The sequence below is a fragment of the Aeromonas caviae genome, assembly GCF_000819785.1.
GTDB classification, from domain to species: domain Bacteria; phylum Pseudomonadota; class Gammaproteobacteria; order Enterobacterales; family Aeromonadaceae; genus Aeromonas; species Aeromonas caviae.
This window is the reverse complement of the sequence record NZ_CDBK01000014.1, coordinates 1-57265: the sequence shown is the minus strand read 5'-3', so window position 1 is coordinate 57265 and position 57265 is coordinate 1. Positions and strand designations below refer to the sequence as shown.

Sequence of the window (57265 nt, the reverse complement as noted above, 5' to 3'; positions counted from 1 at the left end):
TTCTGGCCGAGACCGGTTTTCCTGCCGAGCGGCTGGAGATCGAGGTGACCGAGAGCATCATCCAGAGCGTGGATCACAGTCTGCGGCTCTTCACCCGTCTCAAGGCGCTGGGGGTGCAGATCGCCATCGACGACTTCGGCACCGGTTTCTCCTCCCTGAGCCTGCTCAGGAGCCTGCCCATCGATCGCATCAAGATAGACAGGGCCTTCGTCCAGGCGTTGCCCGACGACAAGCACAGCCGCGAGCTGTGCCGGACCATAGTCCAGCTGGCCAGTTCCCTCGGCATGGCCGTCACGGCGGAAGGGATAGAAACCCAGCCCCAGCGCCAGTTCCTGCAATCCCTGCGTTGCGAAGAGGGACAGGGCTACCTGTTCAGCCATCCCCTGCCAGAACCCAGCCTGCCTCCCCTGCTCCCCCTCCGCCATTGAGCCTTGGCCGCGCCACCACGAAAGCAAAGAAGGGAGCCCATGGCTCCCTTCTTTGCCCTCAACGTGTCCTCTCACCTGCTAACTTCGTCGCTATCCAAAAGTCTAATTGCCCTCGGGAACCAAAGGTATAAGTTGTTACTCAATCATTAAGAAAATGTATTCACAGGAGTGAGAGATGAGCGAGAGCAAGGTCTACCCGGTCAAGGCCCACATCGGCAACGGCGCCCTGCTGGACAAGGAAGGTTATGAAGCCATGTATCAAGCGTCGGTGCAGGATCCGGACGCCTTCTGGGGGGAGCAGGGCAAGATCCTTGACTGGATGACCCCCTACACCCGCGTCAAGAACACCTCCTACGATCCGGGCCACGTCTCCATCAAGTGGTATGAGGATGGTCTGCTCAACGTCTCGGCCAACTGCCTGGATCGTCATCTGAGCGAGCGCGGCGACAAGGTCGCCATCATCTGGGAAGGGGACAACCCAGCTGAAGATCGCAAGATCACCTATCGCGAACTGCACGCCGAAGTGTGCAAGTTTGCCAACGTGCTCAAAGCCCAGGGGGTCAAGCGTGGCCACATGGTCTGCCTTTATATGCCCATGGTGCCGGAGGCGGCCATCGCCATGCTGGCCTGTACCCGCATCGGGGCCGTGCACAGCATCGTCTTCGGCGGCTTCTCGCCGGAGGCGCTCTCGGGCCGCATCATCGACTCCGGCGCCTCCGTCGTCATCACCGCCGATGAGGGGTTGCGAGGCGGTCGCCCCATCCCCCTCAAGAAGAACGTGGATGAGGCCCTTACCCACACGGATACCAAGGTCAGCAAGGTGATCGTCCTCAAGCGCACCGGTGGCAACGTGGCCTGGCACGATCACAGAGACATCTGGTGGCATGATGCGGTCAACGCCGCCAGCCCGGATTGTCCGCCCGAAGCCATGGGCGCCGAAGATCCCCTGTTCGTGCTCTACACCTCCGGCTCCACCGGCAAACCCAAGGGTGTGCTGCACACCACGGGCGGCTATCTGGTCTATGCAGCCCTCACCTTCAAATACGTGTTCGATTACCACGAAGAGGACATCTACTGGTGTACCGCCGACGTGGGCTGGGTCACCGGTCACTCCTATCTGGTCTACGGGCCGCTGGCCAACGGCGCCACCACCGTCATGTTCGAAGGGGTGCCCAATTACCCGGCCACCAACCGCATGAGTCAGGTGGTGGACAAACACCAGGTCACCATCCTCTATACCGCCCCCACCGCCATTCGCGCACTGATGGCCAAGGGCAAGGAGGCTGTCGAAGGCACTTCCCGCACCAGCCTGCGCATCATGGGGTCGGTGGGTGAACCCATCAACCCGGAAGCCTGGGAGTGGTACTACCGCACCATCGGCGACGAGCGCTGCCCCATCGTCGACACCTGGTGGCAGACCGAGACCGGCGGCATCCTCATCACTCCGCTGCCCGGCGTCACCGCGCTCAAGCCCGGCTCGGCCACCCGTCCCTTCTTCGGAGTACAGCCTGCTCTGGTGGACAACCTGGGTGAGCCGCTGGAGGGCGCCACCGAGGGCAACCTGGTGATCACCGACTCCTGGCCCGGCCAGATGCGTACCGTGTTCGGCGATCACGAGCGCTTCGAGCAGACCTACTTCTCCACCTTCCCGGGTCGCTACTTCACCGGCGACGGTGCCCGTCGCGACGAGGACGGCTACTACTGGATCACCGGCCGGGTGGATGATGTACTCAACGTCTCCGGCCACCGCATGGGCACCGCCGAAATCGAGTCCGCTCTGGTGGCCCATCCGAAGATCGCCGAAGCGGCGGTGGTGGGCGTTCCCCACGAGATCAAGGGACAGGGCATCTACGCCTATGTCACCCTGATCGCCGGGGAAGAGCCGAGCCGCGAGCTGCACAAGGAAGTGAAGGAGTGGGTGCGCAAGGAGATTGGCGCCATCGCGACCCCGGACGTGATCCACTGGGCAGAGGGGCTGCCCAAGACCCGTTCCGGCAAGATCATGCGGCGCATATTGCGCAAGATCGCCACCGGCGAAACCGACAGCCTGGGGGATATCTCCACCCTGGCGGATCCGGGGGTCGTGGACAAGCTGATCCGCGAGAAGTCGGAAGCGGCGTGAGTCTCTTCCCTACGTCAACAGAGCCGGCCACGTGCCGGCTTTGTTGTCTTCGGGATCCGGACAGGGCAGAGTTCGGTGGCAGGCAGGGCTTGCGGGCAAACCAGGCCAATAAATAGCCAGATGTAGAGATTAGACCAGTAAAATGCTGCTAATTTTCACGAAATCAATATAATTGCGAAATCTGTGTGTCAGGGCACACCGATTTGTGCAAAAATTGGCTAGATTTTTGGTAGTCCAAAGATAGCTGATAGATAGCAGCATAATCATCGAGGATGTACTCAATATGTCGCAACATCACCGAATCCTCCTGCTTAACGGCCCCAATCTGAATCTGCTGGGCAAGCGGGAACCGGGAATCTACGGCAGCAAGACGCTCGATGAGATCGTCGCCGATCTGACGCGCAGCGCCAGCGAACTCGGTGTCACCCTGGAACATCTGCAATCCAATGCCGAGCACGAGCTGATCGGCCGCATCCATCAGGCCATGGGCCAGGTGGATTTCATCATCATCAATCCCGCCGCCTTCACCCATACCAGCGTTGCCCTGCGCGATGCCCTGCTGGGTGTGGCCATCCCCTTTATCGAGGTTCACCTGTCAAACGTTCATGCCAGGGAGCCCTTCCGTCATCACTCCTATCTGTCTGATGTCGCCAAGGGGGTGATCTGCGGGTTGGGTGCCGATGGTTACCAATTCGCTTTAACCGCGGCCGTGCATCAGTTGCGCGCGGCTTGATAATCACTGATCAGATAAAGAAGAAAGAGAATGCTAATGGATATCCGCAAAATCAAGAAGCTGATTGAACTGGTTGAAGAGTCCGGCATCGCCGAGCTGGAAATCTCCGAAGGGGAAGAGTCCGTTCGCATCAGCCGTAATTTCTCCGGCCAGGTTAGCGTTGCCCCGCAGATGATCATGCCCCAGGCCGCAGCTCAGGTTGCCGCACCGGTTGCCGCTGCTCCGGCAGCAGCCGCTGCACCTGCTGCCGATGCCGCCCCGAGCGGTCATCTGATGCGCTCCCCCATGGTGGGCTCCTTCTACCGCTCCTCCAGCCCGGAAGCCAAGCCGTTCGTGGAAGTCGGTCAGCACGTCAATGTCGGCGACACCCTGTGCATCGTCGAAGCCATGAAAATGATGAACCAAATCGAGTCTGACAAGGCCGGCGTGATCAAAGCGATCCTGGTTGAAAATGGTCAGGCCGTCGAGTTTGACGAGCCGCTGTTCATCATCGAATAAGGGAAAATGCCACCCATGTTGGACAAAGTAGTCATCGCCAACCGCGGTGAAATTGCCCTGCGGATCCTGCGCGCCTGCAAAGAGCTCGGGATCAAGACAGTGGCCGTTCACTCCACTGCCGATCGGGAGCTCAAGCATGTGCTCCTGGCGGACGAAACCATCTGCATCGGCAAACCTGCCAGCGGTGAGTCCTACCTCAATGTGCCGGCCATCATCGCCGCCGCCGAGGTGACCGGTGCCGTCGCCATCCACCCGGGCTACGGCTTCCTCTCCGAGAATGCCGACTTCGCCGAAGTGGTCGAGAAATCCGGCTTCATCTTCATCGGCCCGCGCGCCGAGACCATTCGCCTGATGGGTGACAAGGTCTCCGCCATCGAGGCGATGAAGAAGGCGGGCGTGCCCTGCGTACCCGGCTCCGACGGCCCGGTGGACAACGATGCCAAGCGCAACGCCGCCATCGCCAAGCGGATCGGGTATCCGGTGATCATCAAGGCCGCCGGTGGCGGTGGTGGTCGCGGCATGCGCGTGGTGCGCAACGAGGCCGAACTGGCCTCCGCCATCGCGCTGACCAAATCCGAAGCGGGCCAGTTCTTCAAGAACGACATGGTCTACATGGAGAAGTACCTGGAGAACCCGCGCCACATCGAGATCCAGGTGCTGGCTGACGGTCAGGGTACCGCCCTCTATCTGGGTGAGCGGGACTGCTCCATGCAGCGCCGTCACCAGAAGGTCGTGGAAGAGGCGCCGGCCCCCGGCATCACCGAGGAGATGCGCAAGTTCATCGGTGAGCGCTGTGTGCGCGCCTGTCTCGAGATCGGCTACCGCGGTGCGGGTACCTTCGAGTTCCTGTACGAGAACGGCGAGTTCTATTTCATCGAGATGAACACCCGTATCCAGGTGGAACATCCGGTCACCGAGATGGTCACCGGCGTCGACCTCATCAAGGAGCAGCTGCGCATTGCCGCCGGTCAGCCCCTGTCGATCACCCAGCAGGACATCCGCATCCGTGGCCATGCCATCGAGTGCCGGATCAATGCCGAAGATCCGGCCACCTTCCTGCCCTCTCCCGGTCTCATCCAGCGCTTCCACGCGCCGGGCGGCCTGGGCGTGCGCTGGGAATCCCACATCTATGCGGGTTACAAGGTCCCCCCCTACTACGACTCCATGATCGGCAAGCTGATCTGCTACGGGGAGAACCGCGACGTGGCCATCGCCCGCATGCGCCACTCCCTCGACGAGCTGGTGGTAGAAGGGATCAAGACCAACATCGCCCTGCAAAAAGAGATCATGAAGGACGAAAACTTCCAGCACGGTGGCACTAACATCCACTACCTGCACAAGAAGTTGGGTCTGTAATGGCTTGAGGCCCGACCCATTGAGCAAGGTGGCCGCATGAGCAGCCACTACCTGCACAAGAAGCCGGGTCTGTAATGGCTTGAGGCCCGGCCCATTGAGCACGGTGGCAACACGAGCAGCCACCACCTGCACAAGAAGTCGGGTCTGCAAAGACCCCTTTCATCGGGATATTGCGCGATCCACCCGGATCGCCAACGTAAAAAAGGGCCATGGCGACATGGCCCTTTTTTGTTATTCTTGCGCCCCGCTCACTCGTCGGAGGCCACAGTGAACCGTTTCGCACTCGCCCGTCGGGAAGCAGCCTTCTGCCTGCTGCTGACCCTGCTCTACTTTGTCGCCTGGTATGGCTCGGCTTATTTCATCCCCGAGGATCTCGAGCTGTGGGACCTGCCTCTCTGGTTCCTGCTCAGTTGCATCCTGATGCCGCTGCTGTTCATCGGCCTCTGCGCCCTCATGGTGGATCGCCTGTTCGTCGATATTCCCCTGGATAGCGAGGTACCACCCCATGAATCTTGAGCTGATGCTGCCGCTCTGCATCTACCTGGTGCTGGTACTGGGGGTCGGTTTCTGGGCCAGTCGCCACCGGACCGGCGGCAACTTCATGCAGGAGTACTTCATCGGTAACCGCAGCATGGGGGGGCTGGTGCTCGCCATGACCCTGGTGGCCACTTATACCTCTGCATCGTCCTTCATCGGCGGGCCGGGTGCCGCCTACAAGGTCGGCCTCGGCTGGGTGCTACTGGCGATGATCCAGCTGCCCACCGTCTGGCTCACCCTGGGGGTGCTTGGCAAGAAGTTCGCCATCATCGCCCGCCGGGTCAACGCGGTGACCATCAACGACATGCTGTGGGCCCGCTACCAGAGCAGGGCGGTGGTCGTGCTGGGCTCGGTCACCATCATCCTCGCCTTCATTGCCACCATGGTGGTGCAGTTCATCGGCGGCGCCCGCCTGCTGGAAACGGCGACCGGCCTCAGCTATCAGCAGGGGCTCTTCCTGTTTGCCAGTTGCGTGCTGCTCTACACGGTGATCGGCGGCTTTCGCGCCGTGGTGATGACGGATGCCCTGCAGGGCATCGTCATGCTCATCGGCACTGGCGCCCTGCTGGCGGGCATCCTCATCGCCGGTGACGGGTTGCCGAATCTTGTCCACCAGCTCAAGGAGATAGATCCCAAGCTGGTGAGCCCCCAGGGGGCCGGCGACATGCTGACCCAGCCCTTCATGCTGAGCTTCTGGGTGCTGGTCTGCATCGGGGTGGTGGGCTTGCCCCACTCGGCGCTGCGCTGCTTTGGCTACCGGGACAGCAAGGCGCTGCACCGGGGCATCCTCATCGGCACCATCGTCTGCGCCCTGCTGATGTTCGGCATGCACCTGGCCGGGGCGCTGGGCCGCGCCATCCTGCCCGGCATGGACAGCCCGGACAAGATCATGCCCTCCCTGATGATGGAGGTGCTCCCCCCCTGGCTGGCCGGGGTCTTCCTGGCCGCCCCCATGGCGGCCATCATGTCCACCATCGACTCCCAGCTGATCCAGGCCTCCGCCACCCTGGTGAAAGATCTCTACCTCAATTACCTCAACCCCAGGCAGGAGAAGCTGGAGGTCCGGGTGCCGCGCCTCTCCCTGCTCTGCACCCTGATCCTCGGTACCCTGGTGCTGCTGGCGGCGCTCCAGCCCCCCGAGATGATCATCTGGCTCAACCTGCTCGCCTTCGGCGGCCTGCAGGCGGTCTTCCTCTGGCCCCTGGTGCTCGGTCTCTACTGGTCCAGGGCCAACGGCCCGGGAGCCCTGGCCAGCATGGTCTGCGGCATCCTCTGTTACGGCACCTTGAGCCAGTGGGGGATCAAGGTGGCCGGCCTGCACGCCATCGTCCCGAGCCTGGCCCTTGGCCTGGCGGCCTTTGTTCTTGTCAGCCTGCTCACTCCTGCCCCGGATCAGCGTGTCCGTCGATTGTTTGATCAAAATTAAGAAAAGGATCAATAAAGGAAGGCTCGCCTATTCCCAAATGGGGGCTCACGGGTAAAATGTGCGCCACGTCACAAATACCGTGCCCCCATGCCAGTCCAGAACGCCAGAAAGATCCTGACCCAGTCCTTGCTGCGCCTCGGCTATGCCCTGTTGCTGCCCGTCTCCATCCTGCCCCTGGCCGCCCTGCTCCACCGGCTCGGCCAGCCGGACGTGCTGGATCTCGCCGTGCTCTCCCTCGCCGGTCGCGCCCTGTTCAGCCAGATGCCGCTCATCTATGCGGTGGCCATCGCCTTCGGGTTGAGTCGCCAGGGGCAAGGAGCTCAGGCGCTCGCCGGTGCGGTCAACTTCCTGCTGCTGAGCTCGGCGCTGGGCACCCTGGTGCCCGGGCTGCATGCGGACATGATCTGCGGCCTGCTGGCCGGGCTCGTCACCGCCATGGTCTGCTCCCGGGCCCGCGCTCTGCGGCTGCCGGGCTGGTTGCGCCCCCTGCAGGAAGATCTGCCGGGCATGTTGCTCTCGGCGCTGGCCTGCCTGCTGCTGGTGATCCCCCTCTCCATCCTCTGGCCGCTGCTGGAACAGGGGCTCACCCTGCTCGCCTCCGATCTGCTCACCACGCCATTTGGCGCCTTCTGCTACGGCGTGCTGAACCGGCTGCTGATCCCCCTCGGTCTGCACCAGGTGCTGGGCAGCCTCATCGGGCTCGGGGAGAGCAACCAGCAAGCCCTCTCGACCGCCCAGCCACTGCATGAAGGCTATGTGGCCGGGCTCTATCCGGTCATCATGTTCGGCCTGCCCGGCGCCTGTTTTGCCATCTGGATCCATCGCCAGCGGATGCAGCAACTGCCCCAGGGAGGGCTGCTGCTCACCCTGGCGCTCACCTCGGCACTGGTGGGCATCACGGAGCCCATCGAGTTCCTGTTTGCCTTCACCGCTCCCTGGCTGTTTCTGGCCCATGCCCTGCTGACCGGGCTGTCGCTGGCCATCTGCAGCGGGCTCGACATCCAGGTGGGCAGCTACTTTTCCGCCGGATTGCTGGATCTGGTGCTGAGCTACCACGCCGGTCTGCACAGCTTCTGGCTCATCCCCCTGGGCATCCTCTTCTTCGTCGTCTATACCCTGCTCTTCTCCCGGCTGCTGGAACACGCCCCCCTCAGTCTGCCGGGCAAGCCTATCACCGAGGATCTCTCTCGGCTCGCGACCGTGGCCCCCACCGATCCCCAGATGCTGGCTATCCAGTACCTCAAGATGCTGGGGGGCATGGACAACCTGCAGGCCATGAGCGTCTGCCTGACCCGCCTCAGCCTGCGGGTTCGCGACATGGCCCTGGTGGATCAATCCTGCCTGGCCAGACTGGGCTGCCTCTCCTGGATCGTGCTCAACGAACATCAGCTGGTGCTGGTGCTCGGCCCCCATGCCGGCCTCATCGAAGGGCAGATCCGCATGCTGGCGGAACGCCAGTCGGTCCCGCTCGGTCTCGAACCGGCTCAGGCTCCCCTTGGCCAGCACCAGTGATCAGGCAAAGGGAAGACGCTCGGCCACGAAGTCCATCAGGCTGCGAAGGGCGGGGGCCAGGTGTTCCCGGCTCGGGTAGATGAGATAGAAGGGGTTCACCGGAACCAGGAGATCCGGCAGCACCTTGAGCAGTCGCCCCGCCGCCAGATCGTCGCCGCAGACATGGGCCGGCAGCAGGGCAATCCCCCCGTCATGGAGTGCCAGCTCCCGCAGCGCCAGCAGGCTGTTACTCTGGCAGGCCCCGCGAGGGCGCCAGCCCCCTTCCTGCAATGGCCACACCGGCAAGGAGCCATGTACCAGGCAGGCGTGTCCGGCCAGCTCCGAGAGCTGGAGCGGCGTCCCGTTGGCCGCCAGGTAACCGGGAGATGCCACCAGATGGCGCGCCACCTGGCCGATGCGCCGGCAGATGAGGCTGGAATCTTTCAGCGGCGCTGCCCGCAGCGCCAGATCGTAACCTTCCCCCACCAGATCCAGCTGTTCATCGCAAAGGGTCAGCTCCAGCACCACCTCGGGGTAGAGGGCGCGAAATTCGGCCAGTATCCGGCCAAGCAGCAAGGTTCCCGTGGCTTCGGGAGCAGTGATCCGCACCCGCCCTCCAGGAGCCGCGCGCAACCGCGCCATCGCCAGATTGGCGCTGCGCGCCAGTGCCAGCAGCTCCTGACAATGGGCCACATAGACCTCCCCCTGGGGCGTCAGGCTGAGCCTGCGGGTGGTGCGTTGCAGCAACCTCACCCCTAGCCGGGATTCGAGGCGCGAGATCTTCTGGCTCACCGAGGACTTGGGCATCCCGAGCACCTCGGCCGCCCCGGTGAAGCTCCCCTGCTCCACCACGGTGGCGAACAGCCCCATCAACTCCAGTTCGACATTGTTCATTTATTCAAACAGTCTTTACCAATTACCCATCTTAATCTTGATAATCATCCAGACTAGAGTGAGTGGCAATCCCGAACACTGCTATTTGAAAGGAAAAGCCATGAAAGCCATCGCCCTGACTCACTATCTGCCAAGCAACCACCCCCACTGCTTCATCGAGAGCGATCTGCCCGATCCGACACCGGGCCCGCGGGATCTGCTGGTACGGGTCAACGCCACCTCCATCAATCCGGTCGACACCAAGGTACGCGCCCCCAAGGACAAGGTCGAAAGCAGCCCCCGCGTGCTGGGCTGGGACGCCGTGGGCGAGGTGATCGCCGTCGGTAGCGACGTCACCCTGTTCAAGGCCGGTGACAGGGTCTGGTATGCAGGCGACATCAGCCGCCCGGGCAGCAACAGCGCCCTGCAACTGGTGGACGAGCGGATTGCCGCGATCGCCCCAGTCACCCTGACCGATCTGGAAGCCGCCGCCCTGCCGCTCACCGCCATCACCGCCTGGGAAACCCTGTTCGAGCGCATGAGCCTCACCCGCGAAAGCACCGGGCGACTGCTGATCATCGGGGGCGCCGGCGGGGTCGGTTCCATCGCCATCCAGCTCGCCCGCCAGCTCACCGACATGGAGGTGATCGCCACCGCATCGCGCCCAGAAACCCGGGAATGGTGCCTGGACATGGGGGCCCACCAGGTGGTGAGCCATCACCATCTGCAGGCGGAGCTCAAGGCACTCGGCATCAGCGAGGTGGATGCCATCTTCTGCACCAACGCCACCGAGCAGCACTGGAACACCATGGCCAGCCTCATCCGTCCGTTTGGTCACATCTGCACCATCGCCGAGTCCAGTGAACCCTGGGATCTGGGTCTGCTCAAACCCAAGAGCGTCACCTTCAGCCAGGAGTTCATGTTTACCCGCTCCCTGTTCCAGACCCCGGACATGATCGAGCAGCACAACCTGCTCGGCCGGGTCGCGGCCCTGATCGATGAAGGGGTGCTCAAGACCACCCTCAGCAAGGTGGTGCCCGAACTGACGCCCCTCACCCTGGCCCGGGCTCATGCCGAGCTGGAAGCGGGTCGCATGGTGGGCAAGCTGGTGATCGACATGAGCGGTTTCCATCGCTGAGGCGCCGCCAGAGCGGGTATCGTCGTCCTGACTATTCCCTTATAGGTAAATAAATGCACCATCATGGGGTGAAATCACCAGTGACAAGCCCCAAGAGTGCACAGCCCCGCAGGTGACCTTTGTCCCTGACGGGGCATCTCCCCCGAAAAAACCATAAAAAAGAGGCCATCCCGTCGGGATGGCCCTAAAAACCTGAACGTTGGGGTAACAATCACACACATATCCTTATGCAGGACATCTGTAACTTTGCAGATAGCGTGCCAATCTCTGCTTTTCCCTCCCAATTAACCGCTTTCAGCGCACCGGCATAAAAAAAGCCACCCGAAGGTGGCTGAAAAAAGATGACGGAACTTCATAGAGCAAAGCATTCAGCGGGAACAAGTTGCTTCCCGTCACCCATGAAGGAATACATTAACCGTGCCAACTTGGCAGAGTTACCTCCCTTCCCCATGAGGCCATGGTCAAACCACGACAGCACGGGCCCATGATGATAGAATCCCGCGGTTTCACATTTATGAAGAGCCGACGCCATGCCCTGGATACAAATTCGAATCAACGCCACTGCCAAGACCGCAGACAAGGTGAGCAACATGCTGCTGGGGCGTGGGGCCCAGGCGGTGACCTTTATGGATGCCAAGGATGTGCCCGTCTATGAGCCCATGCCCGGTGAAACCCCGCTCTGGGGCGAGACCGAAGTAATGGGACTGTTCGACGCCGAAACCGATCCGGCTCCCACCATCGCCTTCTTCCAGCAGATCTTCGGTAAAGACGTGGGCTACAAGGTGGAGCAACTGGAAGACAAGGACTGGGTGCGCGAGTGGATGGATCACTTCCACCCCATGCAGTTCGGCGAGCGGCTCTGGATCTGCCCGAGCTGGCGCGACGTGCCGAACCCCGATGCGGTCAACGTCATGCTGGACCCGGGCCTGGCCTTCGGCACCGGTACCCACCCCACAACGGCACTCTGCCTGCAGTGGCTGGACGGGCTGGATCTGGCCGGCAAAACCGTCGTCGACTTTGGTTGCGGCTCCGGCATCCTCGGCATCGCCGCCCTGAAACTGGGGGCTGCCCGGGTCATCGGCATCGATATCGATCCTCAGGCCATCCAGGCCAGCCGTGACAACGCCGAGCGAAATGGCGTTGCCGACCAGATCGAACTCTACCTGCCGGCGGATCAGCCGCAAGACGTCGAAGCGGACGTGGTGGTCGCCAACATCCTGGCCGGCCCGCTGCGGGAACTGGCGCCGCTTATCGCCGGCCACGGCAAGGCGGGCAGCCTGATGGCCCTCTCCGGCGTGCTGGAAAGCCAGGCGCCAGAGCTGGAGACCATCTATGGCCAGTGGTTCGAAATGGACCCGACTGCGGTGAAGGAAGAGTGGTGCCGCCTCTCCGGCCGCAAACTCGGCTGATAAGCAACAAGCCACGGCAGTTGCCAACCCATCAGCCGCACACTCGGCTGATAAGCAACAAGCCACGGTGGCTGCCAACCCATCGGCCGCAAACTCGGCTGATAAACAACAAGCCACGGCAGTTGCCAACCCATCGGCCGCAAACTCGGCTGATAAACAACAAGCCACGGCAGTTGCCAACCCATCGGCCGCAAACTCGGCTGATAAACAACAAGCCACGGCAGTTGCCAACCCATCAGCCGCACACTCGGCTGACAAGCAACAGGCCACAGCGGCAACACTTAGGTCGTTGAACGACAAGGGCACCCCAGGGTGCCCTTGTCGTTTCCGGACGCCCATTCTCCTTCTGCCCACTCTGGGGAGAGCCTCACGCTTCTCTGCCTCCCGATGGCTTATCCTCTCTTCCTCCACCCCATCGAGGCCCAGTCATGACCGAATACGAGAAGATGATCGCCAGCCAGCCTTACAACTGCATAGCGCCAGAGCTGGAGCTGTTGCGCCGGGAGACGGCCCGCCTGTACCGCCGCTTCAATCGCAGCGACGAGGAGGATGAACAACTGGCGCTGCTGCAGCAGATCGTCGGCGAGCTGGCCCAGGGTGCCTTCATCTGCCCGCCCCTCTACTGCACCTATGGCCGCCACATCCACCTTGGCAAGGGCAGCTACATCAACATGGGGGCCACCCTGCTGGACAATGCCCCCATTCGCATCGGCGCCGAGGTGATGATTGGGCCGAACGTGCAGATCTACACCGCCGCCCATGCGCTGGATGCCGATGAGCGCATTCAGGGGGTTGAGACGGCGCTGCCGGTCACCATCGAAGACAGGGTCTGGATAGGCGGCGGCGCCATTCTGCTGCCCGGTGTCACCATAGGGCGGGAAGCTGTTGTGGGCGCTGGAGCCGTGGTCACCAAAGACGTGCCAGCCGGTGCCAGGGTGGCAGGCAACCCGGCACGGCTGCTGCCAGTCAAAGGTTGAGCGGAAGGCCCGAGGCTCGCTCAGGCGCTTTCCAGCAAGCGGTCGATGCAGTGCACCACCTGCATGCTGGCGTTTTCCATGGTCTTGAGCTGCTCGACCATGCTTTTGATATCCCCCTGCTCGCGCGCGTGCAGGGCGGCCTTGCCGCTCTCGTGGACCCGTTTGTGGGGCCCGTCCAGTTCACGAAAGCCCGGCTTGTGGGCGAAGAGCTCCGCACCCTGCCCCTCGAAATACCATTTGCCCAGCCTGCACTGAGCGTGGTCGCTCACCGGCTCGTGAAAATGCTGCTGATCGATGAGCCGATAGATGGTGTTCTTCCAGACGGCGTGATCCAGCTTGGTGGTATTGAGGAAGGAGGTGGTGGCCGCACTGTGGATCACCTGCTGCATCCGGCCTGATTGTGCCAGCACCTGGGTCACCACCACATCGATCTGGGAGGAGGAGGTCGCCACCTCGGCGGCACTGGCCTGATTGTCATCGATGATGGACTTGATCTCCTGCGCCTGGGCCACTATCTGTCTGACCAGCACCTCGATCTGGCTGCTGGCCTCATGAGCCTTGCTCGCCAGCTGACGCACCTCATCGGCGACCACGGCGAATCCTCGACCAGCTTCACCAGCCCTGGCCGCCTCGATGGCCGCATTGAGTGCCAGCAGGTTGGTCTGATCCGAAATGCCCTGGATGGCGGTCACGAACTGGTTGATGGCGGATGTACTGGCATCGAGCTGATGGACGGCTGCGAGGCTGCGAGCCGCCTCATCCGTGATGGCATGGGCGCGACCGGAGAGACGAGTGATGGCGCCCCGGGTCTGGGCAAAGAGCTGATCCAGCTCGCAAAGCGCTCCCTTTTCAGCCATCAGGTGCTCGGCACTGCCGGCCAGCGCTTCCCGCACGCTCTGCAGCATCTCACCTCCCTGGTTCTGGCAGGAGATCACCTGATTGAAGAGATCGCCACGCTCCCGGCTGGTGCGCTGCATGTGCTCGTATTCACCGATGGTGGCACGCAATTCGGCCAGCTCGCTCTGGTGCTGCTGCTCTTTGAGAAGCATCGCCTCCCTGAGCTGTTGATTCTCTTTTTCAAGCTTGCGGTTGAACCACATATGGCCTCCGGATGGCAAAGGTGCGGACAGTCGACATTGAAGGGAAGCCTCTGGCTCTCTTGTCTCTGCCGATGCTGGCGGATCCCGGGCCGGATTTCACCTGCAAATGCAGGATATTTGACCCTGATCCTGATTCCAATCGAGGCCACATCAATGACTGTACAAAAGATCGCCGGAAAGAGACAGGGTGAGGTAGAGAAGAGGCGGAGGAGAAAGAACGCTGACGTGCCAGCCCTACAAAAAATGAAGCCCAATGTCATCAAGACGTTGGGCTCTAAAAAGGTGCTACGGAATTGCGACTCTCATCGCAGAAAATTAGAAGGGGTCACCTTCTAAACTGGCAGTGGGATAATAACGTGGCGCAAACGTTTTACATAGCGTAATAAACCAGGAGTGAGAAGAATCTCTCACAATTCAAAAAATGTCCGGCCAACCCCCTTCTACCCTCTTGGCAAGTGCGCATTTATCAGTACAGCCTGACGGCTTTGTCAGAAAACAAAAAAGCCCTGAATAATCAGGGCTTTTGGCGTTCTGTGCTTCAGAAGCTGCGCACGAAGTCCTGGATGGGCAACTCGCGCAGCTTGCGGGCCTCCAGCATGGGGGTGCCAAGGTAGAGGAAGCCCACCAGTTGATCCTCCGGTGCCAGCCCCAGTGCACCATGGATCTGCTCGTCGAAGATGAACCAGCCGGAGCGCCAGATGCCGTTGAAGCCCTGGGCCTGGGCCGCCATCTGCATCGCCATCAGGGCGCAACCGGCTGAGAGCTCCTGCTCCAGTTTCGGTACCTTGGGGTGCGCCTGATAACGGGTCGCCACCGCGATCACCAGGGGAGCACGCAGTGGCGCCGCGCGGCACTTCTCGACACTGTCCGCATCCTCGCCACGGGCATGGGCGGCATCGGCCAGCAATGTCCCCAGGCGCTCACGCCCCTCCCCTTCAAACAGGATGAACTGCCAGGGGGTCAGAGTGCCGTGATCCGGCGCCCGCAGCCCGGCCTTGAGGATATTGTCGAGCACTTCGCCACTCGGGGCAGGCTCGGCCAGACGACCACAGGAGTGGCGATTGAGTAACAGATGGAGGGCATCCATGGGGCAGTTCCTTGTCAAAGGCGATGATGGCGCTACCTTAGCACAGCACCAGATGAAGAAAACCCCTGAGGTTCAGGGGTTTGTCAGGATACGAAAGGGTCGGGAGGCTAGATGACGGCAGCCAGCTCCGCCCCTTGCCGGATGGCGCGTTTGGCATCCAGCTCGGCGGCCACGTCGGCACCGCCGATGATGTGCACCGGCTTGCCAGCGGCCTGCAGACCGGCCTGCAACTCCTTGAGGGGCTCCTGTCCGGCACAGATGATCACCTGATCCACCGGCAGGCACTGCTGCTGGTCGCTCACCTGGATATGAAGCCCGGCATCGTCGATACGCAGATACTGGACGCCGGAGAGCATCTGCACCTTGCGATTCTTGAGCACGGTGCGATGGATCCAGCCGGTGGTCTTGCCAAGGCCGTCGCCCACCTTGCTCTCCTTGCGCTGGAGCAACCAGATCTGGCGCTCGGGCGCATCGATTTCGGGGGTAGTCAGGCCGCCGCGCTCGCCGAGCTGCTTGTCGATGCCCCACTCCTTGAGCCAGTGATCGCGATGGCTTGCGGCATCTGGCGATCCTCTCTTCTCCACCAGGTATTCGGCCACGTCAAAGCCGATGCCGCCGGCGCCGATCACCGCCACCTTCTCGCCCACCGGCTTATGATCACGCAAGACATCGAGGTAGCTCAACACCTTGGGGTGCTCGATACCCGGGATATTGGGAGTGCGCGGGCGGATGCCGGTGGCGAGGATCACCTCGTCAAAACCGCCGCCCAAGAGGCTCTCGGCACTCTGGCGCTGGCCCAGATAGAGCTCGACGCCGCACTTCTCAAGCCGTTTGGCGAAGTAGCGCAGGGTCTCGTGAAACTCCTCCTTGCCCGGGATCTGCTTGGCAAAGTTGAACTGGCCGCCGATTTCGCTCGCCTGATCGAACAGGCTCACCTGATGGCCGCGCTCGGCGGCGTAGCAGGCAAACGCCAGCCCGGCAGGACCCGCCCCCACCACCGCCAGCTTCTTGGGCTGGGGCACCCGGCCAAACGTCAACTCGGTCTCGAAACAGGCGCGGGGATTGACCAGGCAGGAGGCACGCTTTTGCTTGAACACGTGGTCGAGGCAGGCCTGGTTGCAGGCGATGCAGGTATTGATCTCGTCCGCCCTGTCTTCAGCCGCCTTGATGACGAACTCGGGGTCTGCCAGGAAGGGGCGCGCCATGGAGACCATGTCCGCCTCCCCGCCCGCCAGGATGCGCTCCGCCACCTCAGGGGTGTTGATGCGGTTGGTGGTGATGAGGGGCACCTTGAGGTGCTTTTTCAGCTCGGCGGTCACCCAGCTGAAGGCACCGCGCGGCACGCTGGTGGCGATGGTGGGAATGCGCGCCTCGTGCCAGCCGATACCGGTGTTGATGAGGGTCACCCCCACCTGCTCCAGTGCCCGGCCAAGTGCGATCACTTCCTCAAGGGAGGATCCCTGCTCCACCAGGTCCAGCATGGAGAGGCGGAAGATGATGATGAAATCCGTGCCCACCCGCTCACGGATGGCGCGGACAATCTCCACCGGGAAGCGCATGCGGTTTTCACTGCTGCCGCCCCAGCCATCGGTGCGCTTGTTGGTACGCTCGCAGATGAACTGGTTGATGAGATAGCCTTCCGAGCCCATCACCTCGACCCCGTCATAACCGGCCGCCTTGGCCAGCGCCGCAGTGGCGGCGAAGTCGCGAATGGTGCCGCGGATCTGCCGCTCGCTCATGGCCCGCGGCTTGAACGGGGAGATGGGAGCCTTGAGGGCGCTCGGCGCCAGGCTGAACGGATGGTAGGCGTAGCGGCCCGCATGAAGGATCTGCAGCGCTATCTTGCCCCCTTCCCGGTGCACTGCCTCGGTCACCTTGCGGTGTTTGGCTACCTGCCAGGGAAAGCTCAGCTGGGAGCCGTGGGGCACCAGCCGCCCCCGCAAATTGGGGGCGATACCGCCGGTCACGATGAGACCGACCCCGCCACGGGCCCGCTCGCCATAGAAGGCGGCCAACTTGTCAAAGCCCCCCTTTTCCTCCTCGAGGCCGGTGTGCATGGACCCCATCAGTACGCGGTTGCGCAACTGGGTAAAACCCAGATCGAGGGGGGTCAGCAGCGTGGGATAACGGCTCATGATGCACTCCTTGTCGAGGTCGATGTGCACGGGGTCATGCTCCAGCCTTCCTGGCTGCCTCGGGTGACGGGCAGTAAAAAGAAGGGGTAGGTGGAGGTGGGGCCGGCTCATCGGGCCTTTCAGTTAATTTTTTGTTATCAAACTGGAGCTAGAGTAAAGAATCGAAAACTCTTTTTCAAACAAATGTTTGGACATTTTTTCAGCGAACAGCCGTGTTCCGAAGTGGCGGGGGGCAGTCGACTCAAGGGGAAATGGCAATTGGCTGCGCAACTGGTTAATAATGGCTGCTCTCAACCCATTAACAGGGCGACAACGCAGCTATGTCTATTTTCAAAGGTCTGGGATGGCTCTTTCGCAGCCTCTGGCGCCTGCTCAACTTTACCCGCTTGATGCTGGTCAACCTGCTGTTTCTTCTCGTCGTGCTGGTCATCGTCTTCAGCGTCAGCCAGAGCGAGACCCCAAGCACCCCCATCGAGGGGGCGCTCACCCTCAATCTCTCCGGTGTGCTGGTAGAACAGCGCACCCAGACCGATCCCACGGTGCAACTGCTCAGGCAGATGGACAAGGGGGACGAGCAGCCAAGCGAAATCGTCCTCTCCGATCTGTTGTGGGCCATCAAGAGTGCGGGGAATGACGATCGCATCAAGGCGCTGGTGATCAAGCCCCAGGGTCTGCAAGGGGCCAGCCTCTCCAAACTGCAGGAAGTGACGGCCGCCATCGACGCCTTCAAGGAGAGCGGCAAGCCGGTCATCGCCATGGCGGACTACTACAGCCAGGGGGCCTATCTGCTCGCCGCCCACGCCGACCACGTGCTGCTCAACCAGAGTGGTGCCGTGCTGATCGAGGGGCTGGGTGTCTACCAGACCTACTTCAAGTCGGCACTGGAGAAGCTCAATATCACCCCACACGTCTTCAAGGTCGGCACCTACAAGTCCTTCGTCGAGCCCTACACCCGGGACGAGATGTCCCCCGAGAGCAAGGAGGCGAACCAGCGCTGGCTGGATCAGCTGTGGCAATCCTATGTGGCCGACGTGGCGGAGCAGCGGGAGATCGAGCCTGATGCCGTGGCACCGAACAAGGATCACTTCCTCGAACTGCTGCGCAAGGCCGGTGGCAATGCGGCCAGCTACGCCCTCGACAACGGTCTGGTGGATCAGCTCGCCACCCGCGACGAGATGACCCAGGCGGTGATCAAGGAAGTGGGCGAGGCCGATGATCACGGCTGGAAGGGCGTGGGCCTGAAAGAGTATCTGGCCGCCATCCCGGAACAGTACCCCCAGAGCGGCAAGGATGAGGTTGGCCTCATCACCGCCAGCGGCGCCATCATGGATGGCGTCCAGCCTGCCGGCACCATCGGTGGCGACAGCCTTGCCGATCTGCTGGCCGAGGCCCGCCGTGACGATCAGGTGAAAGCCGTGGTACTGCGAGTGGACAGCCCCGGCGGCAGCGCCTTCGCCGCCGAGCAGATCCGCGCCGAATTGCTGGCCCTGAAACAGGCGGGCAAGCCGGTGGTCATCTCCATGGGCAGCTACGCCGCCTCCGGTGGCTACTGGATCTCCGCCGATGCGGACAAGATCTTCGCCTCCCCCACCACCCTCACCGGCTCCATCGGGGTGTTCGGCATGTTCGCCACCATCGACAAGGCGCTCTCCCAGTACGGGGTACACACCGACGGCGTCGGCACCACCGACTTCGTGGGGGTCGGGCTGACCCGTGCCCTGCCGGATCACGTGGGTGAAGCCATTCAACTGAGCGTGGAAGACACCTATCAGCGCTTTGTCGGCCTGGTGGGCAAGGGCCGGGGCCTTAGCCCGGAAGAGGCGGAAAAAGCCGCCGAAGGCCGGGTCTGGACCGGGCAGGATGCCAAGGCACTGGGGCTGGTGGACGAGTTCGGCAATCTGGATGACGCCCTCAAGGCGGCTGCCGATCTCGCCAACCTCAAGAGCTGGCAGGTCACCCCCATCGCACCGGAAGAGTCGGCCAGGGACAAGTTCCTGCGCGAGCTGTTTGACAGCAGCGCCCAGGCGCTGGCCCCGCACCTGCAAAGCTGGCTGCCCACCGGGCTTGGCAAGGCGCTGCTGGAGATGAACCGCACTCTGGACCCGCTGACCCGCTTCAACGATCCCCAGGGCACCTACGCCTTCTGCCCGGTCTGTCTCCCCTGACGCCGGGGACAGCCATAAAAAAACCGCCGACAGGCGGTTTTTTTATGGGGCAAGCGGCCTTGTCAGGTCAGCAAGCCGGACGCTTGCCAGCGGTGCAACTCTGCCAGCACCCGGGTCTCTCGCGCCGTCCACTGGGGACAGGGACCCGCCAGCTGGGTCTTGTTGGTCTGCAGGGCCTCGGCCAGGGGGAACCAGCCCGGCGTGAAGCCGAGGCGGATCTCGTAGGGCTGGGGACGCGGCGCACTCCAGTCCTCCCCGACCCGGCAGAGGTAATAGGACGATCGGATGCAGTAGGCATCGTAATCCGGCTCGCGCGCGGCACGATACTCCCGGGTCTCTCCCAGCAGGGGGCCCACGGCCACCAGCTCGGCGCCACACTCTTCCCGCAGCTCCCGGGCCAGGGCCGCATCGTGTGCCTCCCCGTGCTCGATGCCGCCACCGGGGAACATGAGATCCCCGTTGACGCGGGAGTGCACCAGCAGCAGTCGATCACCACGCATCACCACGGCCCTCACCGTGGCCCGTTCAAGCACCCTGTCCTCGCCGCGGATCTGGCCGTGGACGAGGCGGATATCGAAGGGATGGGCCCACTCCCGGACCTCTGTCAGGGTCGGATTCATGGTGTGCGGTAGCTCCCCTGCCTGAGTGCATCGACGATGGTGGCCGCCTGGTCGTCCAGCGTCTCCTGCTCCTCCTTGCCGATGGCATGGTAAATGCCGAGCCGGGTGGCGGAGACCTCGGGGCTCTCCTGGAATGACTCGCTCACCTTGCCCCACAGATAGGCCTGATCAAATCGCTTCTGCCCCATGTAGAGGGTGCTGAGGGCGGTGAGGATCCGGCTGTTGACCTTGTCCCCCTCCCGATAGAGGGAGAGCGCATGGTGCATCAGCCTGATGGCCTTCTCGGGCTCGCTCTTGGCATAAATGCCGCCGAGCGCCAGTTGCAGCTCGGGCTCCTCGAGGCTCGGCGTCCCCTCCTGCGCGAGGAAGCTGGCGCGGGCCTCGGGACTGGTGTTGTTGGTCCAGTGCCAGAGCAGCAGGTAGGGATCCTGGGAACCCCGGGTCTGCGCATCCAGTTGCTCCAGTTGACGGCCGGCGGCCAGCATCCCTTCCACTCTGGGGCTCTTCTGCTCCCTGGCCCGCTTGTACTCGATGTTGGTGGAGTGCTCGGCGCACTGCAGATAACGCTCCAGGCCGCGCATCAGATCGTACTTGCGCCTGTCCGTCCCCTCTTCCTGGAGATAGTAACGACCGCGAATGACGTCGCTGCGCTCATAGCGACACCAGCCGTCGTCCACCAGGTCCGCGCACAGGGCGGGATATTGGGAGCAGATGTTGTGGATCCTGTCGTCGTCGCAGGCCGTCAACGTCAGGCAACAAGCGAGGGAAAGCAGTAACGGACGCTGTGAGAATAGGGTCATGGTTCACATCTGGTTGATAACAATCGCAACCCGCACCGGCCACCGCCAACTAGCAAACAGGCTACATATCCATTACAATGCGCGCGCCGTATAAGGCCGCGATTGCAGAATAATATAACGAAACCATCAGCCCTACACTGATCTGCCTTCGACGAATTTCAATTTGCCCAGGCAACTTGCTTCAACAACGTGAAATAAAAGGATCTGGTTAATGACCCACGAGCACTACTTGCAGGCGTGGCAGGAGAGCCAGGAGCTCGCCGAAGCCATGCAACCCTTGATAGGTCGCCTCTACCGACAGCAAGGGATAGAGATCACCCTCTACGGACGCCCCCTGCAAAACGCCTCCACCATCGATATCCTCAAGGCCCACCGGGTCGTTCGCCGCCACCAGGGCACCCCGCTGCCCATCCAGCAAAGCTTCCCTCTCCTGCGCACCATCGTCGCCCTGAACCCCACCGCCGCCGAAGTCGATCTCGGCAAACTGGCCGTGGGCTACTGGCAGGATCATGAGGATGAAGCCGGCATCGAGGACTATCTGCGTGCCAAGCTGGCACCGGCACTGAACCGCAGTGCCGTGCCCGCCCCGACCGACGTGGTGCTCTACGGCTTCGGTCGCATCGGCCGCCTGCTGGCCCGTCTGCTCATCGAGCGCACCGGCGCCGCCAACTCCCTGCGCCTGCGCGCCATCGTGGTGCGCGGCGGTCGCGACGGGGATCTGGAGAAGCGTGCCAGCCTGCTGCGCCGCGATTCGGTGCACGGCCCCTTCAACGGCTCCATCGAGGTGGATGCTGAACGCAGTGCCATCATCGCCAACGGCACCTTCATCCAGGTGATCTACGCCAACAGCCCGGCCGACATCGACTACACCGCCTACGGCATCGACAATGCGCTGATCGTCGACAACACCGGCGTCTGGCGTGACGAGGCGGGCCTGTCCGAGCACCTCAAGGCCCGCGGCGCCGCCCGGGTGCTGCTGACCGCCCCCGGCAAGGGGGAGATGAAGAACGTGGTGTTCGGGGTCAACCACGAGGTGATAGGTCCGGATGACAAGATAGTCTCCGCCGCCTCTTGCACCACCAACGCCATCACCCCGGTGCTCAAGGTGATGCAGGACAAGTACGGCATCCGCCACGGCCACGTGGAGACAGTCCACTCCTATACCAACGATCAGAACCTCATCGACAACTATCACAAAGGCGAGCGCCGCGGTCGCAGCGCAGCCCTCAACATGGTAATGACCAGCACCGGCGCCGCCAAGGCGGTGGCCAAGGCGCTGCCGGAGCTCAAGGGCAAGTTGACCGGCAACGCCATCCGGGTGCCCACACCCAACGTGTCCCTGGCCATCATCAACCTGTCGCTGGAGCAGACCACCGATCGGGAGAGCCTCAACGCCTATCTGCAGCAGATGGCACTGAGCTCGGCCCTGCATCGCCAGATCGACTTCAGTGCCAGCACCGAGCTGGTCTCCTCCGACATGGTGGGCTCCCGTTTTGCGGGCATCGTCGACTCCCAGGCCACCATCGCCGAGGGGGATCACTGCGTGCTCTACGTGTGGTATGACAACGAGTTCGGGTACAGTTGTCAGGTAGTACGGGTGATGGAGCAGATGGCTGGCGTAGTCCGCCAGGATCTGCCGGTATAGTCCGACAGGATCTGCCCGCCTGAACCCGTGTTCATGGCTCAATTTTCAAGGAGAGGCCGGATGTCGTCTCAGCAAGTGACGTTTCAACAAGCGATAGCGCAGATGCCCAAAGAGGTGTACGAGCGGCTCAAGACTGCGGTCGAGCTCGGCAAATGGCCGGATGGCAAGCCCCTCACCGAGGAGCAGAAGGCCACTTCCCTGCAGGCCGTGATGGCCTGGCAGGCGATGCACCTTGAGAACCCCGAGCACATGAACATCGGCCGTGACGGCGAAATCGTGATGAAGAGCAAGAGCGAGCTCAAGCGTCAGTATCGCGACGAGGAAGAGATAGTGCGGGTCGATCTCAACCACTGAGTCTGAGCCACCCGCCACAACGAAAGAGGGGAGCCAATATGGCTCCCCTCTCTTTTTCCTGACATATCCCCTCATCCCCGGCCCTTCTCCCACCAGGGGAGAAGGGAGCTGGCACTCCCCTGCGAGCAGTCAGCGGGCCACCTGCCGGCGATCTTCATGGCAAACCTCGCCACCTCGATCTACCCCCTCTCCCGCTGTGAGAGGGTTAGGGTGAGAGGGAAAGTCAGGGGGTCAACTCCCCGCGCAGGGACTGCTGCATCAGCTCGCGGATGCGTGGCGCCGGCAGATCCTGGCTCAGCAGGAAGTGCAGCTTGGTGAGCGCAGCCTCGGCGGTCATGTCAAAGCCCGAGATCACTCCCGCACGGGAGAGGGCGTTGCCGGTGGCATAGCCCCCCATGTTGACCTTGCCGTGCAGGCACTGGCTCAGGTTGACGATGATGACGCCCCGGGCAGATGCCTCGGAGAGCAGCGCCAGCATGGCCGGGTTCTGGGGCGCATTGCCCACCCCGAAGGAGAGCAGGATCAGCGCACGCACCGGCTGTTGCAGGATGTTCGCTATCACCTCCGCCGAGATCCCCGGATAGAGGGTCACCACCCCGATGGGCTGGGGGGTGATGTCGTGCAGCACCAGGGGGCGATCGCACGGCACGCCCAGCTCACCTGCCTCCAGGGAGATGGCGATACCGGCATTGAGCAGGGGCGGGTAGTTGGGCGAGTCGAAGGCGTGGAAGCCGTCGGCATGCACCTTCTTGCTGCGGTTGCCGCGATAGAGCTGGTTGTTGAAGAAGAGCGTCACCTCGTGGATCGGGTAGTTGGCCGCGATATAGAGGGCGTTGAGCAGGTTCTGCTGACCGTCCGAGCGCAGCTCGGCCAGGGGGATCTGGGAGCCGGTGATGATGACCGGCTTGTGCAGATCTTCGAGCATGAAGGAGAGCGCAGACGCGGTGAACGACATGGTGTCGGTGCCGTGCAGAATGACGAAACCGTCGTACTTGTCGTAGTTGCCCTTGATATCCTCGGCGATGCGCTGCCAGTCTGCTGGCGTCATGTCGGAAGAGTCGATGAGGGGGGCATATTCGTGAATATGGTAATCGGGCATTTCCGGTCGATGGAACTCGGGCATCCGTGCCAGACAGTCCTCCATGAAGCCCGCCATCGGTACATAACCGTGGTCGGAACGCTGCATCCCTATGGTGCCGCCTGTGTAGGCAATGTAGATGGACTTCTTCACACCCTCTCCTCTCTCTGGACTGGAAACCGGCAAATCAAACAGGGCTCAACCGATACAGCCCCCGTCCTTCAGATGGTGCGGGCGGGCTCAATATCGGTCATCCGCAGACCTCTTGAGGGTCTGTGTCCTCCCGTGGGGGCGGAACCGGGCGAATTATAAAGAGTGCCGCTGCAAATGACAGCCGCAGCAGCATTGTTGCGATCCGGAGCACACTCGGCGAGACAGTTTTAAATGCCATGTTAACACCATGTTTTAATCATTAATGTGACATATGTGGATGTACTTGGTGTTTTTTGCTAGTATCCGGCGGATTTTTCACAAATCTCATCTGGACGCCCGACGAACACGGGCTCGTGTCGACCCCCTCTTTTGCAGAGGGACGGGGCTGCGGCCCCTCTGTCACTGGCGCGTTCGCCACTCTGTTTCATCCCGGCTGGATCCGTGAGTCTTTCTCGCCAAAGACACAGCCGATCAACATGGGAGCACTGAATGCTACAACTTGATGCCTACGCCACCCTGGTCGCCGCGACCCTGGTGCTGCTGCTTGGCCGCCTGCTGGTCAACAAGATAGGACCCCTGCGCACTTTCAACATCCCCAAACCCGTGGCCGGTGGCCTGGTGGTTGCCCTGGTGCTGCTGGTGCTGCGTTCCACCCTGCAGATCGAACTGCAATTTGATACCAGCCTGCAGACGGCCCTGATGCTGACCTTCTTCGCCTCCATCGGCCTCTCCGCCGATCTGGGCAGCCTCAAGCGCGGCGGCAAGGCGGTGGCCACCTTCCTGCTGGTGGTCACCGGCCTGCTGCTGGTGCAGAACACCCTGGGGGTGGGTCTGGCCACCCTGCTGGGGCTGGATCCCCACATGGGGCTGCTGGCCGGCTCCATCACCCTCTCCGGCGGCCACGGCACCGGGGCGGCCTGGGGCTCCATCTTCACCGAGAAGTACGGCGTGCAATCCGCCGCCGAGCTGGCGATTGCCTGTGCCACCTTCGGCCTGGTGCTGGGGGGCCTCATCGGCGGCCCGGTCGCCCGTTATCTGGTGAAGAAGGTGCAGGTGCCCGGTGAGGAGCACAACCGTGACGGCGCCCCCCAGGGCTTCGAAATGCCGGACATGGAGCGCCCGCTCACCACCTTCAGCCTGATCGAGACTCTGGCACTCATCGCCATCAGCCTGAAAGGGGGCGAAATGCTGGCCCTCTATCTCAAGGGCGGCGTCTTCGAGTTGCCGATCTTCGTCTGCGTGCTCTTTGTCGGCGTGCTGCTGCGCAACCTGCTCACCCTGCTCAACTGGCACGAAGTGAGCGACCGCGAGGTCTCCCTGCTCGGCAACGTCAGCCTGTCGCTCTTCCTCGCCATGGCGCTGATGAGCCTCAAGCTGTGGGAGCTGGCAAGCCTGGCCCTGCCCATCTTCATCCTGCTGGCCGTGCAGACGGTAGCGATGGCGCTCTACGCCATCTTCGTCACCTTCCGGGTCATGGGGCGCAACTATGATGCGGCCGTGCTGGCGGCGGGTCACTGCGGCTTCGGCCTCGGCGCCACCCCCACGGCCATTGCCAACATGCAGGCCATTACCCAGCGCTTCGGCCCCTCCCACCTGGCCTTCCTGGTGGTGCCCATGGTCGGTGCCTTCTTCATCGACATCATCAACGCCGTGGTGATCAAGCTGTTCCTGGCCCTGCCCTTCCTGTGATCCCGGACGCAGGCCCCGTATGACAGAGCCCACCTTGCGGTGGGCTCTTTGCTTGCTGGTCCCTGGACGCTGCCCCGAGCCCCACCAAGGGGCCGACGGCAGGCAACAAAAAGCCCCGCACCAAGGTGCGGGGCTTTTTACTGACGCCACGGTAGGACTGCGGCCTGACCTTCCTTACAAAATAAAGGTCGACACCTGCTGGTTCAGATTGGTGGCTCGCCCCTTGAGGTTGTGCGCCTGATCCAGGTCGCGCATGGCGGAAGCGGTGATCTCGTCGCTCACATCCTTGATGGCGGTGGTGTTCTGGGTGATTTCACCGGTCACCTGGGTCTGCTCCTCGGCGGCGGTGGCGATCTGGCCCGCCATGTCGGAGATGAGGCTGACGGCCTGGGTTATCTCCTCCAGGGCCGCAGCGGCAGCGTCGGCATCCTTCACGCTGTTGTCTGCCAACCCCTGGCTGGTCTGCATCAGGCTCACCGCGCGGGCCGTGGTCTGTTGCAGGGTTTCGATGGTGGACTGGATCTCCTGGGTGGAATCCTGGGTACGGCGCGACAGCACCCGCACCTCGTCCGCCACCACGGCGAAACCGCGACCCTGTTCGCCGGCACGGGCCGCTTCAATGGCCGCGTTCAGCGCCAGCAGGTTGGTCTGCTCGGCGATGCCCTGGATGGTGGAGAGGATGCCGGAGATGGCCTGGGCGTGACGGCTCAGCTCACCGATGACGCCGGTCGCCTGCCCCACTTCCTCGGCCAGGTTGTTGATGGACTGGCGAGTCTGGTTCACCAGGATCTTGCCCTGTTCACTGCTCTGGGCGGATTGCTGGGCGGCGGCAGCGGTGTTCTCGGCGTTGCCCGCGATCTCCATGGTGGCACTCGCCATCTCGGTGACGGCGGTGGCGACCATGGTCACCTCCTGTTGCTGGCGCTGCAGCTCTTCCACCGCGGCCTGGTTGGTCACCAGACTGCGTTCGGCATCGGCGTTCAGCTCGTTGGCAAGCTGACGGATGTTGGCGATGAGCTGATGCTGGCTGCCCACGAAGCGGTTGAAGCTGCCGGCGAGCTGGCCCACTTCGTCATTGGCGTCGATCTTGATACGCTGGGTCAGATCGCCGTTACCGTCGGCGATGCGGGCCAGGGCCTGGGACACCTTGGTGAGGGGACCGAGCAGCAGGCTGACCAGCCAGGAGATGGCGAGGATGCTGCCCACCAGCACCAGCAGGGCCAGGCCGAGCTGGGTCATCAGCAGGGAGGAGAGCGGCGCCTCCAGGGTGCTCTTGTCCAGTACCAGCACCAGCTCCCAGTCGGTGTCCGGAATGTCCGTCGCCCACAGCAGCTTGTCACGCCCCTCGTTGTCGAAGAAAGCAGGCACCAGGCTGTTGCTCGCCTTGCTCTGCTCGATCAGGGCATTGGTCAGATCGTTGTCGATCTCGCTGGCTGGCTTCATCGCCTTGGCCGCATCCTTGTAGGCGATGACGGTGCCATCCTTGTGCATCAGGATGGCGAAGCCGTCCGCAGGCAGCTTCATCTTGGTGATGTCATCCACCAGGGAGGCAATGGAGAGATCCCCCCCCACCACGCCGCCCTGGGCAGGCTGGGCCAGGGTCACCACCAGAATGTTGTAGGCCACGTCGAGGTAGGGTTTGGTGACGATCATGCCGCCCTTGGCCATGGCTTCCTGATACCAGCCACGGGAGCGGGGATCGTAACCGTCGCGGTTGATGGAGGGGTCGGAGTCGTTCATCTTGCCACTGCCCTCACCAAAATAGGTGAGCTGGAAACGGCCGGACACCTGGGCCTGTTGCAGGGCGTTGAGGGGCTCGGCACCGGCCTTGTTGCCAAGGGCCTGGATGACGTCACGACGGGCGGCAAGCCAGTCGCTGACGCTGGCGGCCTGCTGGCTGCCAAGGCGCTGCACCTGTTCCTGACTGCCTTGCAGCAGCATGGACTTCTGGCTGGTGTAGCTCTGCCAGGAGAGCAGCAGGATCACCAGTGACAAGGCGATGACCACAGACAACAGTATCTTCTGCTTGAGTGATAGGTTTTTCATCGTGTTTTCTTCTTGTGGGGGTCGGGAACAGGATCAATCGGGAGTGCGTGGCACTGTGTGTTGTTAGCGGCCAATCTGCGTAAAACTAAAGCGGAGAATGGCGTGAGTGACGATATTTTACGCGGAAATTTTAAAAATGCTGCGGAAAATTGGAGCAGGAAAAAGAGCGGGGCCAGCCAACCCTGTTTATTCCTTCTGCAATTGGCTAGAATATCCCGTTTTTAAATCACATCGACCCCGAGAGTTTTCACGATGTTTGAAGTCAATCCTGTATTAAACAAGCTTAAGGAGCTGTCTGAGAGGACCGAGCTGCTTAGGGGGTACCTTTGACTATGACGCCAAGAAAGAGCGTCTAGAAGAGGTCAATGCCGAGCTGGAACAGCCGGATGTCTGGAACGAACCCGAGCGCGCACAGGCGCTGGGCAAGGAGCGCGTCTCCCTGGAGAACGTCGTCAGCACCATCGATACCCTGACCCAGGGCGTCGATGACGTCGAGATGCTGGTCAGCCTGGCCGTCGAAGGCGAAGACGAAGAGACCTTCAACGAAGCCGTGGTCGAAGCGGACGAGCTGGAGGCCAAGCTGGTGGATCTCGAGTTCCGTCGCATGTTCTCCGGTCAGCACGACGGTTCCGACTGCTACATCGACATCCAGTCCGGTTCCGGTGGCACCGAGGCCCAGGACTGGGCCAACATGGTGCTGCGCATGTACCTGCGCTGGGGCGATGCCCACGGCTACAAGCCCGAGCTCATCGAATGCTCCGAGGGCGACGTGGCCGGCATCAAGTCCGCCACCATCAAGTTCACCGGCGAGTATGCCTTCGGCTGGCTGCGCACCGAGACCGGCGTGCACCGTCTGGTACGCAAGTCGCCGTTCGATTCCGGCGGCCGTCGCCACACCTCGTTCTGCTCCGTGTTCGTCTACCCCGAGATCGATGATGACATCGAGATCGAGATCAACCCGGCTGATCTTCGCATCGACGTCTACCGCGCCTCCGGTGCCGGTGGTCAGCACGTCAACCGGACCGAGTCCGCGGTGCGTATCACCCACGTGCCGACCGGCGTGGTGGTGCAGTGCCAGAACGACCGTTCCCAGCACAAGAACAAAGATCAGTGTATGAAGCAGTTGAAGGCCAAGCTCTACGAGCTGGAAATTCAAAAGCAGAACGCTGAGAAGCAAGCCCTCGAAGAGACCAAGTCCGACATCGGCTGGGGCAGCCAGATCCGCTCCTACGTACTGGATGATTCCCGTATCAAGGATCTGCGCACCGGCGTCGAAACCCGCAATACCCAATCGGTACTCGACGGCGACTTGGACAAGTTTATCGAAGCCAGCCTGAAATCAGGCCTGTAAACAGAGCAGCAGGAATCACCATGTCTGAACAAACCACCACCCCGGAAGTCGACCAGACTCTCGAACTGAACAACGAGATGCTTGAGCGTCGCTCCAAGCTGGCCGCCTTGCGCGCCCAGGGCAATCCTTTCCCCAACGACTTCCGTCGTGACAGCCTCTCCGGCGATCTGCATGCCGAATTCGGCGACAAGAGCAATGACGAGCTGGTCGCCCTGGGTAAACAGGTGAAGATTGCCGGTCGCATCATGACCCGCCGGATCATGGGCAAGGCATCTTTCGCGACCCTGCAGGACATGGCTGGCAAGATCCAGATCTACGTGACCCGTGACGATCTGCCGGAAGGCTTCTACAACGAGCAGTTCAAGAAGTGGGATCTGGGTGACATCGTCGGTGTCGAGGGTACCCTGTTCCGCACCAACGCCGGTGAGCTCTCCGTACACGTCTCCACCATCCGCCTGCTGACCAAGGCCCTGCGCCCGCTGCCCGAGAAGCACAAGGGTCTGACCGACCAGGAAGCCCGCTGCCGCCAGCGTTACCTGGACCTGATCGCCAACGAAGAGTCTCGCAAGACCTTCGTGACCCGCACCAAAGTGGTGGCAGGCATTCGCAAGTTCCTGAATGACAAGCGCTTCATGGAAGTGGAAACCCCCATGATGCAAGTCATCCCGGGTGGCGCCTCCGCACGTCCCTTCATCACCCACCACAATGCGCTGGACATCGACATGTACCTGCGTATCGCTCCGGAACTCTATCTGAAGCGTCTGGTGGTCGGTGGTTTCGAGCGTGTCTACGAGATCAACCGCAACTTCCGCAACGAAGGTATCTCCGTTCGCCATAACCCCGAGTTCACCATGCTCGAGTTCTATATGGCCTACGCCGACTACATCGACCTGATGGACCTGACCGAAGAGATGCTGCGCACCCTGGCACAGGACATCCTGGGCGACACCAAGATCCGTTACGCCAAAGAGGGCGAAGAGGGCCTGACCATCGATTTCGGTCAGCCGTTCCAGCGCCTCTCCATGGTCGACTCCATCCTGAAGTACAACCCGGGTGTGACCCGTGACGATCTGGCCACTCTTGAGAAGGCCACCGCCGTCGCCAAGGGTCTGAAGATCGAGCTGATGAAGAGCTGGGAGCTGGGCCACGTGATCACCGCGATCTTCGAAGAGACCGTGGAACACATGCTGCTGCAACCGACCTTCATCACCGAGTACCCGGCTGCCGTCTCCCCGCTGGCCCGTCGCAACGACCAGAACCCGGACGTCACCGACCGCTTCGAGTTCTTCATCGGCGGTCGCGAGCTGGCCAACGGCTTCTCCGAGCTGAACGATGCGGAAGATCAGGCCGAGCGCTTCCAGGCCCAGGTTGACCAGAAAGCCGCAGGGGACGACGAAGCCATGTTCTACGACGCCGACTTCGTCACCGCGCTGGAACACGGTCTGCCGCCGACCGCCGGTCAGGGTATCGGTATCGACCGTCTGGTGATGCTGTTCACCAACAGCCACACCATCCGCGACGTCATCCTGTTCCCAGCTCTGCGTCCACAAAAGTAAGCGCCGCAGAAACAGGGCCGTAGCAAAACGCTGCCGTCCATGGCAATCAAAACGCCCCGCAATTGCGGGGCGTTTTTTATGACGGACACAACCGGTGGCGAACCTTCAATACGCCACCAACTTGCCGCTTATCAGGCCGGCGGCAGCAGCCACTCCCCCTGCCACAGGGTCAGTGCCCGGCCCGCCATCAGCACCCGCCCCTCCTGCAATTCCAGCCTGAGATCCCCACCCCGGGCCGAGATCTGGCGGGCCCGCAATTGCCGTTTGCCGAGCCGATCGGCCCAGAAGGGCACCAGGGCGCAGTGGTTGGAGCCGGTCACCGGATCCTCGTCCACTCCTACCCAGGGGGCGAAGTAGCGGGAGACGAAGTCGTCCTCCTTCCGGCTCGATGGCGCCGTCACCATGATCCCCCGGCCCGGCAGCGCCCGCAGGGCGTGAAAATCGGGGGTAAGCGCGCGGACCGCCTCCTCGCTGGCGAGCTCAAGCAGGAACTTGGCCCCGACCGCCAGGGTTTGCAGCGGCTGGCAGCCGAGGGCTGCCCCATAGGCAGGATCCAGCTCAAGAGGAGCCAGAGAGATACGCGGGAAGTCGAGCCAGATCCACTCCCCTTCCCGCCGGGCAACCAACTCGCCGCTGCGGGTCGCGAAGCGGATGGGCTGATCTTCGGCCACCGCCCCCGTCTGCCACAGCACATGGGCCGCCGCCAGGGTGCCATGGCCGCACAAGTCCACCTCCACTTGCGGGGTGAACCAGCGCAACCCGTAATGCTCCTCCCCCAGTTGGGTCAGAAAGGCGCTCTCAGAGAGGTTGAACTCCGCTGCCATGGCCTGCAGCTCGGCGTCGGGCCGCGCTTCCCCCAGCACCACCACGGCGGGGTTGCCTCCGAAGGGGTGATGGCTGAAGGCGTTGACATGAAAGAAACGGGACATGGTTGCTCCTTGGGGCATGAGAGATCCCCGGGACAGGGGGCTCGGCAAGGCCATTTTTATATCACGGGCGCCCCGGGGCTGAGATGGATTTTGGCTTTATAAATTCATAAATCGCATAAAGAAGATATTTTTATTCTTTGTTGTTATTCATTACACCCCTTACCCTGACCAAAAATCAGACCATGGAAGACATGTGTGATGCCATTGACAGCCCCCATCCTGAGCCCGCTCTCTGACGAACAGCAGCGCCAGCTCAACCAAGTTCTCACCACCCTCAATACCCAGCAACTGGCCTGGGTCAGCGGTTATCTCTACGGCCTCTCCCAGGCGGGCGTCCAGCCCGTGGCGAGCGCAGGCGCAGAAGCCGCGGCTCCCGGCGGCAGCCTGACCATTCTCTACGGCTCCCAGACCGGGAATGCCAAGGGCGTGGCCAGCGCCATCAAGGCCCAGGCCGAGGCCCGCGGCCTGCCGGTGACCCTCACCTCCATGGCGGACTACAAACCCAAGCAGCTCAAGAAAGAGAGCCACCTGCTGGTGGTAGTGAGCACTTACGGGGAGGGGGAGCCCCCCGAGAGCGCCGTCGATCTGTTCGAGCAGCTCAAAAAGGGCAAGGTCGGCAAGCTGGAAGGGCTCAAGTTTGCCGTGCTGGGGCTGGGTGACAGCTCCTATGAGTTCTTCTGCCAGACCGGCAAGGATTTCGATGGTTTCCTCGCCAAAGCGGGGGCCGAGCGCATCCATGAGCTAGCTAGCCTCGATGTGGATTATCAGGATGCCGCCAAGGCCTGGGGCGAGCAGGCCGTTGCGGCGGTCGCCGCCACCCTCTCTGCCGGCGCCGCGACCGCCAGCGTGGCGGGCTCGGTGCAGGCCGCCGTCGGCCACAGCCAGTACAACAAGGAGAACCCCTTCCCCGCCAGACTCTCGGTGAACCAGAAGATCACCGGCCGCGACTCCACCAAGGACATCCGCCACATCGAGATCAACCTGGAAGAGTCCGGCATCACCTACCAGCCGGGGGATGCGCTCGGCATCTGGTTCGACAACGACGCCGATCTCGTGGGGGAAGTGCTGGCCCTGACCGGTCTGACCGGTGATGAGGCCACCCCCCATGGCAGCCTGCGCGAGGCGCTGACCCGTCACTACGAGCTGACCCGGTTGCACGGGGGCCTGATCACTGGCCTCGCCGAGATCACGGACAACGCGGCGCTCAAAGATCTGGCCGGTGACAAGGCCCAGGTCAACGCCCTGGTGGCCAGCGCACAGGTGGTGGACGTACTGAAACGCTTCCCGGCTTCCTTGAGTGCCGATCAACTGATCGCACTGCTGCGCCCCCTCACCCCCCGCCTCTACTCCATCGCCTCCGCCCAGAGCGAGGTGGAAGAAGAGGTGCACCTGACCGTCGGCGTGGTGCGCTACCCCCAAGAAGATGGCACAGTGCGAAGCGGCGGCGCCTCCTCCTATCTGGCGGACCGTCTGCCGGAAGATGCCGAGGTCCGGGTGTTCGTGGAGCACAACGACAACTTCCGCCTGCCCGCCAATCCCGACACCCCCGTCATCATGGTGGGCCCGGGCACCGGCATTGCCCCGTTCCGCGCTTTCCTGCAGGAGCGGGAAGCACAGGGGGCAGAGGGCAAGAACTGGCTCTTCTTCGGCAACCCCCACTTCACCCAGGACTTCCTCTATCAGGTGGAGTGGCAGCGTTATGTGAAATCGGGCCTGCTGTCCAAGATCTCCCTGGCCTTCAGCCGGGATCAGGCCAACAAGATTTATGTGCAGGACCGCCTGCGCGAGGCAGGGCTTGAGCTCTACCAGTGGCTGGAAGCAGGCGCTCACTTCTATGTGTGTGGCGACGCCAACCACATGGCGAAGGATGTGCAGGAAGCCCTGCTGGAAGTGATTGCGGAACACGGCCACAAGAGCCGTGAGGAAGCAGAAGAGTATCTGAGCGAATTGCGTCGTGCCAAACGTTATCAAAGGGATGTCTATTGATGAGCAAACAACTTATTCCGGGACCGGTCGAAGGGCCGCTGGCTGACAACGAACGCCTCAAGCGCGAGAGCAACTTCCTGCGCGGCACCATCGCCGAAGATCTGCAGGACCCGCTCACCGGCGGCTTCAACGGCGACAACTTCCAGCTGATCCGCTTCCACGGCATGTATCAGCAGGATGACCGCGACATCCGCCCGGAGCGCGCCGCCCAGAAGCTGGAGCCCCTGCACAACGTCATGCTGCGCGCCCGCCTACCCGGCGGCATCATCACCCCGGCCCAGTGGCAGGTGATCGACAAGTTCGCCGAAGAACACAGCATGTACGGCAGCATCCGCCTGACCACCCGCCAGACCTTCCAGTTCCACGGGGTACTGAAGCGCGACATCAAGCTGATGCACCAGACCCTCAACAGCACAGGTATCGACTCCATCGCCACCGCGGGGGACGTGAACCGCAACGTACTCTGCACCAGCAACCCGGTGGAGTCCGAGTTGCACCAGGAGGCCTACGAGTGGGCCAAGAAGATCTCCGAGCACCTGCTGCCCAAGACCCGCGCCTACGTGGAGATCTGGCTGGATGGCGAGAAGCTGGGGGGTGACGAGGAGCCGATCCTGGGCTCCAACTACCTGCCGCGCAAATTCAAGACAACCGTGGTCATCCCGCCCCACAACGATGTGGACATCCACGCCAACGATCTCAACTTCGTGGCCATTGCCGATCACGGCAAGCTGGTGGGCTTCAACGTGCTGGTGGGGGGCGGTCTGGCCATGACCCACGGCGACACCACCACCTACCCGCGCAAGGCGAGCGACTTTGGCTTCATTCCGCTCTCCCACGTGCTGGAGGTGGCGGCCGCCGTGGTCAGCACCCAGCGCGACTGGGGCAACCGGGTCAACCGCAAGAACGCCAAGACCAAGTACACCCTTGAACGGGTGGGGGTCGAGGCCTTCAAGGCCGAGGTGGAGAACCGCGCCGGCATCCAGTTCGGGCCGGTTCACCCCTATGAATTCACCAGCCGTGGCGATCGCTTCGGCTGGGTGGAGGGGATCGACGGCAAGCACCACCTGACCCTGTTTATCGAGAACGGCCGCCTGCTGGACTTCCCGGGCAAGCCCCTCAAGACCGGCATGCTGGAGATCGCCAAGGTGCATCAGGGGGACTTCCGCCTCACCGCCAACCAGAACCTCATCATCGCGGGCGTGCCTGCCGGCGAGAAGGCACGCATCGAAGCCCTGGCGCGCCAGTACGGTCTGCTGGATGACGGCGTGAGCGAGCAGCGCAAGCAGTCCATGGCCTGTGTGGCCCTGCCCACCTGCCCCCTGGCGATGGCCGAGGCCGAGCGCATGCTGCCTGCCTTCGTCACCGACATCGAGGGGCTGCTGGCCAAGCACGGCCTGGCGGATGACGCCATCATCTTCCGGGTCACCGGCTGCCCCAACGGCTGCGGCCGCGCCATGCTGGCGGAAGTGGGTCTGGTGGGCAAGGCGCCGGGTCGCTACAACCTGCACCTGGGGGGCAACCTCGAGGGGACCCGCATCCCGCGCCTGCACCTGGAGAACATCACCGAGCCGCAGATCCTGGCCGAACTGGACGCCCTGATCGGCCGCTGGGCGAGCGAGCGCAACCTGAACGAGTGCTTCGGCGATTTTGTCATTCGCGCCGGGATCATCGCCCCGGTTATCGACTCCGCGAGGGACTTCTATGCAGCCTGAACAGACTGATACAGCCCGGCTGGCGCGCACCGCCGACGGCCGGCTCGACCTCGACGCCCTGCTGGCCCTGGGCCGGGAGGAGCAGGTCGAGGCGCTGGCCCCCCTCAACCGGGAGCTGGACGCCATGAGCGCCCCCGAGCGGGTGCGCTGGGCCCTGGCCAACCTGCCGGGGGAGCATGTGCTGTCGTCGAGTTTCGGCATCCAGGCGGCGCTCATGCTGCACCTGGTGAGCCGCGAGCGGGCCGACGTGCCCGTGGTGCTGACCGACACCGGGTACCTCTTCCCCGAGACCTACCGTTTCATCGACGAACTGACCGAGCGTCTCGCGCTCAACCTCAAGATCTACCGGGCCGAACTCAGCCCAGCCTGGCAGGAGGCCCGCTTCGGCCTCCTGTGGGAGCAGGGGGTGGAGGGGATCACCCGCTACAACCAGCTCAACAAGGTGGAGCCCATGGACCGCGCCCTGAACGAGCTGGGTGCCCGCACCTGGTTCTCGGGCCTGCGCCGTGAGCAGTCCGGCAGCCGGGGCAAGCTGCCGGTGCTGGCCATCCAGCGCGGTCGCTTCAAGTTCCTGCCGGTGATCGACTGGAGCAACAAGGACGTCTTCTACTATTTCAAGGAGTTCGACCTGCCCTACCACCCGCTGTGGGAGCAGGGTTACCTCTCGGTCGGCGACGTGCACACCACCGCCAAGTGGGAGCCCGGCATGAGCGAGGAGCAGACCCGCTTCTTCGGCCTCAAGCGCGAGTGCGGCCTGCATGAGGAAGGTGGCGAGAGCGACGGCTCCGGCATCTGATCCCCCGGCCCGGCCATGTGCTGCGCCCGCCCACAAAAAACGCCCGGCAACTGCCGGGCGTTTTTCTTTGCGCAAAAGGGTGATGTAACGCCCTTCATTACATGGCGGCAGCGCGCGCCTGATTCAGCCAGTCGTTCACCAGTGCCTCGTGGCCCTTGAGCCAGGCGTCGGCATGACGCTCCACGTCCGCCGGCTTGTTCTGCCCCTTGTTCATCAGGCCGTTCTGCACGTTGATGTCATTGAGCGGCAGCTTGACGATGGAGAAGAGCTTGGCGGCGGCCGGATTGGCCTCGGCAAACCGCTTGTTGACAACGATGTGCATGGTGTTCACCGCAAAGCCGTAGTTCTTGCCGTTCGGCAAGCGGGTCTTGGCCGCATCCGGGGCGTCGGCGGGGACTTCCAGCCACACCACATCCTTGCCCGGCACCAGTTCGCTGCTGAGCCAGTAGGGGGTCCAGGTGTAATAGAGCACCGGCTTGCCGGCCTGGTAGCGAGCCAGGGTATCGGCGATCAGCGCCGCGTAGTTGCCCTGCTTGTGGGCCACCGTGGGGGTCAGACCAAAGGCGTCGAGGTGATGGTTGATCGCCCCCTCGCAGCCCCAGCCGGGGTTGCAACCGATGAGGTCGGCCTTGCCGTCGCCATCCCCGTCAAACAGCGCCGCCACCTCGGGATCCTTGAGCTGGCCCAGGTTGGTGATGCCGTATTGGGTCGCGGTCTTCTTGTCGATGAGGTACCCCTGGGCGGCACCGGCCACATAGGTGCCCTCACGGAAGAACACCTTGTCGCCTCCCGCCTGCTCGTACTTGTTGTCCTGCAGCGGCACCCAGTTGAACGCGAGGAAGGTGCCGTCTCCCTGGGCCACCGAGGCATAAGCCACGTTGTAGTCCACCTCCTGGGCGGGCTGGACATCGTAACCCAGACGCGCCATCAGCTTGCTCACCAGCAGGCTCTGGAAGGCCTCTTCCGGCAAGGAGCTCTGCAGGGGCTGAACGCGAACCCCCTCCCCCGGCAACTCGGTGCTGGCCATGGCGAGCGGGCTCAGCAGTTGGGTACTCAGCAGCAATGTGCCCAGGGTCAATCCTTTGGTGATCGGTCTCATGCGTTTACTCCTTTGTAATCGATTTTCTTGTCACGGCCGGCCAGGCGCAGCAGCAGGGCGGCGGGGCCGTGCTGATACCAGCGGCCGGTACGGGTGCGATCCGGTTGCCCCATCGCCTGGGTGAGGCGGTCGAGCACGATGGCCAGCAGCACGATGCCGAGGCCGCCGATGGAGGCGAGCCCCATGTCGAGCCGGCCGATGCCGCGCAGCACCATCTGGCCGAGGCCTCCCACCGCGATCATGGAGGCGATCACCACCATGGAGAGCGCCAGCATCAGGGTCTGGTTGACCCCGGCCATGATGGTGGGCATGGCGAGCGGCAGCTGAACCTTGAACAGCAACTGGGAGGGGCTGGCACCGAACGAGTGGGCCGCCTCCACCAGATCCGTGGGCACCTGGCGAATACCCAGCATGGTGAGCCGGATCATGGGCGGCAGGGCGAAGATGACGGTCACCACCACCCCGGGCACGTTGCCGATGCCAAACAGCATCACGATGGGGATGAGGTAGACGAATGCCGGGGTGGTCTGCATGGCATCCAGCAGCGGCCGGGTCCAGGTGGAGAGCCGCTCGCTGCGGGCCAGCAGGATGCCGGTGGGCAACCCCAGCAGCACACAGAAGAACAGCGAGGTCAGCACCAGGGACAGGGTCACCATGGCATCGGACCAGGCCCCGATGAGCCCGATCCCCACAAGAGATACGAGCGTGCCGAGCGCCATGCGGCCGTTCACCAGTTGCCAGGCAAGCAGGGCCAGGAGCCCCATCATCAGGGTGGAGGGCACCGTCTGCAGCAGATGGGTCATGGCGTTCAGGGTCAGCTCCACCGGTGCGCGGATCAGCTGGAACAGCGGCCGCAGGTTCTCCACCAGCCAGCCGATGCCCCCTTCCACCCAGGTATCCAGCGGCACCAGCGCCTGCTGGAAAGGATCCAGCCAGTCGATGGCGGTTGTGGTGTCGGCGGCTTCGATCTGGTTCTGCCAGTCGGTGGCCTGGGTGTCGGTACTGCCCCAGGGATCGGACACCTCGGTGGACGCAGGCGCGCTCCAGGGGTCTGCCGCCACCTCATCGGCCCGCAGGGAAGGGCTCGCCAGCAGCACCAGGGCCAGCAGCCCGCTCAGCAAGAAATGGGGATTCATCAGCTTCATGCCGGAGTACTCCTGTCCAGGGTATTGAGCAGATTGGCCTTGGAGATGAGGCCGAGGTAAGTGCCATCCTCCTCGACCACGGGCACCTGACAGGGGGCTGCCGCCACCTGGCTGATCAGTTCATTGAGGGCGGTGTCCGCCAGGATGGGCTGGATGTCCGCCAGCAACGCCTGCTCCAGGCTGCCTTTGGCCCTTACCGCCTGACCGAGCGACTCCACCGAGACGACCCCGAGGAAGCGGCGGCTGCGATCCACCACGTAGCCGAACTCCCGCTCAAGCTCCTTGAGCTGGCGCAGGGCGTTGCCCGGCCCGTCGGTGGTGTGTTTCTTGATAAGGGGCACCTGCTTGCGGCTGGCCACGTCGCGGGCGCTGAACACATGGGCCAGATCCACCCCGCGAAAGAAGGCGCGCACATAGTCGTTGGCGGGCTGGTTCAGGATCTCGTCCGGGGTGCCCACTTGCACCAGCTGGCCATCCTGCATGATGGCGATGCGATCGCCGATGCGCATCGCCTCGTCCAGATCGTGGGAGATGAAGACGATGGTGCGCTGCTGGCTGGCCTGCAGCTTGAGCAGCTCATCCTGCATTTCGGTGCGGATCAGGGGATCCAGCGCGGAGAAAGCTTCGTCCATCAGCAGGATGTCGGGGTCATTGGCAAGGGCCCGGGCCAGCCCGACCCGCTGCTTCATGCCGCCGGAGAGGGCATCCGGATAAGCCTCTATCCACTGTCCCAGCCCCACCTGATGGAGCGCCTGACGGGCGCTCTGCTGGCGCTCCGCCAGCGGTACACCGGCCAGCTCCAGCCCGAAGGCGGTATTTTCCAGCACACTCAGGTGCGGCATCAGGGCGAAAGACTGGAATACCATGCTGATCTTCTTGCGACGCACCTGGCGCAGCTCGCGCTCCGAGATGCCGGCGATGTCCTCGCCATCGATCAGCACCTGGCCGCGGGTCGGCTCGATCAGCCGGTTGAAGAGACGCACCAGGGTGGACTTGCCCGAACCGGAGAGGCCCATCACCACGAAGATCTCCCCTTCGTTGATGACCAAATTGACATCCTGGACCCCCAGGGTCTGTCCGGTCTTTTTCAGGATACTGGCGCGATCATGCCCTTTCGCCAGCAATTTGAACGCTTTATCCGGCTGATCGCCGAAGATTTTGTAGAGGGATTTGACCTCGAGTTTGACTGTCATATTGTCCTTTTTCTTGGCCGACGCCTTGCCTGGCAAACCGTCGAACGTGAGCCAATTACTTTTAACACTAAGCAATTTCACGCCCAAGCAAAAGAACCAATTGAAGCCAACCTGGAAGGTTTAAATTTAAGTCATTGATTTTTATTGGTTATTTTTATTCATAAAAATCCATTAAATCACGATAGAAACGCCTATAACAGACAGAACCGCTACAGCAGCGATGCACTTGCAGCACATTTCATTAATGATTAAAAGGCGTTAGCAGCAGGCGAAAAGAGAGGGTGGGGAGGACGGCCCCCATCGGAGCGACAAATGGTTATTTAATTACATTTCTAATCATTTTAATGTCACGCATTCCGGATATTGCTTCAGGCACCTTCAGCCATGCCGGTTCAGCCCCCTTCTCTTTGCAGTAACAGGGCACAAAAAAGCCCCCGGCTGTCGCAAGGGGCTCTTCATGGCATCAGAGGGCTCAGCGCCGCTGCCAGGTCTCGAAACAGTAGGGGTGGGGATTCTTCTCGTCAGGCTGATGGGACTCGCGCTCGATGCACGACCAATCGTTCTCATCGAAGGCCGGGAAGCGGGTATCCCCCTCCACCGCCAGATCGATGCGGGTCAGATAGAGCCTCTCGGCCCGTGGCAGCAGCTGGCCGTAGAGATGCCCCCCCCCGATCACCATCAGCTCGGCCACATCGCTGCCCGCCAGCAGCGCCAGCGCCGCCTCCACCGAGTCGATGACCTCCACGCCGTCGGCCCGGTAGTCGGGATTGCGGCTGATCACCAGATTGCGACGGCCTGGCAGCGGTCGTCCGATGGATTCAAAGGTCTTGCGCCCCATCAGCACCGGCTTGCCCAGGGTGACCCGCTTGAAGTGGGCCAGATCCGCCGGCAGATGCCAGGGCATCTGGTTGTCCAGGCCGATCACCCTGTCCTGGGCCATGGCGGCAATCATGGAAATCATCATGGGGTCAACCTCTCGCACCGTCGTCAGATAATGGGGCGGTTACGGTACACGACCAGAGAGGGGATCGCCAAACCGAAACTCAGGGCCCCCACGATAAACAGCGCCTTGAGGCCGTTCTCCACCGCGCTCTGAAGCAGCTCCATGGTCACCCCGGAGATATTGAGCTCCACGATGGCGATCATGGTCTTGAACGCATAGCTGCCCGGGATCATGGGGATGATGGAGGCAACGCTGAACACCGGGCGCGGTGCCAGCAGGCGGCGCGACCAGTAGACACAGACAAAGCCGACCGTGGTCGCCGCTGCCAGGGTGGCCCACTCGATGGGCATGCCGTAGTGGATGAGCAGGGTACGCAGGCTATGGGCCAAGGCGCCCCCCATGGCGCAATATTTGAGCATCCGTGGCGGCACGTTGAACAGCATGGCAAAGCCCACCGCCGGAATGGCCGACCAGAAGGCATCCTTGGCCAGCAGCCAGAGCAGTTCCATCATACCTTCCACCCCCAGATACCGGTCACCGACATGGCGAGAATGATCCCGATATGGTTCCGCGCGCTGATGGATAGCCGGTTTGCCCCGATCAACAGGGTCGATACAACGTCAAAGATCTTCATACTTTCCACCCCCAGATACCCGTCACCGACATGGCGAGAATGATCCCTATGGCTGCGCTGATGGTCAGCAGTGTCGCCGTGCCCCAGCGGGCCAGCCCCATGTTGAAGTAACCCTTCACCATGTCGGAGACCGCATTGATGAGCGGGAACCCCGGCACCAGCAGCAACACGCTGGCGGCCATGGCGAGATAGGGTTGTTCGCCCCAGCCGAAGAAGGTGGCGCTGGAGGCGAGCAGGGTGGCGATAAACCCGGTGGCGGCAAAGTTGATGAGGGGGCTGTGGTGATGGCGGGCAATGAGCTGGCGCACCCGCATGGCGACCGAGGCCGAGCAGCAGGTCACCAGGAAGATGGGCCAGTCACCGCCAAACAGCAGGCTGAAGGCACCGCAGGAGAGCCCCACCATGGGCACCACCAGCCAGGGGTGATAGTGGAACGGCGTGATGGCCTCGAGGCGCTGACGTACCTCGCGCGCGCCGATAAGCGACTTTTCCGTCATGATGCAGATGCGCTGGATCTCGCACACCACCTGCATGTTGATGCCGTGCTCCCGCACCCGGCGGGTGGTGGTGACGCAACTGCCCTGATAGAGACTGGTGAGGACGATGGCGCTGGAAGAGATGGCCATCTCGACGCTCTCCAGCCCGAGCGCCATCCCCAGGCGGACCGTGGTCTGCTCTATGATGCGGCTCTCCGCCCCAAACTGGGCCAGCATCTGGCCCGCCTTGACGATGATCCGGGTGATCTCCGTCTGCTGCTCTCGCGACAGCACCCTTCCTGGTGTGATGCTTCTCATGATCCCTTTGAGTCATAGCAAGATGAAATGTGTCTGGATATTACCCCAAAATAAATACACCTTCATCCATCTCTATCGGACTGCGGGCACTGGTCACTATTATTCAGCCGCCAGGGGAATATTTGCAGCAAATAAAAAACAATTCACCCAACTTGCTTAACAACTTGTTTGAGAAGGGGTGAGACAAATTAATAAACACCCTGTTTTTTTATATCTTGAACAGGGCCTTTAATTATTTCCGTTTCAGATAACTGGAAAACGCTATCACATTATCCGGCAGCGGGGGCTCTGCCATTTCCTGACAGGATTCGTTCTGCAGATCCAGAATGTGCTGGCGCATGGCGTAGACGGAGTCATGCATCATGTTGGCTATCCGGATGCAGCTGTCGAGGTTGTTTCTGGCCAGGCGGCGCTGGCAGTCGATGCGAAATTGCAGACCTCGCAGCCGACGTTGCCGCTCTGGCCCCACCTGGGCGATCAGGGTCTCTATCTGCTGGCGCAGCAGCGCGTCGAGTCGCTCCGGCTCGGCCAGCGCCCAGTACTTCAGGGTATCGAAATCAGGCAGCTCCATATACCCTCCTGGCCGGACCTCGCCCATGGAATGGAACGACGCCGGGCACATCACTATTTCACTGTCCCTAGGGAAGGTTATATAGGATGGTGGCGATTTTGGGTCATTCACCGCCGAGCCACAGGAGTCCGGTTTTTGGCACGAATTGCGTATCGTTGGCGGAAAAAATCATTTATTCCTTATGATTCATGAAATTAACCGAATCCGGCCTGCGTCAGTTTTTTTATAAAATTTCAGCGTCATTTTTCTCGGCCTTATTCCTTATTAACGGACTTTTCTCAAAATTGTTTTTCATTCGACTCTCCCCTAGGCTCGATGCCCTCCCCTTGTACCATCCTGCGGTTTAACATATCTCACTGATTATGTTATTTTATTTACCACTTTATTGCGGCAACCAAGGGCAGACCATGAGCAAGGCAAGAATCGGTATCGTCACCGTCAGCGATCGCGCCAGTGCAGGCATCTACGAAGATCTCTCCGGCAAGGCCATCATCGACACCCTGAACGCCTACCTGACCTCGGAATGGGAGCCCGTCTATCAGGTGATCCCCGACGAGCAGGAGCAGATTGAGGCGACCCTGGTTCGGCTGGTGGACGATGAGCAGTGCTGCCTTGTCGTTACCACGGGGGGCACAGGGCCGGCCAGGCGGGATGTGACCCCGGAGGCCACCGAGGCGGTGTGCGATCGCATGATGCCGGGCTTTGGCGAGCTGATGCGGGCCGAGTCCCTCAAGTTCGTGCCGACCGCCATCCTGTCGCGCCAGACCGCCGGCCTGCGCGGCAGCTCGCTCATCGTCAACCTGCCGGGCAAGCCCAAATCAATCCGCGAGTGCCTGGATGCGGTCTTCCCCGCCATCCCCTACTGCATCGACCTGATGGAAGGGCCCTATCTCGAGTGCGACGAGGCCATCATCAAACCGTTCCGCCCGAAGAAATAAGCACTGGGCGGGGATTTCCCCCGCCCTTTGCTCATTTGCGCCCGTACACCTTGACCCCCGCCCTGCTCCCTTCCGAATTGCCGTACACCTCGATGCGCTTGATGCAGAGTCGGCTGCCGAGGGATTGCCACCCCGACTCCTGATCCTCTCTCAACACTTTGTCGAAATAGAGGGTCTTGCTGCGATCGTTGCCGTAGAACACCTTGACCCGCTCCAGGGTCAACTCCCGCCCTGCCTTGACCATGATGGATTTGGTCGGCCGGCAGGCGAGCATGGGAATGATGGCGGGATGATCGCCGACCCCGAGCAGAATGGTCTGCCCCAAGCGGATATCCTCGTCGGCCATGGCGGGGGGAACAGCAGCCCCCAGCAGCGCCATGGGTACGCAGATGCGCAACGCGCGGGCAAGAGTGGACGAGGAGTGAAGGGAAAACAGCGCTGACATGATGCCTCCTGAAAAAAGGGGCATGATAAGGGCCCGATGCCAGACCCAAGCTGTACTGGCCCTGTACCAGGGGCCATGACAATGGCCGGAGGCCCGTGTGGGTAACGGGGGCCTGGGCCCCCGTTACCCCTGCCGGACGCGCTAACCGCCCCACATGGCCGACAGCCGCGACTCCATGGCCTCTTCCTGCTCATCCGGCAGCTCGGTGAAGAAGTCGAGCCCGGTCTGCTCCTCCACCTCATCCACTGTCACCACATAGTCCGCCAGCCTGCTGGCCGAGACGTTCTCTTGCGGCAGGATGAAGGCGATGGCCCGCTTGCCCGCCAGATCCATCACCACCCGGTAGTAGGCGTGGGGCACGGTCACGCCGTTGCCGATGGCGCCATCGGAGTGGGTGAAGATGGGGCCGGTGATCACCTGCACGCTCTTGTAGGTGATGGCCCACTGCCGGGTCTTCTCCTCCAGGATGCGCCATGCCCCCTGGTTGAGCGCCGGCAGTTGCGGGGTCATGTTGGTCAGCAGGAAGCTCTGCTTCATGGTGTTGGCGGTGGAGCGCATGTCCGCCGCCGGTGCCTGGTGGCCGCGGTCATAGCCCGAGCCCTTGTAGTCCGACAGGGTGGCGCGAAACTGCACCGGCACCTCCTTGTCCTCGGCGAAGGCATCCTTGCGCGGCACCTGACCCTGGGCGCTGGCGGCCGTCATCCGGTAAGAGACCCAGTCAGAGACCTTGGTGTCGTAGTTGTACCCGGCGGCATAGCCCTCCCGGCACAACAGCTGACTGGATTGACCGGGTACCCCCAGGGTGACGTGCTCCCCGCACTGGAATCCCGCCGCCAGGCTCGGGAAGGTGGTGAGAGTGAATCCGATAGCCAGAACTAATTTATTGATATTATTCATTATTATGCCACTCCTTGTGTTAGGCGGAGTGATTTGACACCAGGTCGGATGAGTAAGGCAATCGCACAAATAGCGAGCAATCCGGAAATGTGAAGAGGACGGCAAAACCGCAAACAAGGCGCCGCCAACCGGGGGATTGTCATCCCGCCGTCACTGTGCTGAGGGGGGGATTTCTCCAGCACTATCAGAGGGATAAGGGGTCAACACCGAGGCACTCTGTCAGCACAGCGCCCGGCTCCCCCCACGCACGCCCCTGACCGGGTCAGGGAATATCGAACAAATCCCAGCGAAATAAGGGATCCTCAAGCCCGATAATTAGTCCGCGCTTGTTTGCTCGAGATCAAACGGAGCCATGAAAAGCCCTCTAGAATCAGCCCGTCATCTATTTGGGGCGCCATGAAAGGGGGCCGTTCATTGCGAAAATGCCCGCAGGATTTCTCCTCCATGAATAAGCGGGCCCCGTTGCCGGAATACATCATGGCGCCGCCTCATGCCACGCTTCAAATAACGATGACGACAGACCTTTCATAACAATTAATCCGGTCTGGCACCGCGTACCCTGCGTTTCCAACGATGCCATTGATGAGGCCTTCCTGCCGGAAGGCCTGGAATGGTCGTGCTTTTCAATCAGGATAAGGATGCATGATGAAAAAGTCCCTGCTGGCTGGCGCCCTGCTGCTCTGCCCTGCCGCCTTTGCCGCCACCACACACTGGGAATACAGCGGCGAGGCCGGCCCGGCGAAATGGGCCAGCCTGACCCCGGAATATGGCCAGTGTGCCGGCAGCAACCAGTCGCCGGTCAACCTCTCGGGTCTGGTGAAGGCCGATCTGGCCCCCCTGCAGTTCCACTATCAGGCGGGTGGCAAGACGCTGGTCAACAACGGCCACACGGTGCAGGTCAACTATGCCCCCGGCAGCACCCTTGAGCTCGACGGCATGCACTTCGAGCTCAAGCAGTTCCACTTCCACGCCCCCAGCGAAAACCTCATCGAAGGCAGGTCCTACCCCCTGGAGGGTCACCTGGTCCATGCCAATGACAAGGGGGAGCTGGCGGTGGTCGCCGTGATGTTCGAGCCGGGCCAGGCCAATGGGGCCCTGAGCCAGGCCTGGCAGGTGTTGCCAGCCAAGGCGGGGGAGATCCATGCCTTCAAGGAACCCATCTCGGCAGAGCAACTGCTGCCCGCCCAGCACGACTACTACCGCTTCAGCGGGTCCCTGACCACCCCACCCTGCTCGGAAGGAGTGCGCTGGCTGGTGATGAAGGAGCCGGTCCAGGCCAGCCAGGCCCAGATCGATGCCTTCAAGGCGGTGATGCACCACCCCAACAACCGCCCCGTCCAACCTCTCAACGGGCGACTGGTGCTGGAATAAGGGGGTTATCTCACCGATTCGCGCAATAAAAAGAGGGCCTGTTGGCCCTCTTTTGCATCTTTCGCAAAGGTGTTTACAGGCTGGCAGCGATGCGCGCCCCCAGCTCGGCGTTGTTCAGCACCCGCTGGACATTAACTGCCATGGAGTTGCCACCGGTCAGCTCGCACACCCTGACAACCGATCACAGGCTGGCAGCGATGCGCGCCCCCAGTGCGGCGTTGTTCAGCACCAACTGGATATTGGCCGCCAGGGAGTTGCCACCGGTCAGCTCGCACACCCGGGCCAGCAGGAAGGGGGTGGACGCCTTGCCCTTCACCCCCTGCTCGTCCGCCTCTCGCAGTGCCTGGGCAATGGCGGCGTCGATGTCGGCCTTGGGCATGGCAAACTGGGTCGGGATCGGGTTGGCCACCACGGCGCCCCCGGCCAGCCCCAGCTCCCACTTCAGACGCAGTGCCTCGGCGATGGCCGCCGGGCTCTCCAGGCGGTAATCCACCTTGAAGCCGCTCTCCCGGGTGTAGAAGGCGGGCAGCTCCTCGGTCTGGTAGCCGATCACCGGCACCCCCTGGGTCTCCAGGTACTCCAGGGTCAGACCGATGTCGAGGATCGACTTGGCGCCGGCGCAGACCACGGCCACCGGGGTCTGGGCAAATTCCTGCAGGTCGGCCGAGATGTCGAAGGTCTCCTGGGCGCCGCGATGCACGCCGCCGATGCCGCCGGTGGCGAACACCCGGATCCCGGCCATGGCGGCAATGATCATGGTGGAGGCCACCGTGGTCGCCCCCAGCCCCTTGTTGGCCAGCACGAAGGGGATGTCGCGACGGCTGCACTTGGTGGCGGCGTGCCCGGCACGGCCCAGCGCCTCCAGGGCCCCCGCATCCAGACCCACCTTGAGGCGGCCATCGATGATGGCGATGGTGGCCGGCACGGCGCCGTTGTCCCGCACCACCTGCTCCACCTGGCGCGCCGTCTCCACGTTCTGGGGATAGGGCATGCCGTGGGAGATGATGGTGGACTCCAGGGCCACCACGGGCTTGCCGGCGGCCAGCGCGGCGGCAACTTCAGGTTGGATATCGAGGTAAGCGTTCAACATGGGTACTCCTCCAGCATGCGTTCAACGGCGGCCTTGGATAGGCCGGAAAAGACGGTATCGGAACAATTGACGGTGAGGGCGGCGCAACCGAGGGCGAACCGGGTTGTCTCCATGATGCCCTGCTCCTGCAACCAGGCGTGGGCCAGCCCTGCCATGAAGGCATCGCCGCCGCCGGTCACGTTGACGACCGGGCTGCCGAGCACGGGCAGATGGCCCTGGCAGGCCCCGTCGCTATAGAAGATCCCCTGATCGCCGAGGCTCAGGAAGAGCCGCTGCACCCCGGCGCGGTGGAACCAGGCCGCCGCCATGGGCCAGGTGTCGGGCCCGCCGATGGTGAAGCCGCACAGCTGCTCCGCCTCGGTGCGATTGGGTTTGAGGGTGTGGATGCGGTGCAGCCAGGGGCGGATCTTCTCCACCTTGGCCACCGACACTGTGTCCACGAAGATGATGTGCTCCCCCTGGCGCTCGAACAGCCAGTCCAGGGTGTGGGTAGCGAGGTTGGTGTCGAGCACCCAGAGCCGGGCCGCACCGAGAAAACCGCTCAGGGGGGTGAGCCGGGCCGGGGTGAGCTGCTCGATGATCCCCATGTCGTTGACGGCGCAGCTCATCTCGCCGCTGCCATCGTGCAGGCTGAGGTAGCAGGAGGTCGATTGACCCTCCAGTACCAGCACCTGGCGCACGTCGACCCCGGCGCGCTGGCTCACCTCCAGCAGGTGGTGGCCGTATTGATCGTTGCCCACCGCAGTCAGCAGGCGAGTATCGGTGCCAAGGCGCGCCAGGTTCTCGGCGATGTTGCGTCCCACCCCGCCGGCGGAGGTGCGTACCCGGCCCGGGTTGGAATCGCCGATGCGCAGGTTGTCGTGGCTGCAGCCACAGATATCCATGTTGGCGCCGCCTATCACCACGGCGTAGGGGCCTTCGCGCAGCACATAGCCGCGCCCCTGCACATAGCCCTGGCGCATCAGGCTGGAGATGTGGCTCGCCAGCGCGGAGCGGCTGATGCCGAGCCTGTCCGCCAGCTCCTGCTGGGCAATCATGGGATCCTGGCGCAGCAGGGCGAGGATCTCTTGCTCACGTTCCGTCATAGACAAACATCCAGTTGCAAACGTTTGTCCATTATTTCCGAAAAACGTTTTCCCGCCATCCTCTCGTACAAGAAATGTCGGGTCAGCCACAAAAAAATCACCGGGCAAGCCCGGTGATAGAAAAACGGTTTTCAGATGGGCCACTCACCCCAGCTGTACCCAGACCTCTCCGCCATCCAACCGCACCGGCCAGCAGGCGACGCTCAGGGCAGGATCGTCCAGACAGCGACCGTCCATCAGGGCGTAGCGCTGCTTGTAAAGGGGCGAGGCGACCACGGGCTCCCCACCGGCATCCCCCACCAGACCACGCCCCAGCACCGCCACGCCGGCCAGGGGATCCACCCCGTCCAGGGCATAGACATGCTCCCCGAGGCGAAACAGCGCCAGCACCCGCCCCTCCAGCCAGGCGCTGCGCCCGGCCTGCTCCGGCAGCGCCGCCAGCTCGCATACCCTATGCCAGGCTCCAGGTTCTGACTGTAAGGTCTCTTCTTTTATGTCGCTCATACCACCTCCTTGATAGCGATATCCGGCACCCATTGCCCCCGCTCCTCACGGCGCGGCGGCGTCTCGTCCTCGGGCCGGTTGACGAAGGCCTCGAACAGCTTGAGCTTGTCCGGATCCGCCAATGTGCTCTTCCACTCGCACTGCCAGGTGCCGACTATCCCCTCCATCATGGCCTCCAGCTCGGCACCGATGCCGAGCCTGTCCTCGATGATCACCGACTTTAGGTAGTCGAGCCCCCCTTCCATGTTCTCCATCCAGACCGAGGTGCGTTGCAGTCTGTCCCCGGTGCGCACGTAGAACATCAGCAGCCGGTCGATGTAGCGGATCAGGGTCTGCTCGTCGAGATCCGTGGCAAAGAGGTCGGCGTGGCGCGGCCGCATCCCGCCGTTGCCGCACACATAGAGGTTCCAGCCCCGCTCGGTGGCGATGACGCCGATGTCCTTGCTCTGGGCCTCGGCGCACTCCCGGGTGCAGCCTGAGACCGCAAACTTCAGCTTGTGTGGCGCCCGCAGCCCCTTGTAGCGGTGCTCCAGGGTCTGGGTCAGGGTCATGGAGTCCTGCACCCCGTAACGACACCAGGTGGAACCCACGCAGGACTTCACGGTGCGCACCGACTTGCCGTAGGCCTGACCGGTCTCAAAGCCCGCCGCCACCAGCTCGCCCCAGATGGCGGGCAGCTGGTCGACCCGGGCGCCGAAGAGATCGATGCGCTGGCCGCCGGTGATCTTGGTGTAGAGGCCGTACTTGCGCGCCACCTCGCCAATGGTGATGAGCCCCTCCGGGGTGATCTCCCCCCCCGGGATGCGCGGCACCACCGAATAGGTGCCGTCCTTTTGCAGGTTCGCAAGGAAGGCGTCGTTGGTATCCTGCAACGCGCGGTGGGGCTTCTCCAGCACGTGCTCGTTCCACAGCGACGCCAGGATGGAGGCCACCGTCGGCTTGCAGATGTCGCACCCCAGCCCCTGGCCGTGCTTGTCCCGCAGCGCCTCGAAGCTCTTCAGCTCGCCCACCCGGGCCAGGTGATAGAGCTCCTGACGGCCGTAGGCGAAGTGCTCGCACAACCCCTTGTCCGCCTCGACGCCAAGATCCGCCAGGGTCTGATCCACCACCTGCTTGAGCAGGTTGCTGCAACCGCCGCAACCCGTGCCGGCCTTGGTGCAGCTCTTCACCGCCGACAGCTCGTGATTGCCCGCCCGAACGGCGGCCACCACGTCCCCCTTGCTGACGTTGTGGCAGGAGCAGAGGATGGCGCTGTCCGGCAGCACCAGGGGCGCGGGGGCGGCCCCGACCTCCCCCACCAGCAGGGAGAGCGGCGGCTGGGGCAGCGCCACCCCGTTCTGGTAGTACTGCAGCAGCCGCTCGTAATCGGCTCCGTCCCCCACCAGGATGGCGCCGAGCAGGCGATTGCCCTCGCCGTCGGTCACCAGCTTCTTGTAGATGCCGTTGACCCTGTCCAGCAGCAGCAGCTCCTGGGCACCGGCGGTGCTGGCGTGGGCGTCGCCGATGGAGCCCACGTCCACCCCCATCAGCTTGAGCTTGGTGGACATGTCGGCCCCGATAAAGCGGGTCTCGCCACCACACAGGCTGGCCACGGCGACCCGGGCCATCTGGTACCCGGGAGCCACCAGGCCGAAGATGCGCCCCTGCCAGAGCGCGCACTCGCCGATGGCGAGGATGGCGGGATCCGAGCTGTGGCAGCCGTCGTCGATGCAGATGCCGCCGCGCTCCCCGACCTCCAGCCCGGATTGCCGGGCCAGGGTGTCGGCGGGTCGAATACCGGCGGAGAACAGCAGCACGTCGGTCTCAATGTGAGTGCCGTCCTTGAAGCGCAGGCGATGACGGGCCTGCTCCCCCTGCTCGATGCACTCGGTGGCTTTCTCCACCAGCACCTCGACCCCGAGGGCCTGGATCTTGTCCCGCAGCACGGCGCCGCCGCTCTCGTCGAGCTGCACCGGCATCAGCCTGGGGGCGAACTCCACCACCTGGGTCTTGAGGCCGAGCAGGCGCAGGGCGTTGGCCGCCTCCAGCCCCAGCAGGCCGCCACCGATGACCACGCCGCTGCGGGCCTGGGCGCAGGCATCGCGGATGGCGGCGAGATCCCCCAGGGTGCGATAGACGAAGCACCCCTCCCGCTGATGACCGGGGATGGGGGGCACGAAGGGGACAGAGCCGGTCGCCAGCACCAGACGGTCGTAAGGGAACTGCTCGCCGTTGGCCAGCGTCAGGGTGCGGGTGGCCCGGTCGAGCACCTCCACCTCGGCCCCCAGCCGCAGCGCAATGCCGCTCTCTTCATACCAGGCGGGGTCGGCCATGCGCAGGGCCTGGGGTGCCTTGCCGCCGAATACCTCGGAGAGGTGCACCCTGTCGTAGGCGGCGTCAGGCTCGGCGCCAAACACCGTCACATCGAACCGCTCGAGGCCGCCCGCCGCCACCAGCTGTTCGACGAAGTGGTGACCCACCATGCCGTTGCCCACCACCAGCAGCCGTTGCTTTGCGGTCTGTTCGGCGGAACCACTGTTCTGGCGACCGAGCAGGCCCATGCCGTCCTCTGTCACCCACTGTTGCTCTTTGTCAGTCATGTCTCTCTTCCTTGAATCCTGCGGGCTCAGGCGCGCAGCTTGCTGCGCACCTGCCCGGCTGCCTTGAGGGGGGTCACCTTGCGTTGCTTCTCGTAGAGGAAGCGCAGCACCTGCTGGCGCAGCTTGTGGTAGTGGGGATCGTCCGCCAGGGCGACCCTGTCTCTGGGCCTTGGCAGGTCGACGGTCAGGATCTCTCCGACCGTGGCGCTGGGGCCATTGGTCATCATGACGATGCGATCGGAGAGCAGCACTGCCTCGTCCACGTCGTGGGTGATCATGATGACGGTGTTGCCAAGCTCCGCCTGGATCGCCATCAGAGCATCCTGCAGATGGGCCCGGGTCAGGGCATCGAGGGCGCCGAACGGCTCGTCCATCAGCAGCACCTTGGGGGAGAGCGAGAGGGCGCGGGCGATGCCGACCCGCTGCTTCATCCCCCCCGACAGCTCGTGGGGCATCTTCTGGCTGGCGTGATCCATCTGCACCAGGGAGAGGTAGTAGTCCACCCGCTCCGCCACCGCCCGCTTGTCAGACTCCACCTGGGCCACCGCCAGCGCCACGTTCTGCTGGACGCTGAGCCAGGGCAGCAGGGCGTGGTTCTGGAACACCATGGCCCGCTCGGGCCCAGGCCCCGCCACCTCGCGACCATCGAGAATGATGCCCCCCAGGGTCGGCCCCAGCAGCCCGGCCACCAGGTTGAGGACGGTGCTCTTGCCGCAGCCCGAGTGACCGATGAGGGAGACGAACTCCCCCTTCTCGATGCGCAGGTTGACCCGGCTCAAGGCCTCGAAGCTGCCCTGCTCCGTCTCGAACGAGATGCCGACGTCGCTTATCTCCAGATAACTCTTCATTGGCTCTTCTCCTGCCTGAATAGAAATGTGATTAACGCAGTACCTGGCCACTGCTGCAGGGCCTGTGCTGTCTTGGCTGCCCACAGGCATCCCTAGCGCAATACCTGGCGCTTGTCCCAGGACAACCACTGCTGCAGGGCCAGCATGCCCCTGTCCAGGGCGCAGCCGATGAGGCCTATGGTGATCACCGCCACCATGATGCGGGCCAGGGACGAGGAGCCGCCGCTCTGGAACTCGTCCCACACGAACTTGCCGAGCCCCGGGTTCTGGGCCAGCATCTCCGCCGCGATCAGCACCATCCAGGCCACCCCCAGGGAGAGCCGCAACCCGGTGAAGATCATGGGCAGGGCGCCGGGCAGCACGATGCGTCGCACGTGGGTCACAAAGGAGAGGCGCAGCACCCGGCTGACGTTGTGCAGATCCCCATCCAGCCCCGCCACCCCCACCGCCGTGTTGATCAGGGTCGGCCAGAGGGAGCAGAGGGTCACCGTCAGGGCCGAGGTGAGGAAGGACTTGGCAAGCCAGGGGGCGGGATTGGCGTAGAGGGCGCTCACCACCAAGGTGATGAGGGGCAGCCAGGCCAGCGGCGACACCGGCTTGAGCAGCTGGATCACCGGGTTGGCTGCGCGATAGAGCCCCTGGTTCATGCCGAGCAGCACCCCGCACGGAATGGCGATCAGGGTCGCCAGCGCGAAGCCGCACAGCACGGTGAGCAGGCTGGTGGCTATCTGATCGAAGAAGGTGGGGCGCCCTGTGTAGGGACGCAGCTTCACCTCGGCCGCCGGATCCGCCGCCAGCCTTGCCGCATTGCGCACCTGCTGGCGTTCGAGGAAGGCCGCCGCCTTCTCCCGCTCCGCCAGGTGATCCTGCCCGAGGGACCAGAGCTGGCTGGCGGTGGCGAGCGGCCCCGGCAGGGTGCCCAGACTGGTCTGCACCTGGCTCGCCCCCCACTGCCAGAGGCCGAGGAAGAGCAGCACGCCGAGCAGGGGCTGCACCATGATTTTCCAGTTGATGGCTTTTAAATGGATGAGGGGCCATGTGTGTCGTTTCATCGGGATCTCCTTGCTCATTGCACCCGCTCATCGCCCTTGAGGCCGATGGCGAACTGTTGCAGGTAGGCGTTGGGGTGGCGGCCGTCGTAGATGAGGCCGTCGATGAAGCCATCCTGGGGGCCGCGATAGCCCTGCTCGCTGGCAAAGTCGGGGAAGTCACTGGCCTTGAGCTTGCCCTCGGCGATCAGCGCCTCGGCGGCCTGGCGATAGACGTCCGGTTGATAGACGGCCTTGGCCACCTGCTCGAACCAGGCGTCCGGCCTGGCCTCGGGGATCTGGCCCCAGCGCCGCATCTGGGTCAGATACCAGATGGCGTCGGAGTAGTAGGGATAGGTGGCGTGATGGCGGAAGAAGACGTTGAAATCCGGCACCTGGCGCTTGTCCCCCCTGGCGTACTCGAAGGTGCCCGTCATGGAGTTCGCGATCACCTGCTCGTCCGCCCCCACGTACTCGGGTTTGGCCAGCAGCTTGGCCGCCGCGCGCCGGTTGCCGTTGTCGTCTGCATCCAGCCACCAGGCCGCCCGCAGCAGCGCCTTCACCAGCCGCACATGGGTGTTGGGGTGACGTTCGGCCCACTGCCGGGTGACGCCGAACACCTTCTCCGGGTTGTTGCGCCAGATCTCGTTATCCGTGATGACGGGCACCCCTATGCCCCTGGCGACCGCCTGCTGGTTCCAGGGCTCCCCCACGCTGTAGCCGGCGATGGTGCCCGCCTCCAGGGTGGCGGGCATCTGGGGGGGCGGCGTCACCGACAGCAGCACGTCCGCCTGGCGCTGGCCCGAGTTGTCGCCGAGTCGGGGTGCATAGAAACCGGGGTGCAGGCCACCTGCCGCCAGCCAGTACCTCAGCTCGTAGTTGTGGGGGGAGACGGGGAAGACCATCCCCATGTTGAAGGGCTTACCCCCCTGGCGATACTCCGCCACCACGGGCTTGAGGGCGGCGGCGCTCACCGGGGGCGGCACCTGGCCCGCCTGCGGCCTGGGCAACTGGGGCGCCATGGCGGCCCAGACGCTGTTGGCCACCGTGATGGCGTTGCCGTTGAGATCCATGGCAAACGCCGTCACCAGCTCGGCCTGGGTGCCGATGCCGATGTGGGCCGCCAGGGGCTGGCCCGCCAGCATCTGGGCACCGTCCAGCTCGCCGTCTATCACCCGATCCAGCAGGATCTTCCAGTTCGCCTGGGCTTCGAGGGTGACGTAGAGTCCCTCATCCTCGAAATAGCCCCGCTCGTAGGCCACCGCCAGCGGCGCCATGTCGGTCAGCTTGATGAAGCCGAGCCTGAGCTCCTCCTGCTCCGGGGCTCCCAGTGCCAGCACCGGCAGCGACAGCGCCGCCAGCAGCAGCCCCGCACATCCTTGTCGTCCGTTCATTGCATCTCCTCCCTCGGTTCCGGGTCAAGGCCATGGCGCCAGGCTGCCTGGAATCGCAGTGCCACCTCGTTGCAGCGCTGCGACCCAAGGTGCGTCGCGACCAAAAAAAAGCCCCGCCGATCCGGGATCGGCGGGGCTTCTTTGCCCTGTTGCGGGTGAGTGACCTGACCGGCCCCTCACTGCGCATCGTTACTTCATTGCTATCGTGTTTTTGTTATTCACTTTCCGTGCCAGCTCGTCCAGGGTGCATCAGGCGGCCCTTTGCGGCCTGTGGTGCCCTGATCCTCCCTCAAATTTGCCTCAATTAGGCGCAGTTGCACCAAAACGGTTGGCCACGGGAGCGCTCAGGCGGGCAAAGCCTGCAGCAGTTGCCGCGCCAGCTCCCCCAGGCTCAGGTGACGGCTCATGGCGGTGCTGCGCATCAGGCGATAGGCCTCGTCCTCGTCCAGCCCCTGATGGCGCATCAGGCGTCCCTTGGCCTGCTCGATGAGCCGCCTATCCTCCAGCTTCTGGCGCAGCTCGCTCTCGGTCTGCATCAGGGCCTGCACCATGGCGAGCTGACTGCGGGCCAGGCGCAGCCACTGCTCCACCGGCTCACGCTCGCCGCAAGGGTGGGGCACCAGCAACACCCCCTGCTGCAACAGGGCGAGCTGGGTATCGCCCCCCAGCCGCTCGCAGAACAAGAGGCGCGGCATGTCGGGCCAAAGGGAGAGGCCAAGGCGTACCTCGGCGCTGAACTGGCGGCAACTGACGAGCAGGGCATCCCCCCTCTGCGTCGGAGTCAGCAACTGGCGGGTATCGAGGATCCCGGGCTGATGGCCGTAGTGACTGACCAGCAGGGCCAGGCGGTTCGCCTGGCCCGGGTCATCGGCGTGGATCAACAGCCGGGAAGCGGGGCCGTCCTGGCCCCGGGTGGAAAAAGTGGTCATGGCGCTCCTTGCCGGCGACGATCGCGTTCTGTCTGGCGAAAATACCGCAACATGAAGGCCAACTCTTTGAATCTACCTCCTTTTTATCTATCAGGAGGTAGTGGGGGTAGAGGGAAAATCGCCCCTCAGGCGACCCGTTCCAGGGCCTCCGTCAGCAGCCCCTGCAGCTCGGCGCGCAGCCGCACCACCTCCCCCATGATGATCAGCACCGGGCTCTGGCCCAGCAGGGCACGGGCGGCCTGCTCCAGGCCATCGAGCGTGGCCTCGTGCACCTGCTGGCGGGGGCTGCAGCCAGCCACCACCAGGGCCACCGGCAGCGCGCCCGGGGCCCCCGCCCTCAACATCCCTTCCCGAATGCGGGCCGCCCGCTCCAGCCCCATGTAGAACACCAGGGTGTGGCCCGCCCGGGTCAGCCCCTGCCAGCCCTGATAGTCGCGCTCGTCCATCAGGTGCCCCGTCACCAGGGTCAGAGAGCGGGCCAGCCCCCTGTGGGTCAGGGGAATGAAGCTGCTGGCGGCGCACCCCAGGGCCGCCGTGATCCCCGGCACCAGCTCGGCCTCGATGCCGTGCCGGGCCAGGTGCAGCGCCTCCTCGCCGCCGCGCCCGAACACCAGGGGATCCCCTCCCTTGAGGCGCACCACCCGCTTGCCCGTGCGGGCCAGGGCCAGCAGCAGGGCGTTGATCTCCTCCTGGGTCGGGCTCGGCTCACCGCAGCGCTTGCCCACGTCGAAGCGGGCCGCCCCGTGGGGAATGCGGGCCAGGATCTCGCTCCCCACCAGGCGGTCATAGACCACGACCTCTGCCGCCTCCAGACGGTGCAGGGCGCGCAGGGTCAACAATTCGAGGGGCCCGGGGCCCGCTCCCACCAGACTGATTTGGCTCATCTCAGGCTCCTTGTGTCCTGGCACCGCACTAAGCGGATGCCAGGAAAACATGTTTGATCAACAGCTTGTCGATTTCGGGCAGACAGGTGCCGCAGTTGCTGCCACAGCCGAGCAGGGCCTGCAGCCCCGCCAGCTCGCTCACCCCCTGCCGGGTGATGGCATCGACGATGCGCTGCTCCGAGACCCGCAGGCAGGAGCAGACCAGCCGGCTCTCCCCGGCCAGGGCCTGGCTCAGGGTCTGGCTCAGGGCCCCCGCCTGGAGCGGCGTGCCGAGCAGACTGGCCAGCAGGTCGACCTTGATGTCCGGGCGCCGCCCCCCCACCAGCAAGATGCCCTCGATGCGATCCCCTGCCAGGGCCACGGCCAGCCACCCCTCCTTCATGGGCAGCCTGAGCCAGTGCCCCTCGGCCCCCAGCCGTTGCCACAGGCGCTCTGTGCTCTCTGACCAGGAGGCCAGCAGGGTGCAGTTACCCTCGGGCAGGGGGCGCCTGGCCCACCAGTCCACCGGCTCGCGCCACTCACCACGGCCACACCAGAGCCCTTGCCAGCGGGTGAGCTGCGCCCTGGCCTGCACCCGCCCCTGTTTGAACATCGGCTGGCCGGAAAGGGGATCCACCACGGGGGCGATGAGGCGGTTGACCGCCCCCTGGCTGCACTGGCTGTCGGTCCAGTGCATGGGCAGGAAGGCCTCCCCCTCCCTGAGC

General features: G+C 63.2%; 50 protein-coding genes and 1 pseudogene (1 of these 51 cut by a window edge). 22 read left to right on the top strand and 29 right to left on the bottom strand.

Features of this window, described 5'->3' with window-relative positions; genetic code table 11:
• The 8 genes and pseudogenes from BN1120_RS01565 to BN1120_RS01530 form a co-directional block, all read left to right on the top strand.
• Nucleotides 1–428, top strand: a pseudogene (locus tag BN1120_RS01565) (putative bifunctional diguanylate cyclase/phosphodiesterase) (its annotated part extends 880 nt beyond the left edge of the window); the annotation flags it as partial.
• 175 nt (nt 429–603) lie between these two features.
• The gene (gene acs, locus BN1120_RS01560; protein ID WP_042014457.1) at nt 604–2550 is read left to right on the top strand and encodes an acetate--CoA ligase; all 1947 of its coding nucleotides are present in this window, start codon (nt 604–606) and stop codon (nt 2548–2550) included.
• Nucleotides 2551–2833: 283 nt separating this feature from the next.
• Nucleotides 2834–3283: a type II 3-dehydroquinate dehydratase gene (aroQ, locus tag BN1120_RS01555; RefSeq protein ID WP_039040307.1), complete on the top strand. Its 450-nt coding sequence runs from the start codon at nt 2834–2836 to the stop codon at nt 3281–3283.
• Nucleotides 3284–3319: 36 nt separating this feature from the next.
• Entirely contained in the window at nt 3320–3781 is a 462-nt protein-coding gene (accB, locus tag BN1120_RS01550; RefSeq protein WP_010675405.1) for an acetyl-CoA carboxylase biotin carboxyl carrier protein, read from the top strand.
• A 15-nt stretch (nt 3782–3796) separates the two neighbouring features.
• Complete coding sequence (gene accC / locus BN1120_RS01545) at nt 3797–5137, top strand: acetyl-CoA carboxylase biotin carboxylase subunit (RefSeq protein WP_039040308.1); 1341 nt, start codon at nt 3797–3799, stop codon at nt 5135–5137.
• 267 nt (nt 5138–5404) lie between these two features.
• Nucleotides 5405–5653, top strand: a complete 249-nt coding sequence (locus BN1120_RS01540; RefSeq protein ID WP_039040309.1) for a YhdT family protein — start codon at nt 5405–5407, stop codon at nt 5651–5653.
• On the top strand, nt 5643–7100 hold the full coding sequence (gene panF, locus BN1120_RS01535; RefSeq protein WP_042014456.1) for a sodium/pantothenate symporter: 1458 nt from the start codon (nt 5643–5645) through the stop codon (nt 7098–7100). The genes BN1120_RS01540 and panF overlap by 11 nt, the downstream gene beginning before the upstream one ends.
• Before the next feature lie 87 nt (nt 7101–7187).
• Nucleotides 7188–8612 (top strand): PTS transporter subunit EIIC, encoded by a 1425-nt coding sequence (locus BN1120_RS01530; RefSeq protein WP_042014455.1) that lies wholly within the window; start codon nt 7188–7190, stop codon nt 8610–8612.
• Here the strand turns inward: BN1120_RS01530 and BN1120_RS01525 are convergent, their stop codons facing one another.
• Nucleotides 8613–9485 (bottom strand): LysR family transcriptional regulator, encoded by an 873-nt coding sequence (locus BN1120_RS01525; protein ID WP_042014452.1) that lies wholly within the window; start codon nt 9483–9485, stop codon nt 8613–8615.
• A 100-nt stretch (nt 9486–9585) separates the two neighbouring features.
• Between BN1120_RS01525 and BN1120_RS01520 the strand changes: the two genes are divergently transcribed.
• The 3 genes from BN1120_RS01520 to BN1120_RS01510 all read left to right on the top strand — a co-directional run bounded on the left by BN1120_RS01520 (nt 9586) and on the right by BN1120_RS01510 (nt 12988).
• The gene (locus BN1120_RS01520; protein ID WP_042014451.1) at nt 9586–10602 is read left to right on the top strand and encodes a zinc-binding alcohol dehydrogenase family protein; all 1017 of its coding nucleotides are present in this window, start codon (nt 9586–9588) and stop codon (nt 10600–10602) included.
• 530 nt (nt 10603–11132) lie between these two features.
• The gene (prmA, locus tag BN1120_RS01515; protein WP_042014450.1) at nt 11133–12011 is read left to right on the top strand and encodes a 50S ribosomal protein L11 methyltransferase; all 879 of its coding nucleotides are present in this window, start codon (nt 11133–11135) and stop codon (nt 12009–12011) included.
• 428 nt (nt 12012–12439) lie between these two features.
• Complete coding sequence (locus BN1120_RS01510) at nt 12440–12988, top strand: sugar O-acetyltransferase (RefSeq protein ID WP_042014449.1); 549 nt, start codon at nt 12440–12442, stop codon at nt 12986–12988.
• A 20-nt stretch (nt 12989–13008) separates the two neighbouring features.
• Here BN1120_RS01510 and BN1120_RS21900 read toward each other — a convergent pair whose 3' ends face one another.
• The 3 genes from BN1120_RS21900 to BN1120_RS01490 all read right to left on the bottom strand — a co-directional run bounded on the left by BN1120_RS21900 (nt 13009) and on the right by BN1120_RS01490 (nt 17310).
• A complete protein-coding gene (locus tag BN1120_RS21900) occupies nt 13009–14088 on the bottom strand; it encodes a methyl-accepting chemotaxis protein (RefSeq protein WP_041215688.1) in 1080 nt (359 codons plus the stop codon).
• Nucleotides 14089–14626: 538 nt separating this feature from the next.
• Nucleotides 14627–15175, bottom strand: coding sequence for an NAD(P)H nitroreductase (locus BN1120_RS01495; RefSeq protein WP_010675416.1), 549 nt, complete (start codon nt 15173–15175; stop codon nt 14627–14629).
• Nucleotides 15176–15282: 107 nt separating this feature from the next.
• Nucleotides 15283–17310 carry an NADPH-dependent 2,4-dienoyl-CoA reductase gene (locus tag BN1120_RS01490; RefSeq protein ID WP_042014552.1) on the bottom strand — a complete coding sequence of 676 codons (2028 nt, stop codon included), beginning with the start codon at nt 17308–17310 and terminating at the stop codon, nt 15283–15285.
• Between the two features lie 320 nt (nt 17311–17630).
• Here BN1120_RS01490 and sppA point away from each other — a divergent pair, with 320 nt between their 5' ends.
• Nucleotides 17631–19475, top strand: coding sequence for a signal peptide peptidase SppA (gene sppA / locus BN1120_RS01485; protein WP_041215689.1), 1845 nt, complete (start codon nt 17631–17633; stop codon nt 19473–19475).
• A 62-nt stretch (nt 19476–19537) separates the two neighbouring features.
• Here the strand turns inward: sppA and BN1120_RS01480 are convergent, their stop codons facing one another.
• Both BN1120_RS01480 and BN1120_RS01475 read right to left on the bottom strand, forming a co-directional pair.
• A complete protein-coding gene (locus BN1120_RS01480) occupies nt 19538–20095 on the bottom strand; it encodes an NUDIX domain-containing protein (protein WP_010675420.1) in 558 nt (185 codons plus the stop codon).
• Complete coding sequence (locus BN1120_RS01475) at nt 20092–20895, bottom strand: DUF2989 domain-containing protein (protein WP_042014444.1); 804 nt, start codon at nt 20893–20895, stop codon at nt 20092–20094. The genes BN1120_RS01480 and BN1120_RS01475 overlap by 4 nt, the downstream gene beginning before the upstream one ends.
• A gap of 211 nt (nt 20896–21106) precedes the next feature.
• On the opposite strand from BN1120_RS01475, the gene BN1120_RS01470 reads away from it, so the two are divergent.
• Together BN1120_RS01470 and BN1120_RS01465 are read left to right on the top strand one after the other, a co-directional pair.
• Nucleotides 21107–22540, top strand: coding sequence for a glyceraldehyde-3-phosphate dehydrogenase (locus tag BN1120_RS01470; RefSeq protein WP_042014443.1), 1434 nt, complete (start codon nt 21107–21109; stop codon nt 22538–22540).
• Between the two features lie 60 nt (nt 22541–22600).
• The gene (locus tag BN1120_RS01465) at nt 22601–22894 is read left to right on the top strand and encodes a YeaC family protein (protein ID WP_042014442.1); all 294 of its coding nucleotides are present in this window, start codon (nt 22601–22603) and stop codon (nt 22892–22894) included.
• Nucleotides 22895–23117: 223 nt separating this feature from the next.
• Here the strand turns inward: BN1120_RS01465 and ansA are convergent, their stop codons facing one another.
• Nucleotides 23118–24125 carry an asparaginase gene (gene ansA, locus BN1120_RS01460; protein ID WP_010675424.1) on the bottom strand — a complete coding sequence of 336 codons (1008 nt, stop codon included), beginning with the start codon at nt 24123–24125 and terminating at the stop codon, nt 23118–23120.
• Nucleotides 24126–24614: 489 nt separating this feature from the next.
• Here ansA and gltS point away from each other — a divergent pair, with 489 nt between their 5' ends.
• Entirely contained in the window at nt 24615–25814 is a 1200-nt protein-coding gene (gene gltS / locus BN1120_RS01455) for a sodium/glutamate symporter (protein ID WP_041215692.1), read from the top strand.
• Between the two features lie 174 nt (nt 25815–25988).
• Here the strand turns inward: gltS and BN1120_RS01450 are convergent, their stop codons facing one another.
• Nucleotides 25989–27860, bottom strand: a complete 1872-nt coding sequence (locus BN1120_RS01450) for a methyl-accepting chemotaxis protein (RefSeq protein ID WP_041215693.1) — start codon at nt 27858–27860, stop codon at nt 25989–25991.
• A 252-nt stretch (nt 27861–28112) separates the two neighbouring features.
• Here BN1120_RS01450 and prfB point away from each other — a divergent pair.
• Both prfB and lysS read left to right on the top strand, forming a co-directional pair.
• Nucleotides 28113–29211 (top strand): peptide chain release factor 2 gene (gene prfB, locus BN1120_RS01445; RefSeq protein ID WP_102948437.1). Its coding sequence is split into 2 segments (ribosomal slippage): nt 28113–28187 and nt 28189–29211, totalling 1098 coding nucleotides; the frame shifts between segments, so codons are not numbered across the junction.
• Nucleotides 29212–29231: 20 nt separating this feature from the next.
• A complete protein-coding gene (gene lysS / locus BN1120_RS01440) occupies nt 29232–30767 on the top strand; it encodes a lysine--tRNA ligase (RefSeq protein ID WP_041215694.1) in 1536 nt (511 codons plus the stop codon).
• 131 nt (nt 30768–30898) lie between these two features.
• Here lysS and BN1120_RS01435 read toward each other — a convergent pair whose 3' ends face one another.
• A complete protein-coding gene (locus BN1120_RS01435; protein WP_080767846.1) occupies nt 30899–31696 on the bottom strand; it encodes a PhzF family phenazine biosynthesis protein in 798 nt (265 codons plus the stop codon).
• Between the two features lie 198 nt (nt 31697–31894).
• Here BN1120_RS01435 and BN1120_RS01430 point away from each other — a divergent pair, with 198 nt between their 5' ends.
• From BN1120_RS01430 to BN1120_RS01420, 3 genes are read left to right on the top strand one after another with little or no spacing between them, the layout of a single operon-like run.
• Nucleotides 31895–33682: an assimilatory sulfite reductase (NADPH) flavoprotein subunit gene (locus BN1120_RS01430; RefSeq protein WP_042014438.1), complete on the top strand. Its 1788-nt coding sequence runs from the start codon at nt 31895–31897 to the stop codon at nt 33680–33682.
• Nucleotides 33682–35394: an assimilatory sulfite reductase (NADPH) hemoprotein subunit gene (gene cysI / locus BN1120_RS01425; RefSeq protein WP_042014437.1), complete on the top strand. Its 1713-nt coding sequence runs from the start codon at nt 33682–33684 to the stop codon at nt 35392–35394. The genes BN1120_RS01430 and cysI overlap by 1 nt, the downstream gene beginning before the upstream one ends.
• Nucleotides 35384–36190: a phosphoadenylyl-sulfate reductase gene (locus tag BN1120_RS01420; protein WP_010675432.1), complete on the top strand. Its 807-nt coding sequence runs from the start codon at nt 35384–35386 to the stop codon at nt 36188–36190. The genes cysI and BN1120_RS01420 overlap by 11 nt, the downstream gene beginning before the upstream one ends.
• A 97-nt stretch (nt 36191–36287) precedes the next feature.
• Here BN1120_RS01420 and proX read toward each other — a convergent pair whose 3' ends face one another.
• The 7 genes from proX to BN1120_RS01385 all read right to left on the bottom strand — a co-directional run bounded on the left by proX (nt 36288) and on the right by BN1120_RS01385 (nt 42569).
• Complete coding sequence (gene proX / locus BN1120_RS01415) at nt 36288–37289, bottom strand: glycine betaine/L-proline ABC transporter substrate-binding protein ProX (protein WP_042014435.1); 1002 nt, start codon at nt 37287–37289, stop codon at nt 36288–36290.
• Complete coding sequence (gene proW, locus BN1120_RS01410; RefSeq protein ID WP_042014434.1) at nt 37286–38434, bottom strand: glycine betaine/L-proline ABC transporter permease ProW; 1149 nt, start codon at nt 38432–38434, stop codon at nt 37286–37288. Before proW ends, proX begins: the two co-directional genes overlap by 4 nt.
• Nucleotides 38431–39627 carry a glycine betaine/L-proline ABC transporter ATP-binding protein ProV gene (gene proV, locus BN1120_RS01405; RefSeq protein ID WP_042014433.1) on the bottom strand — a complete coding sequence of 399 codons (1197 nt, stop codon included), beginning with the start codon at nt 39625–39627 and terminating at the stop codon, nt 38431–38433. Before proV ends, proW begins: the two co-directional genes overlap by 4 nt.
• A gap of 472 nt (nt 39628–40099) precedes the next feature.
• Complete coding sequence (gene folA, locus BN1120_RS01400; protein ID WP_042014430.1) at nt 40100–40591, bottom strand: type 3 dihydrofolate reductase; 492 nt, start codon at nt 40589–40591, stop codon at nt 40100–40102.
• 23 nt (nt 40592–40614) lie between these two features.
• Nucleotides 40615–41082: a threonine/serine exporter family protein gene (locus tag BN1120_RS01395; protein WP_010675437.1), complete on the bottom strand. Its 468-nt coding sequence runs from the start codon at nt 41080–41082 to the stop codon at nt 40615–40617.
• A gap of 118 nt (nt 41083–41200) precedes the next feature.
• Nucleotides 41201–41998: a threonine/serine exporter family protein gene (locus tag BN1120_RS01390; protein WP_042014428.1), complete on the bottom strand. Its 798-nt coding sequence runs from the start codon at nt 41996–41998 to the stop codon at nt 41201–41203.
• A gap of 232 nt (nt 41999–42230) precedes the next feature.
• On the bottom strand, nt 42231–42569 hold the full coding sequence (locus BN1120_RS01385) for a DUF3135 domain-containing protein (protein WP_042014425.1): 339 nt from the start codon (nt 42567–42569) through the stop codon (nt 42231–42233).
• Nucleotides 42570–42976: 407 nt separating this feature from the next.
• On the opposite strand from BN1120_RS01385, the gene mog reads away from it, so the two are divergent.
• A complete protein-coding gene (mog, locus tag BN1120_RS01380; RefSeq protein WP_042014423.1) occupies nt 42977–43507 on the top strand; it encodes a molybdopterin adenylyltransferase in 531 nt (176 codons plus the stop codon).
• Nucleotides 43508–43538: 31 nt separating this feature from the next.
• Here the strand turns inward: mog and BN1120_RS01375 are convergent, their stop codons facing one another.
• Together BN1120_RS01375 and BN1120_RS01370 are read right to left on the bottom strand one after the other, a co-directional pair.
• Entirely contained in the window at nt 43539–43886 is a 348-nt protein-coding gene (locus tag BN1120_RS01375; protein ID WP_029314779.1) for a DUF2541 family protein, read from the bottom strand.
• A gap of 207 nt (nt 43887–44093) precedes the next feature.
• Nucleotides 44094–44849: a DNA/RNA non-specific endonuclease gene (locus tag BN1120_RS01370; RefSeq protein WP_010675443.1), complete on the bottom strand. Its 756-nt coding sequence runs from the start codon at nt 44847–44849 to the stop codon at nt 44094–44096.
• Between the two features lie 645 nt (nt 44850–45494).
• Between BN1120_RS01370 and BN1120_RS01365 the strand changes: the two genes are divergently transcribed.
• Nucleotides 45495–46220, top strand: a complete 726-nt coding sequence (locus BN1120_RS01365) for a carbonic anhydrase (RefSeq protein WP_039040335.1) — start codon at nt 45495–45497, stop codon at nt 46218–46220.
• A 73-nt stretch (nt 46221–46293) separates the two neighbouring features.
• On the opposite strand, the gene BN1120_RS21650 is transcribed toward BN1120_RS01365, so the two are convergent.
• The 11 genes from BN1120_RS21650 to BN1120_RS01315 form a co-directional block, all read right to left on the bottom strand.
• The gene (locus BN1120_RS21650; protein ID WP_145983761.1) at nt 46294–46389 is read right to left on the bottom strand and encodes a pseudouridine-5'-phosphate glycosidase; all 96 of its coding nucleotides are present in this window, start codon (nt 46387–46389) and stop codon (nt 46294–46296) included.
• Between the two features lie 12 nt (nt 46390–46401).
• Nucleotides 46402–47310: a pseudouridine-5'-phosphate glycosidase gene (locus BN1120_RS01360; RefSeq protein WP_010675445.1), complete on the bottom strand. Its 909-nt coding sequence runs from the start codon at nt 47308–47310 to the stop codon at nt 46402–46404.
• Nucleotides 47304–48395 (bottom strand): PfkB family carbohydrate kinase, encoded by a 1092-nt coding sequence (locus BN1120_RS01355; protein ID WP_042014421.1) that lies wholly within the window; start codon nt 48393–48395, stop codon nt 47304–47306. Before BN1120_RS01355 ends, BN1120_RS01360 begins: the two co-directional genes overlap by 7 nt.
• A 144-nt stretch (nt 48396–48539) precedes the next feature.
• Nucleotides 48540–48899, bottom strand: coding sequence for a nitrite reductase small subunit NirD (gene nirD / locus BN1120_RS01350; RefSeq protein ID WP_042014420.1), 360 nt, complete (start codon nt 48897–48899; stop codon nt 48540–48542).
• The gene (gene nirB / locus BN1120_RS01345; RefSeq protein ID WP_080767844.1) at nt 48896–51478 is read right to left on the bottom strand and encodes a nitrite reductase large subunit NirB; all 2583 of its coding nucleotides are present in this window, start codon (nt 51476–51478) and stop codon (nt 48896–48898) included. Before nirB ends, nirD begins: the two co-directional genes overlap by 4 nt.
• A 26-nt stretch (nt 51479–51504) precedes the next feature.
• Nucleotides 51505–52326, bottom strand: coding sequence for an ABC transporter ATP-binding protein (locus BN1120_RS01340; RefSeq protein WP_042014419.1), 822 nt, complete (start codon nt 52324–52326; stop codon nt 51505–51507).
• Nucleotides 52327–52418: 92 nt separating this feature from the next.
• Nucleotides 52419–53378, bottom strand: a complete 960-nt coding sequence (locus BN1120_RS01335) for an ABC transporter permease (protein ID WP_042014418.1) — start codon at nt 53376–53378, stop codon at nt 52419–52421.
• 14 nt (nt 53379–53392) lie between these two features.
• Complete coding sequence (locus BN1120_RS01330; protein ID WP_042014417.1) at nt 53393–54748, bottom strand: CmpA/NrtA family ABC transporter substrate-binding protein; 1356 nt, start codon at nt 54746–54748, stop codon at nt 53393–53395.
• A 344-nt stretch (nt 54749–55092) separates the two neighbouring features.
• Entirely contained in the window at nt 55093–55677 is a 585-nt protein-coding gene (locus BN1120_RS01325; RefSeq protein ID WP_010675452.1) for an ANTAR domain-containing response regulator, read from the bottom strand.
• Between the two features lie 125 nt (nt 55678–55802).
• Nucleotides 55803–56561 carry a uroporphyrinogen-III C-methyltransferase gene (gene cobA / locus BN1120_RS01320; RefSeq protein ID WP_010675453.1) on the bottom strand — a complete coding sequence of 253 codons (759 nt, stop codon included), beginning with the start codon at nt 56559–56561 and terminating at the stop codon, nt 55803–55805.
• 28 nt (nt 56562–56589) lie between these two features.
• Nucleotides 56590–57265 (bottom strand): (2Fe-2S)-binding protein (locus tag BN1120_RS01315; RefSeq protein WP_042014414.1); only part of this gene is annotated, 676 nt, incomplete at its 5' end.

Bases quoted from the DNA above. Each gene is read 5' to 3' on its own strand.
- acs (WP_042014457.1), top strand. From the start codon at position 604: ATGAGCGAGAGCAAGGTCTACCCGGTCAAGGCCCACATCGGCAACGGC.
- aroQ (WP_039040307.1), top strand. From the start codon at position 2,834: ATGTCGCAACATCACCGAATCCTCCTGCTTAACGGCCCCAATCTGAAT.
- accB (WP_010675405.1), top strand. From the start codon at position 3,320: ATGGATATCCGCAAAATCAAGAAGCTGATTGAACTGGTTGAAGAGTCC.
- accC (WP_039040308.1), top strand. From the start codon at position 3,797: ATGTTGGACAAAGTAGTCATCGCCAACCGCGGTGAAATTGCCCTGCGG.
- panF (WP_042014456.1), top strand. From the start codon at position 5,643: ATGAATCTTGAGCTGATGCTGCCGCTCTGCATCTACCTGGTGCTGGTA.
- BN1120_RS01530 (WP_042014455.1), top strand. From the start codon at position 7,188: ATGCCAGTCCAGAACGCCAGAAAGATCCTGACCCAGTCCTTGCTGCGC.
- BN1120_RS01525 (WP_042014452.1), bottom strand. From the start codon at position 9,485: ATGAACAATGTCGAACTGGAGTTGATGGGGCTGTTCGCCACCGTGGTG.
- BN1120_RS01520 (WP_042014451.1), top strand. From the start codon at position 9,586: ATGAAAGCCATCGCCCTGACTCACTATCTGCCAAGCAACCACCCCCAC.
- prmA (WP_042014450.1), top strand. From the start codon at position 11,133: ATGCCCTGGATACAAATTCGAATCAACGCCACTGCCAAGACCGCAGAC.
- BN1120_RS01510 (WP_042014449.1), top strand. From the start codon at position 12,440: ATGACCGAATACGAGAAGATGATCGCCAGCCAGCCTTACAACTGCATA.
- BN1120_RS21900 (WP_041215688.1), bottom strand. From the start codon at position 14,088: ATGTGGTTCAACCGCAAGCTTGAAAAAGAGAATCAACAGCTCAGGGAG.
- BN1120_RS01495 (WP_010675416.1), bottom strand. From the start codon at position 15,175: ATGGATGCCCTCCATCTGTTACTCAATCGCCACTCCTGTGGTCGTCTG.
- BN1120_RS01490 (WP_042014552.1), bottom strand. From the start codon at position 17,310: ATGAGCCGTTATCCCACGCTGCTGACCCCCCTCGATCTGGGTTTTACC.
- sppA (WP_041215689.1), top strand. From the start codon at position 17,631: ATGTCTATTTTCAAAGGTCTGGGATGGCTCTTTCGCAGCCTCTGGCGC.
- BN1120_RS01480 (WP_010675420.1), bottom strand. From the start codon at position 20,095: ATGAATCCGACCCTGACAGAGGTCCGGGAGTGGGCCCATCCCTTCGAT.
- BN1120_RS01475 (WP_042014444.1), bottom strand. From the start codon at position 20,895: ATGACCCTATTCTCACAGCGTCCGTTACTGCTTTCCCTCGCTTGTTGC.
- BN1120_RS01470 (WP_042014443.1), top strand. From the start codon at position 21,107: ATGACCCACGAGCACTACTTGCAGGCGTGGCAGGAGAGCCAGGAGCTC.
- BN1120_RS01465 (WP_042014442.1), top strand. From the start codon at position 22,601: ATGTCGTCTCAGCAAGTGACGTTTCAACAAGCGATAGCGCAGATGCCC.
- gltS (WP_041215692.1), top strand. From the start codon at position 24,615: ATGCTACAACTTGATGCCTACGCCACCCTGGTCGCCGCGACCCTGGTG.
- BN1120_RS01450 (WP_041215693.1), bottom strand. From the start codon at position 27,860: ATGAAAAACCTATCACTCAAGCAGAAGATACTGTTGTCTGTGGTCATC.
- lysS (WP_041215694.1), top strand. From the start codon at position 29,232: ATGTCTGAACAAACCACCACCCCGGAAGTCGACCAGACTCTCGAACTG.
- BN1120_RS01435 (WP_080767846.1), bottom strand. From the start codon at position 31,696: ATGTCCCGTTTCTTTCATGTCAACGCCTTCAGCCATCACCCCTTCGGA.
- BN1120_RS01430 (WP_042014438.1), top strand. From the start codon at position 31,895: ATGCCATTGACAGCCCCCATCCTGAGCCCGCTCTCTGACGAACAGCAG.
- cysI (WP_042014437.1), top strand. From the start codon at position 33,682: ATGAGCAAACAACTTATTCCGGGACCGGTCGAAGGGCCGCTGGCTGAC.
- BN1120_RS01420 (WP_010675432.1), top strand. From the start codon at position 35,384: ATGCAGCCTGAACAGACTGATACAGCCCGGCTGGCGCGCACCGCCGAC.
- proX (WP_042014435.1), bottom strand. From the start codon at position 37,289: ATGAGACCGATCACCAAAGGATTGACCCTGGGCACATTGCTGCTGAGT.
- proW (WP_042014434.1), bottom strand. From the start codon at position 38,434: ATGAAGCTGATGAATCCCCATTTCTTGCTGAGCGGGCTGCTGGCCCTG.
- proV (WP_042014433.1), bottom strand. From the start codon at position 39,627: ATGACAGTCAAACTCGAGGTCAAATCCCTCTACAAAATCTTCGGCGAT.
- folA (WP_042014430.1), bottom strand. From the start codon at position 40,591: ATGATGATTTCCATGATTGCCGCCATGGCCCAGGACAGGGTGATCGGC.
- BN1120_RS01395 (WP_010675437.1), bottom strand. From the start codon at position 41,082: ATGATGGAACTGCTCTGGCTGCTGGCCAAGGATGCCTTCTGGTCGGCC.
- BN1120_RS01390 (WP_042014428.1), bottom strand. From the start codon at position 41,998: ATGAGAAGCATCACACCAGGAAGGGTGCTGTCGCGAGAGCAGCAGACG.
- BN1120_RS01385 (WP_042014425.1), bottom strand. From the start codon at position 42,569: ATGGAGCTGCCTGATTTCGATACCCTGAAGTACTGGGCGCTGGCCGAG.
- mog (WP_042014423.1), top strand. From the start codon at position 42,977: ATGAGCAAGGCAAGAATCGGTATCGTCACCGTCAGCGATCGCGCCAGT.
- BN1120_RS01375 (WP_029314779.1), bottom strand. From the start codon at position 43,886: ATGGCGCTGCTGGGGGCTGCTGTTCCCCCCGCCATGGCCGACGAGGAT.
- BN1120_RS01370 (WP_010675443.1), bottom strand. From the start codon at position 44,849: ATGAATAATATCAATAAATTAGTTCTGGCTATCGGATTCACTCTCACC.
- BN1120_RS01365 (WP_039040335.1), top strand. From the start codon at position 45,495: ATGAAAAAGTCCCTGCTGGCTGGCGCCCTGCTGCTCTGCCCTGCCGCC.
- BN1120_RS01360 (WP_010675445.1), bottom strand. From the start codon at position 47,310: ATGTTGAACGCTTACCTCGATATCCAACCTGAAGTTGCCGCCGCGCTG.
- BN1120_RS01355 (WP_042014421.1), bottom strand. From the start codon at position 48,395: ATGACGGAACGTGAGCAAGAGATCCTCGCCCTGCTGCGCCAGGATCCC.
- nirD (WP_042014420.1), bottom strand. From the start codon at position 48,899: ATGAGCGACATAAAAGAAGAGACCTTACAGTCAGAACCTGGAGCCTGG.
- nirB (WP_080767844.1), bottom strand. From the start codon at position 51,478: ATGACTGACAAAGAGCAACAGTGGGTGACAGAGGACGGCATGGGCCTG.
- BN1120_RS01340 (WP_042014419.1), bottom strand. From the start codon at position 52,326: ATGAAGAGTTATCTGGAGATAAGCGACGTCGGCATCTCGTTCGAGACG.
- BN1120_RS01335 (WP_042014418.1), bottom strand. From the start codon at position 53,378: ATGAAACGACACACATGGCCCCTCATCCATTTAAAAGCCATCAACTGG.
- BN1120_RS01330 (WP_042014417.1), bottom strand. From the start codon at position 54,748: ATGAACGGACGACAAGGATGTGCGGGGCTGCTGCTGGCGGCGCTGTCG.
- BN1120_RS01325 (WP_010675452.1), bottom strand. From the start codon at position 55,677: ATGACCACTTTTTCCACCCGGGGCCAGGACGGCCCCGCTTCCCGGCTG.
- cobA (WP_010675453.1), bottom strand. From the start codon at position 56,561: ATGAGCCAAATCAGTCTGGTGGGAGCGGGCCCCGGGCCCCTCGAATTG.